Origin of the sequence: Terasakiispira papahanaumokuakeensis, assembly GCF_001709345.1 — a bacterium.
Taxonomy (GTDB): Bacteria; Pseudomonadota; Gammaproteobacteria; order Pseudomonadales; family Halomonadaceae; genus Terasakiispira; species Terasakiispira papahanaumokuakeensis.
Window position 1 is genome coordinate 632309 of the sequence record NZ_MDTQ01000001.1, and the last position, 57671, is coordinate 689979.

Here is a 57671-nt window from a genome sequence, read left to right on the forward strand (position 1 = left end):
GGGCCAGAGACTATGCGCTGATACCAGATGGTGGGGCTGATTTCATCTTCAAACTCGAATATCCCCGAAGGTGTGCGGCGATAATGCACTGTGCGGCCGGGATGTAAGTGAAGATCGAGTTGTTCTAGGCGCTGATCTTGTTTATCCAGAACAAAGTGCAGGCGCGTTCCGGGGCGCAGTGTGTCCAGGGCTAATAATTCTTCATCGGCCGATAAAATCGCATAAAGGACGGTTTGGCCTAGATGATAGTCATCAAAAATGGTGCTCAGCGTTTCACCGGAAGCGACGATATGGTCGAAGCTACGGTCAGTGCTGTTGTCCTCATCCGTGGGGGCACTGATATCGATGGGCGGCGCTAATTCAAGTACCTGCCGCTCCAAGACTTTGCCCGAAGCGGTTGAGACACCAGAAGTCGACCAGCCAACGATCGCAAAGAGTAAAAGTAAAACAATAAAAGGGGCTGCACGGTGCAGTAAACGGTGAGAGTGCGGCATTATCTCGAATTCTTTCCTGGGCTGTGGCCTATGACATGCGTCCGGCATGCCCCCTTAAGGTGGCGATAGCCGCCGTGAGGCGCAAGCATCCAGTGCAAGGCGCGGGCAAACAATTGCTTTACCCCGATGCGAACAGGCAAAGCATGAATTGTCGCTCAGGCTAATCACTCAATATTATGGATGCAACCGACGCGAGCTAGCGTCACGACTTCATACGATTGGATGACATTCACGCCATCCAAAAAAACTAGTGTAACGATTTCGAGGCCAGCTTTAAATCACAAGTTCATCTATAAGATGAAATGATATTCAAGAGGTCGCCTACTGGGGGCTGCCAACTCACCGTTTAGCCTTTGTATGCGTTTGGAGAAAAGTTGAGGGAAGGGGCCGAGGGAAATGGATTGAGGGGCCGGCTGAGCGCAAAATAAGAGAAGATGGCGTAGTCGTTGAGGCCATAGCACTTATCTATGACCTCAACTTGTCCTATGGCCCCACACGATGCTATGAACTCAGCATCTGAATTATTTGAGCTATAGATCGTCCGGCATTAGGTATTAAAGCGGAAATGCATCACATCGCCATCTTTGACGATATAGTCCTTACCTTCGAGGCGCCATTTACCCGCTTCTTTAGCCCCTTGCTCACCCTTATAGGTGACAAAGTCGTCATAGCTGATGACTTCGGCGCGGATGAAGCCTTTTTCAAAGTCGGTATGGATAACACCGGCTGCTTGAGGTGCTGTCGCCCCTATTTTAACTGTCCAGGCGCGGACTTCTTTGACACCGGCCGTAAAGTAGGTTTGTAGCCCGAGGAGTTTGTAGCCTGCACGGATGACGCGGTTGAGTCCGGGTTCTTCTAGCCCCAGCTCTTCCATGAAGATTTCCATTTCATCATCTTCGAGCTCAGCAATTTCGGCTTCAATTTTGTTGCAGACCGGAACAACTTCGGCCCCTTCTTCTGCGGCGATCTCGCGCACGACCTCAAGATAGGGGTTATTTTCAAACCCATCTTCACTGACATTCGCGATGTACATGGTGGGCTTGAGGGTGAGGAAGTTGTAGCCCCGCAGCACTTTTTTCTGTTCATCATCCAGCCCAAAGCTGCGCAGAGGTTGGCCTTCTGCGAGGTGGGGCTGTATGGTTTCCAGCACTGCCTTTTGGGCGATGGCTTCTTTGTCGCCCCCTTTGGCGGTGCGAACCAGCTTCTGAATCGAACGTTCGACGGAGTCGAGGTCGGCCAGAGCCAGCTCCATATTAATGATTTCGATATCTGAGCGCGGATCGACTCGATTGGCGACATGAATCACATTGTCATTGTCAAAGCAGCGCACGACGTGAGCGATGGCATCCGTTTCACGAATGTTCGCCAAAAACTGGTTGCCTAGGCCTTCACCACGGGAAGCGCCTTCGACTAGGCCCGCAATATCCACGAATTCCATTGTCGTGGGGAGTACGCGCTCTGGATTGACGATGTCGGCCAGCGTATTCAAACGCGGGTCGGGCATGGGGACAATCCCCGTGTTGGGTTCAATCGTGCAGAAAGGGAAGTTTTCGGCATCAATGCCCGATTTGGTCAAGGCATTAAAGAGTGTGGATTTGCCGACATTCGGCAGCCCGACGATACCGCAATTAAAGCCCATAATGCTTATCCTGTGCTGTCGATCGCGTGGCGCAGTCAGCGAGCTTTGAAGCTATGCAGGCGATTCATGGCGGCAGTCCATTCGCCTGAAAGAATCTGTGGCATGCAGGCCAGAGCTTCATCAATGCTTTCATCGATGCGCTGTTGTTCTGCGCCTGGTGCCCGCCCTAGTACATAGCCGGTCACCTGCTGGGCAGTACCGGGATGCCCGATGCCCACACGCAAGCGGTTAAAATTTCGGTTATTACCCAGTTGGCTGATGATATCGCGTAAACCGTTATGGCCACCGTGACCACCACCTTGTTTGAGCCTGACTGAGCCTGGAGGAATGTCCAGTTCGTCATGCGCCACTAAAATGGCTTCAGGCGCAATCTTGAAAAATCCGGCCAGTGCACTGACGGCTTGCCCACTACGGTTCATGAAAGTGGTGGGGAAAAGCAGGTGCACATCTTGCCCGGCCATATGCACTTTACAGTGTAGGCCGTGATATTTGCTCGGGCGCAGAGTTTCCCCATGCGCCCGAGCGAGTGCCTCAACCAGCCAGGCCCCTGCATTATGCCGCGTGCGTTCATATTCGTTGCCGGGATTACCCAGGCCGACAATGAGCTGAATGCGGTTGGTCATAATGCAAGATCCTGGTGGTTTAATGATGGCGCTTATTCAGCGCTATCAGCGGCGTCTTCTTCGTCTTCGTCTGCAGCCCCTTTCTGAGCGGCTACGACGTTAACGATAGCGGTGTCATTGCCGCCGTGTGCCAGTGTGGTGACTTCAACACCTTCCGGCAATTTCAGGTCAGACAGGTGAACCACATCACCCACTTTCTTATCTGCCATGTCGATGTCGATTGAAGCGATCAGGTGCTGTGGCAGTGCAGTCACTTCAATTTCGGTCAGCAGGTGAGTGATTTTGCCGCCTTCATTTTTAACACCAGCACAAGTGGCTTCATTAATGAAGTGAACCGGTACGTGAACGCTTACTTTGTGGGAAGCGTCAACGCGCTGGAAGTCAACGTGAGAAACCAGCGGCTTGAAGGGGTGACGCTGAATGTCTTTGATGATGGCTTGTTGCGGCTTTCCATCGATGTTCAGCGTCAGGACTGCAGTAAAGATCCCTTCATCCTGTTCGAGAACACGATAAAACTCGCGCTGAACCAGGGCGATCGGTTGCGGTACATCTTCACCACCATAAACAATGGCCGGGATGTGAGTTTTCGCACGACGCAGGCGGCGGCTCGCACCCTTCCCAAGGTCGTTACGAACTGTGGCTTCAAAAGTGTACTTGGACATTTTCATTCCTCAATGGAGGCTTAATTAAAATCAGGCAATGGGCTCCGCGACCAGAGGTAATCCATTGCCTGGATGGTGAAACCTGTCTGATGTTGAATCAGGCAGGTTTCGAATTTCATATGCCGTGTGATCAGTTTTGATGATCAGATCCGCACTACTGATCCCCCGCCGTGTGATGCCAATGAGCATTTTGGGCTTGGTATCAGTCAGTGTGTTTATCGGAACATGGCGCTGACAGATTCTTCATTGCTGACACGACGTACCGCTTCAGCCAGTAGGCCAGAAATACTCAGCTGGCGAATTTTGCCACTGGATCGTGCTTCTTCAGTCAATGGAAGCGTGTCAGTTACGATCAATTCATCAAGCGTTGAGTTCTTGATGTTGTCGATCGCAGGACCTGACAGTACCGCGTGTGTGGCATAGGCAACCACTCGACGCGCGCCGCGAATTTTGAGCGCTTCAGCGGCTTTGCACAGGGTGCCTGCGGTATCAACAATGTCATCCACAATGACACACGTTCGATCTTTCACTTCACCAATGATATGCATCACCTGGGCTTGGTTAGCCTGAGGGCGACGTTTGTCAATGATGGCCAGATCAGCATCATTCAGCTCTTTGGCGATGGCGCGAGCGCGTACAACACCGCCTACGTCCGGAGATACGACGACAATGTCGTCATAGTTTTGACGCTCGACATCATCCAGCAGTACTGGAGAACCGTAGATGTTGTCGACCGGGACGTCGAAGAAGCCTTGAATCTGATCAGCGTGTAGATCCATGGTCATGACTCGGCTAACGCCAGCAGCGCACATCATGTCAGCGATCACTTTGGCAGAGATCGGTACACGTGTAGAGCGGACTCGGCGGTCCTGACGAGCGTAGCCAAAATAAGGGATAACAGCGGTGACCCGGGCGGCAGAAGCACGACGCAATGCATCAACCATCAGGATCATTTCCATCAGGTTGTCATTGGTCGGGGCGCATGTCGACTGAACGATAAAGACATCGCCACCACGGACATTTTCGTTGATCTCAATAGCGATTTCGCCATCGCTGAACTGACCAACGGTTGCATCTCCCAGACGGATATCAAGACAATCCGCCACCTTTCGGGCCAGTTCCGGGTTTGCATTACCCGAAAACACCATCAAATTAGACACTTGCGCACCTTGCTTAATATTGGGGTGACTCTGATGGAAGGGCAGAAAGGAAGAAGGGAGGAAAAATTGGCTGGGGTACCAGGACTCGAACCTGGGAATGCTGGAATCAGAATCCAGTGCCTTACCAACTTGGCGATACCCCAGCAGCGCGGCGCATACTACGCCAGCTTTTTCATCGCTGTCAAGAGTGAAGAGCAATTTGTACCCTGTGCGACAAAACCCGTAACACGATGACCTGAAAAGGTTTCTGGCAGTTTTGCCAGCACCGCGTTCGCTTCAGTCATATCGGTAAAGGCAGCAAAAATACATGCACCTGTGCCGGTCAAGTGAGCTGAAGCAAAACGATTAAGCCAGTTGATAGCTTGATCGACCGCCGGGTAGAGTCGACGCACCACTGCTTCACAGTCGTTGCGCCCTCCTTCTTTCAGCGCGGCGGCAAGATTAATAGGTGCGCTGTCTCGTGTCAAATCGGGATGCGTAAAAACTGCGCCTGTCGCACAGTGACAGCCTGGGTGAATGACCAGAAATACGGGGGTATCCAACTCAACAGGGGTAAGGCATTCACCGATTCCTTCCGCCCAAGCCGCTTGACCGTGAACAAAAACCGGAATGTCGGCACCCAGTGTCAGCCCAAGCGTGGCTAGCGTAGCGGCTGAATATCCCAGCTGCCAGAGATGATTTAACCCCATTAATGCAGTTGCCGCATCAGAGCTGCCACCGCCAAGGCCGCCTCCCATTGGCAACTGTTTTTTTAAGGTGATATCGCACCCTAATGAGGTACCCGATTGAGTTTGTAATAAACGGGCGGCTCGTATGATCAGGTTGTCTTCCAAGGCAACCTGATCCAGTGCGGGTGTTAACGTTAAACGGCCATCATGACGTAGAGCAAACGTGAGTTGATCACCATAGTCGAGAAACTGAAATAGGGTTTGCAGCTGATGATAACCATCTGAACGACGTCCCGTAATGTGCAGCATCCGGTTGATTTTAGCCGGGGCCGGTAAGGCGATGTGAGTCGGATTAGACATCGTTCGGGGAAGACCTTTACGTGGATATTCGGAGATCAAGGGGCCGTGATCATCAAGGCGCTAAGTCGGTAGCATTCGCCCCGGTTTGCCATTGATTGATGACCAGGATAAGCCGCCATTGTTGGCGCTCAACTTTAAGGCGTGAAGGCAGGCGCAAATTGCCTTTTTCAACATAGCGAGAAAACGTGATATGCCAGCCATCTTGACTCAGTTGGTGGTCGCCGATGGATTGATATGGGCCAGGAGCGGGCAAGCCGCGAATCCAGTACACCAGGTTAGAGATTGGTAAGGGCCACTGTAGTCCTCTGCGTAGCAGTTGTTCTGGGCTGGCCGCTTGAATTTGTTGACCATCCGAAAGGGTGAGCGTCACATTGAAAGGGCGGCCTGATAGTCGCGTGGCCCCTTGGCCTAGTGGGCCTGTGAGCAGCAGTTCGTAGCGTGCGCCTTGCTGTTGCCAGTCCAGGTTTGCGCTTTGACTCTGGTTGGCATCACGAAACGCCATTTTACCCTGAGCGCGCCATTGCCATAAATGGGCGGCTGGCGGCGCATCTGGGTCTTGAGTCGTCAGCTGTGGTCCTGTGGCGCAGCCGCTCACAAAGATAGCCAGCACCAGGAGGGCTATCTTTTGATAGGTTGGAAAATGATAGGTCATAAAGCTCATTCTGTCTCCGAGGGTTCCAGGCTTGAGGGCACCATTTCGGGGCGTCGTTGCAACAGCTTGTCCAGTAGCGGTGTTTTTGACAACTGTTGCTTCATTTGGCGAATCAGTTGATGAGCTTGGTCGTGCTCACCCAGCGCCCATAACACCTCTGCGAGATGAGTTCCGATTTCCTCTTCTGGCATCAGTTGGTAAGCCCGTTCCAGGTGCTCTCTGGCCTCTTCGGGCTGCCCCAGCTTGAAGAGCGCCCAACCGAGGGAGTCGATAATTTCTGGGGCATCCTCGTCTAGCGCATGGGCCTTGCGTATTAACATCAAGCCTTCACTGGTGCGTTGGGTTTCGTCAACGAGGGTGTAACCTAATGCGTTCAGGTAGAGCGCATTATTCGGATCGTCTTCGAGCAGTGCGCGTAAATCAGCTTCCATTGCTGGAATATTCCCTAGCCGATACCAGGTCATCGCGCGTGCATAGCGCAGTTCTGGCGGAGCGGTATCATTTGGGTTGTCATGAGCAAGGGCTTGATTGAGCCACTTTAAGGCGGCCTCGGGCGTTTGAGCATCAAGTAATAGTTGGTGTCCAACCAAAGTCAAGCTGGTACTCAGGCTCGGGTGTTGTTGACGGTCGTGCTTGATCATCTCAAGCGCTTCATCTAAACGGCCTTGTTGCTGTAATAGCCGACCTGCACTCAAGGCCGCTTCAACCAAGGCGTCACCGTCCTGAACGGCTCGGTAATGTAACAGCGCTTCGTCCGGTTGTCCTTCAGCTTCGGCTAAACGGCCCAGGCGCAGGTGTGCCTGATCGGCTAAGCGCGGATCACGGGTTAACTCATCAAGCAGGTCGTGTGCAGCCTCAACTTTCCCGGTCTCCAGATAGAGCTGGGCTAATGCAAAACGTAACTGCGGATTGTCGGGTTGCAAATCCAGCAGGTGGTTAAACGTGTTTTGGGCGGCGGTGAGTTTATTTTGTAGTAACTGAACGCGGGCGAGCTCCAGCCATAGACGTAAATCACGTGCTTGGCGTTGGGCCGTTCGCGTTAAAAGCGCTTCAGCTTCGTCCAGGTGATGCTGCTCGCTCAGTCTTTGCGCCTTGAGCAGGACCGCTTGGGGATTACTCGGTTCGAGGGTGAGGGCTTTGTCTAGATGTTGATCCGCCGCTTGTGTGTTCCCCAGCGCGTTGGCTAGCAATGCGAGCGCCGTTTCGATGTCAGCACTGGCGGTGGGGGCGCTCGGTGACCCCTTTGGGGAAGGTGTCGTCTCAATCGTCTGTATTTCTTGATATAAGTCGCCCAGTGTTTCCGGCGCTTCATCAATGGCATGGCGGGCGATCAGGCTGTAGTTACTCTCGCCAGTGAGTGCTTTAAACGCTTGGAGGTGATCCAATGCTTCGAGGTACTGACGGTTTTGTAATAGCAGACCTGCTGCGGTGCGTTGGGCGTCGGGATTCTGAGGGGCGGTGTCAGCCCAGAGTAAGGCCGCATCCAGTGCCGCTTGAGCATTGCCGTCAAATTGCGCAATCCAGGTGGCACGTTCTGCTAACAGCGGGTTGCGCAGCTCATTGGCCATGTCGAGGTAAATCGTCAGTGCCGTATCCAATTGTTGGCGTTGGCCTGCTATTTCCGCCTTGAGCAGTTGGTAAACCTGCTCTCCAGTTAACCCTTTAACGCTTGGCCAGCGGCTTGTTGGCGTGGCGGTGTCGAGCGAAGCGTTTGCTGACTGTGGATGGGGGGCTTGTGTGGACTCGGATGACAATCCACTGCAACCACTCAGTAAGGTCGCACTGAGTACAAGAGGTAGCACTGTCAAAGCCTGGGCTGAGCGGGATAACAAGACTGAACGCTTTAGCGTTCGTTCAAAATAAAAGCGTAATGTCATGCGTTAGCGTTCCACTGATCCGACCCCGTTTAAGCCGCTGGGGATAACAAGAGAGTGCACCATCCTATCCTGACATTGGGCAAGGGTGAAGATGCATGGTAATTGACCTGATCAAGCATTCGATTAAATCGCTGTGTTATGATACGCCTCAGAATAGATGAGGTCGTGTCTTCGTGTAACGGATTTATGATCATGCTTGGTGAGTTTCCCTGGATCGTTTCCTTGGTGAGCTTCAAGGCCTTAGTGTCATCACTTGTCGCACTCATGTGCAATAATAAGGTGTGATGGCGTGATCTATGGCTTGAGCGCTCACATCTTGGGCATCTACATAAATCACCGCGTTATAGAGGGCGGACATTGGGGTATGGAGGCTTCGTATTGGGGTTTCCATCACCAAGTAGTCATCTGATAAATTTTTAAGGTATGCCTTGTGAGTATGCCATATCAGTCAGCATTCATTGGCTTCTCTTGTGACAACCTGAGCCTGAACAAGATAAGCGTGATGGCCGACTTTGAATTCGACCTGATTTAATCCTGACGGATATATCGTGACGGCACCAGCGACTGAACCGATGTGTTTTATAGCCTTCGGCATTAATCATAAAACCGCGCCTGTTGATTTACGCGAACGGGTAGCTTTTACACCGGCACAGCTTTCTGAGGCCAGTGAGCAGTTGCGTGCCCATCCCGCAGTGGATGAAGTGGCTGTGTTATCGACGTGTAATCGTACCGAGTTATACGGCGTATTACGCCAACCCGATGTGGCGCCGTTGCTTGAATGGATGAGTCAGTTTCACCATTTGGATATTCAGTCTTTGGCTGAGCATAGTTACGTCTATACCAACGAGGGCGCCGTTGGACACCTGATGCGTGTGGCTTGTGGCCTTGATTCTATGGTGTTGGGCGAGCCCCAAATTCTAGGGCAAATCAAAGATGCTTATGATTTTGCCCGTGAAACTGAGCTTATGGGGAATGGGCTGGATGCATTATTTCAGTCTACTTTTTCGACGGCTAAGCGTGTTCGCAGTGAAACGGGGATTGGCGCTCATCCTGTCTCGGTGGCTTACGCCGCGGTGAATTTGGCACAACGCATTTTTAGTGAGCTATCAGATAGCCGAGCCTTGCTGATTGGGGCCGGTGATACGATTGAGCTGGTGGCGCGCCATTTATTTCAGGCTGGCATCAAAGAAGTGGTGATTGCGAACCGTACGGTGCAAAACGCTGAGCCTTTGGCTGAAGAGGTTCAAGGCCGTGCGGTTGGGCTTGAGCGTATCCCCCATGAGTTGGAAGGGGCTGACATTGTGATCAGTTCAACTTCTGCCGATCTCCCCTTGCTCGGCAAAGGTATGGTGGAACGGGCTTTGAAAGTGCGTCGCCACAAGCCGATGTTTATGGTGGACATCGCCGTGCCGCGCGATATTGAGCCTCAAGTCGCTGAGCTGGATGATGTCTTTTTATTTACCGTCGATGATCTGCAAGAAGTGATTAATGAGAATATGGCGGCTCGCCGTGAAGCTGCTGAGCAAGCTGAAGGCCTCATTCAAGAGGGCGTTAATCACTTTATACGCAGCCGCCGAGTCCGCGATGCGGGGCAGCTGATTCGCCGTTATCGCGAACAAGCGCAAACGATCGCCGAACTCGAACTCGCACAGGCCTTATCTCAGCTTCAACAGGGCCAAGACCCGGAAGTGGTGCTTAAACGCTTTGCTCGTGGCCTGACCAATAAATGGTTGCATGAGCCGACGGTGCGCATGCGTCAAGCCTCGGCGGATAATCGCCAGGATTTACTGTTGGCGGCCGGTCAGGTGTTGGGCCTGGAAGCTGACGAGCCTTCAAAGCATTAGCCGATATGTTGATGGGTCCCCTTCCTCTTGAGGGAAAGCGCTTGATGAAGCGATCTTCATGAAGATCTTTATAAAGGGCCTTCCTATGTTGATGCCCCCTATTCAACGCTACCGCCATCATGACCTCTATTTTGATTTGTTGCTGACGATTGCTTAAGGATTTTCCCGCTGATGAAAGCCTCTATTCAAGCCAAGCTGGAGCGGTTGGCCGATCGCTTTGAAGAGTTATCGGCCTTGCTGTCTGATCCGGGCGTGATTGGAAATCAGAATCAGTTCCGTGATTTATCTCGTGAATATGCCGAGCTGGAGCCCGTTTTGGCGGCTTATAACGCTTGGCGACAGAAGCAGGATGATGCGGATGCAGCACGCGTAATGCTTGACGATGATGATCCAGACATGCGGGAGATGGCGCGGGAAGAGCTGCAAGCCTTAGAACACGATTTGGTTGAGCTTGAAGATGAGCTGCAGCTGGCCATGCTACCTAAAGACCCCAATGATGGTCGTAACGTCTGGTTGGAAGTGCGTGCCGGTACCGGAGGCGATGAAGCCGCTTTATTTGCGGGCGATTTGTTTCGGATGTATAGCCGCTATGCCGAGAGCCAAGGTTGGCGGGTCGAAATTATCAGCGCCAGCCCCGGTGAAATGGGGGGATATAAGGAAATTATCTCTCGGGTGGCGGGAGACGGTGTCTATGCACGGTTGAAGTTTGAATCTGGGGCTCATCGGGTGCAACGCGTACCTGCCACCGAATCTCAAGGGCGTATTCATACCTCTGCGTGTACGGTGGCGATTATGCCGGAAGCCGATGAAGTTGAAGCGGTGGATATCAATCCGGCTGATTTACGTGTGGACACTTTCCGTTCCTCCGGTGCGGGTGGGCAGCACGTCAACACCACTGACTCGGCGATTCGCATTACACACTTGCCTACGGGGCTGGTGGTTGAGTGTCAAGATGAGCGCTCACAGCATAAAAACCGAGCGAAAGCGATGAGCTTGCTGGCTGCGCGACTGAAACAGCAAGCTGAAGATGCGCATGCGCAAGCACGTTCGGATACAAGACGATCGCTGGTGGGGAGTGGCGACCGCTCAGAACGCATCCGGACTTACAATTTTCCGCAAGGGCGAGTGACTGATCACCGTATTAACCTTACGCTTTACAAGCTTGATGAGGTGATGCAAGGGCAATTAGATGATGTCTTGGATGTGCTGGTGCAAGAACATCAAGCCGAGCAGTTGGCTCAGCTGAGCCAAGGGGTTTGAGTTGATGCGCTTGGATGCACAGCTGGCGTGGGCAATTCAGCAATGCCAGCAGGCGGGGTGTGAGACCGCTCAGCTAGATGCCGAGCTACTTTTAGCCCATGTGTTATCGCAACCCCGAGTTTATCTTTGGACTTGGCCGGAGCGTGAGTTAGATGCAGTGCAACAGGCGCAATTTTCGGCGCTGGTCGAGCGTCGTTGTCAGGGCGAACCGGTGGCTTATTTATTAGGCCAGCAAGAGTTTTGGGGGTTACGGCTTGAAGTCTCTGCGAATACGTTGATTCCGCGAGCCGATACGGAAACCTTGGTCGAAACGGCGTTAGCGTTAGCGCTGCCTGCAGCCGCACGTTGTATTGATTTAGGCACTGGTACGGGCGCGATTGCCTTGGCACTGGCCCATGAACGACCACACTGGCAATGCTGGGCATCTGACCAGGTGCCTGAAGCTGTGATGTTAGCGCGACGTAATGCTCAAGCTCTGGATTTAAATATTGAGGTATTCCAGTCAGATTGGTGGCAGCAGATTCCCCAAGGCCAGTTTGATCTGATCGTGAGCAACCCGCCGTATATTCATCCGCAAGACCCTCATTTACAGCAAGGTGATGTGCGGTTTGAGCCTGCCTCGGCGTTGGTCGGTGGGCATGATGGTTTAGAGGCGTATCGTCAGTTATTAGCGCCGATTCATGAGCGTTTATCTGCGAACGGCTGGTGCTTGATGGAACATGGTTATGATCAAGCTGAGGCTGTGCAAGCTTTGATGCTTGAGGCGGGGTTGACCGAGGTACGCAGCCTGCGCGATCTCAATGGCCAGTGGCGAGTGACATTGGGTCGTTCTTCAGGGGCGTGATGGCCTGGTTCGTCTTCTTGTTCTAGGTTCACCATTGCGTTCTAGGTTCACCATTGTGTTCTAGGCTCATCATTGAGCGTGGCGTGAGCTAAGAGACGTTAAGACCTTTCACGCGATGCTCTCTTTGTGGCCCTTTTCTCGTGGTTTTGGCCATTGCTTTCCAACATGTTTCTAATGATGGATATTTCTTAAATTCAGTTGAATTTTCCAACGATTACTGCTAATCGGCTTCCCTTTACGTATTCAGCATGATAAATAACTAACTGCTGGACATGTTTTGGAATAATTTTCTTTTCTTTGTCTGCAACGGTGGATGAATATCATCCTGCGCTAATAATAATGATGCAAAGATGAAATGTGATGCCGATGAAAAATAGTAAACCGCGTTCTTTAGACCGTATTGACCTGAAAATCCTGCAGGGCCTGCAAGAGAATGCCAGAATCTCTTATGTTGATTTGGCCAATCAGGTGGGGCTGTCGACAACCCCTTGTCTTGAACGTGTGAAGCGTTTGGAGCGCAATGGTGTGATTAAGGGCTATAAAGCCATTTTGAACCCCAAATATCTGCGCGCTAATTTGCTGGTTTTTGTTGAAATTAGCCTGGAGACTCAGTCGCCCAGCGTGTTTGATGAATTCCGAAGAGCGGTTGCCAAGCTGCCGCAGATCCAGGAATGTCATCTTGTGTCGGGTCAGTTTGACTACATTTTAAAGTGCCGTATCCCGGAAATGAGTGCTTATCGCCAATTGTTAGGTGATGTGGTGCTGACGCTGCCTGGCGTTAAAGAATCCAAAAGTTACGTGGTGATGGAAGAAGTCAAAGAGGATAGTGCGATTTATGTGCCTGAACTGGCAGAGTTCGAAGATCATCGGTTGACCTAACCCATGATCATGGCCTGAGTTGTGATGATGATATGTGTTTAAAGAAGACGGATATGCCATGAATGATGAGGCGCTGCTGCGTTATAGTCGCCATATTATGCTGCCCGAAGTCGATATTGCTGGGCAGCAAGCCTTGTTGAATGCTCGAGTGCTTGTGATTGGTGCCGGGGGCCTGGGGTCGCCGGTGGCGCTTTATCTCGCCGCAGCCGGTGTCGGTGCCGGTGATGGTGGTGCGTTACACTTGGCGGATCACGATGACGTCGATTTGAGTAACCTTCAGCGACAGATTGCGCATACGCATGAGCGCATCAACCAACCTAAAGTGGCCTCTGTTGCCAAAGCGATTAGCGCGCTCAACCCGGACACACATATCGTCACGCATGCTGAACAATTGCAGGGTGAGACGCTGAGTGAGCTGATCACTGCAGTTGATGTTGTTTGCGATTGTACTGATCGCTTTTCCAGTCGCTTTGCGATTAATCGTGCGTGTGTACAGCATGGCGTGCCGTTGGTCTCTGGAGCGGCTATTCGCTTCTCAGGTCAAGTCAGTGTATTTGATCGTCGCCAGCCTGAAGCCCCTTGTTATGCGTGCCTGTACCCGGAGGGGGTTGATGATGAGGCGATGAGTTGTGCCACCAGTGGTGTTTTAGCCCCTTTGGTCGGTGTGGTGGGCAGTTTGCAGGCCGTTGAGACGTTAAAGCTATTGATGCAGGTGGGGCAAACCCTTCACGGGCGTTTACTGACCTATGACGCGCTCAATGCTGAGACTCGGACCATGAATATTAAAGCGGACCCCTTATGCCCCTGCTGCGCTCGTCTTAAATAACGGTTCTGGTTTTAAGTGACCGTTCTAGTTTTAAGTGACTGGTTGGGGGTCTTAAATCATCGCGGTATTGAGCTTAAAGAAAACGGCCTGTGCGTTGGCACAGGCCGTTGTCGTTTGCGTACAAGCCCTATTGTCTCCACAAGTGGATTAATTTACGCCGTGTGATGGACTTCTGCGACTCCGTAAACCGGTGTTGGCAATTGCTCGTAACGGGCTTTGAGCTGGAGTGCTAAATATTGCGAATAATGCCGTGACTGGTGCAGATTGCCGCCATGAAACCATAGTGCTTGTTGTTGGGTCGGTTTCCACATATTTCTTAACTCTCCTTCCCAGGGGCCAGGGTCTTTACTGGTTTCAGAGCCCAGCCCCCAACACTTACCGACTTTATCGGCAACTTCTTGAGAAATGATACGAGCGGCCCAGCCGTTCATGGAGCCGAAGCCGGTCGCATACACAATCAAGTCTGCTGGTAGCTCAGTGCCATCTGTGAGGACAACACTATGAGGCTTGATGTGCTCAATGGTGACACCGCTTTTGAGCTTGATGTCGCCGTTGGCGATCAAATCAGAGGCACCCACGTCAATATAATAGCCCGAGGCTCGCCTTAAATATTTCATGAACATGCCCGAGCCGTCGTCACCAAAATCGAGTAGAAAGCCTGCCGCTTTCAGTCGATCATAAAAGTCGGCATCTTTCTTGGCCACTTGCTCGTAAACCGGAATATGGAATTGCGGCATGATTTTGAAGGGGATGGAGGCGAAGGTGAGATCTGCCTTATAGGTGGTGATCCCATTTTGTACTGCTTCTTCCGAGTAGAGGCCACCCAGTACATGGGACATCAAGGTTTCAGACTTAATGACGTGGGTTGAAGAACGTTGAATCATGGTGACGTCGGCATCGTTTTCCCACAGTGCCGCGCAAATATCATGTGCCGAATTATTCCCTCCTAGCACCACGCAACGTTTACCCGCATAAGCTTCTCCCCCAGGGTGTTGGCTTGAATGGTGCTGCTCTCCCTTAAAGTCTTCTTGTCCCGGAATTTTCGGCACATTGGGTAATCCTGACATTCCCGTAGCTAGAATTAACTGCTTGGGTTTGAGTGTCAGCGCTTGGCCATTGTGATTGACTTCAACCACCCAATGCTGGGCCTGTTCATCATAATAAGCTTGGGTGCATTCAGTGTTACCCCAATAGTTCAGTTCCATCACCCGGGTATACATTTCTAGCCAGTCAGCAATCTTGTCTTTCGGTGAGAAGATCGGCCAATGATCAGGAAAAGGTAAATAGGGCAGGTGGTCGTACCAGACCGGGTCATGTAAGCAGAGCGACTTATAACGTTTGCGCCAAGCATCGCCAGGCCTCTCATGCTTATCAATGATCAGTGTCGGCACCTCAAGCTGACGCAAGCGAGCTCCAAGGGCAATGCCGCCCTGGCCACCGCCAATAATCAGGCAATATGGCTGCACTTCATGACCGAGGGTATCGATTTCTTCTTGACGTTTTTCCTGCCAGGTTTTACGTGTTTTATTGATCCCATGTTCGGCCCCTTTGGGACGTAAAAACTGTCGTTTTTCTGGAAAGTCTTTTAGCGCGGTCATCGTGGTCAGTAAGGTCCAGGCTTTACCCGCTCTCAGCCGTAAATGGCCACGGCCGAATGCCTGAGTGGTTTCAAACGTGAACCAAGCCTCAATCACGCCATCCTGCTCACTGGCTTCTTCTTCCAGACGCCAATGACTGGGACTGATATTCGATAGGCAAGCGCCTAACATATCGCGAATTTCTGCGACACCTTCCAGTGTTTTGATATTCCATGTGAAGGCCACCAGGTCACGCCAAAAACCATCGGTTTCAAAGCATTGACTGGCTCTATTTAAATCTTGGTTGATCAGCGCGTTTTCAAACTCAGTCAGCCATTGCTGTGCCTGTGTCGACGCTGCTGAATGGAATGTCGGTTGATGGGTGTCTACCGTCATTATGAGTCTCCAGATCAATTTATTTGTTGTTATGTCGATGGGTTACTCAGTGTTTCCCTCAACGCCTCCCTTGGGCGGCTATGATGTCTTAGCAGACTTTATGCCATGTTTTTAACTTATTGTTTTTTATTATTTTTATTTTTTTGGTGGACGTTGATTCGACATAGCGATACAGGTTTTTTACACCAGCGTTACAAGTGTTGAACGTTACACCTGTAACGGCCCTGATCACTTTGGAGGCGTTTCTTTCAAGGTGAGCATGAGGCCATGTTGTTTAAGAGGGGCATGTGTAGATCAGAGGAGGAGGGACGCGAGAAGGTCTAGAAAGATGAATCCGCTGGGCAAGTTAAACCCAAGGACGAATGCCAGGGTTTCGTTGTCTCGGGTAGACTGCAGTGATTGACCCAATATCAGCGCAAACGATTAGCACGATAACAATATTGCTTGGGGAGTCGCGTATGAAGGCTCAAACAAGATCCTTGCAGCAGCATGCGGATCGGGTGATACAGCATGTGATGAGTGCTGGAGCGGATCCATCATCGAGTGTCGTTCATCAGTCTTGGGCTCGCTGTGTCAATGACTATGGGTTAGATCCCGGTCGACCGCGGCCCGCGCGAATTGTGACGTCAGATGTATTGCGTGTTCATCAGGATGCTGCCGATGAGTTATTGAATGTCGCACGAGCCGGGGTGACACAGCTCTACCAAGAGGTTGCGGGGTTAGGGTATGTGGTATTGCTGAGCGATGCCCAGGGTGTGACCGTGGCCTTTCAGGGGGACTCGTCTCGTTATGCACAGTTGCACCAAGCTGGCCTTTACTTAGGAGCGGATTGGCGTGAAGCCCATGCCGGGACTTGTGCGGTCGGGACATGTCTGCATGAGCAAAGGGCTTTGACTTGCCACCATCATGATCACTTTGATGGCTCACATATTCATTTAACGTGTACTGCAGCGCCTATTTTTGATCCTTTTGGCCAATTGATGGCTGTTTTGGATATTTCGGCACTGGGTGCACCCAGTGATCGGCGTAGCCAAAATTTTGCGCTACATTTGACCCAGCTTTATGCTCGCTTAATAGAGAACGCTTACTTTTGGCGCCGTTATCAACATCACATTATTGTTCAGGCTGGAGAATCCCGCGAATTAGTCCAGGTTGCCGGTCAATATCTATGGGCACTGGATTCTGAGGGCCGGATTTTGGCCGCGAATACGTCTGCTCGGGCATTGTGTCAACGCATGGGTGGCGTGGCCGTGGCTGGAGGTTACATCGAAGAAAACACGGCCAATGAAGGGTCGCTAGCGCGCCTGTTGGACTGCTCATGGTCTGAAATGCTCCGACTTATGGGGCATTCACCATTGGATATTCGAGCCTTGAGTACAGTGGATGGTCAGCTTCTTTTTGCTCGTATGATTATGCCTCCGTCACCGCGATCTCAGGCTGAGGTGTTAGCCAAAGTCTCTCCTGAAGCGGCTGAGCCTGATCCCGTGAGAGAGGCGCCGCTACCTCTACTTGATTCGTTAGCTGGCGATGATCCTGCTATGCGCAGAACGTTGACATTGGCACGACGCCTCTGCCGTCGTCCGGTCAACTTACTTATTTTAGGTGAGACCGGCACCGGCAAAGAGCTGTTGGCACGTCGTATTCATCAGTCCGGGGCTGTGCCCGAGGCTCCTTTTGTTGCGGTGAACTGTGCTGCGATTCCAGAAACATTGATTGAAAGCGAGCTGTTTGGCTATGAGGCCGGAGCGTTTACTGGCGCCCGTTCCAAAGGGGCGGTTGGATTGATTCAGCAGGCCGATGGGGGCACGCTTTTTTTGGATGAAATCGGTGATATGCCCTTGTCTTTACAAACACGTTTGCTGCGCTTTCTTGCTGAAGGCGAAGTGACGCCTCTGGGGGCTCGTCGTCCACACTATGTGAAATGCCGTGTCATTGCTGCCACCCACTGTGATCTTGAGTCAGCGATCCGTGAAGGGCGATTTAGAGCGGATTTATATTATCGTTTAAATGGCGCTGAACTGTTACTCCCGCCCTTACGACAGCGATCGGATAAGGCCTATGTCATTCAAAGTGCCTTACATCAAGTGTGCGAGATGCGAGGTCGGACCTCTTTGCATCTTCGAGCCGATGCAATGAGTGTTTTATTAGCCTATGAATGGCCAGGTAATATTCGCCAATTGATCCACGCTTTGGCATTTGCTGAGGCGATGGTTGAGGGCGATGAAGTGACGGCCTCTGATTTGCCCGAGGCTTGTCGTTTGGGCGGGCATGCAGCGCCTGCTAAGGTGAGTTCTGCAGCGGGAGTGCTCGGTGTCCCTCATTTGTTGGATGGACCCCCTATTTTAGCCGACAGACGTTTGGGTGCGGATCGGTCATCGTGCTCCGAGAGGCTTCCTGATGAGGGGGAGTTGCTGAAGCAAACGATGGCGCGTTGTGGCGGTAATATCAGCCAAGTGGCGAGGCAGCTGCAAATTTCTCGGCCGACGGTTTATCGTCGCTTGAAAAAATATGGGCTGGGTCACCTACATTTTGCTTAAGCGGTCCGCGACACGACACGAAAACTGCGCTGCAGCGCTGATCAGTGATTCAAAAGTTGACCATCCGATGATGGTGGGAGTTAACGGTGATGACAGCGTCACTCGGTGGCCGATTGGGTCTTGTGGTCATTTTATGTTGGGGGGTGATGGCTTGCGCTTCTATTCATGATAAAGCGGTGACGGGGACATGGAGCTGGTCGGGTCAGGATTATGCTGGAGGACAGTTGCGACTTGATCAGCAGGGCGACGACGTCATCTTCCGATTAGAAGCGTTCCGTGGTGGCCCCTCTTATAATTCCGGGTTAATGGAAGGGCGCTTTACATTGAAAGATCAGCAGGGCGTTTATGAGATGGAGGACTATGGGAAGTGTCGAGTGACCTTCCGGTTTAAGGATGAGGTCGTGCTCGTTGAACAGCAAGGGACTAGTGCTGCTTGTGGTTTGGGTATGGGGGTTTATACGGATGGGCGCTATCGCCGACAAAGTGCGACAGCCCCAGATTTTGATGATGAACGCTGGGTGCCTCAATGACTTCACCAGCGCATAAGTCGTTCTTTTATTTTATCGCATTATATCATGGTCAACTGGTTGGGCATGTGGAGTAAATCTTGAATCGGGATGGGTTTTGAGATCATATAACCTTGAAAGTAATCACAGCCCATTCTTTTGAGCAGTTGAGCTTGCCCCGGTTCTTCAACGCCTTCGGCCACGACTTGAATTTTAAGTTTATGGGCGATTGAGATCATAGCCTCGCAAATCAGCTGGGCATTGCCATCTTTTTCAAGGTTATCAACAAAGCTGCGATCAATTTTTAGATAGTCAATTTCGAACTGGCGAATATAAGCCAGTGATGAATAACCTGTACCGAAGTCATCCAAGGCTAATTCGATGCCGAGTTCTCGGCAGGATAACAGACGCTGTTTGATTTCATCACTTGAGGTCATCATGACGCCTTCTGTGATTTCTACCACCAAGTCTCGCCCTTTAAGCCCCTTTTTGTCCAAAGCGCTATGCCAATCTTGAAAAATAGAGCTTTGTTCGGCCAGTTGTACTGGCGACATATTGACGCTGATTTGAAAGTCAGGGTGAAAGTATTGTTTGAGTTGCTGCAAGTGTTGGCAGGCTTCTTTAAAGACCCATTCTCCTATATTAATGATCAGGCCTGAACGTTCAGCGATGGGAATAAACTCTGCTGGACTGATAAAACCAAGACGGGGGTGACGCCAGCGTATTAAGGCCTCGGCTTTTACAATCTGTCCTTGCTGGTCAACGATGGGCTGGTAAAAAAGTTGAAACTGTTGTTGATCTAACGCCGAATGCATGTCGCGAGAAAGCTCGGTACGCAGTAAGAAATCTGATTTCATCGCTGAGGTGAAACGTGTGACCTTGCTTTTCCCATTTTGTTTGGACGAGAACATGGCCTGATCTGATGATTTCATCAGGTCTTCAAAGTTGGTCGCGTCATCAGGATAAATGGCCACACCAATACTGGCCGTAATAAACAATCGGTGCTCACTGAGTTGGATTGGGCGTGATAGTGCATTGAGTATGTGATAGCTCAAATCAGAAATAAAATCGACTTCTGCTAATCCTGACAGAATGATGGCGAACTCGTCTCCACCTTGGCGAGCCACCAAGGCTGAAAGCTGATCTTCTGATGCTTTGTTTAAGCGTTCGGCGACTGCTTTTAATAGTTGATCTCCAGCATCATGGCCGATGGAGTCGTTCACTTCCTTGAAGTTATCGAGATCGATAAACAGTAAGACAACATATGGTGCGTTCACTGTTGTTTGCTGGATGGCGCGCTCACCATGATGGAGAAACAGGTGTCGATTGGCGATTCCTGTGAGGGCATCGGTATTCGCTTGACGCCAGATTGCTCGTTCGACTTCCAAGCGCCGCTGTGCCATTTTTTCGAACTGTTGCTGTAGTTGATCCACTTCTGCGACGTCATTGTACTGCTGACTGCTTTCGAAGATGCCTTCTCTAAGCTGCTGGGTTGCCGTAATGAGCCGCTTGATGGGCGTGATCACGCTTCGTCTAAGAAAATTGTTGGCGAGGTAGGCCAGGAATCCCATGAGTAAAGAAAATGAGGCTAATGAGACATAGAAGTAGTCTTCAATGCCGCTTAAAGCTTCTTCCGCGCCAATCCCAATGGTTAGATTGAAGTGTGTGCCATTGGGGGTTTGAATCATCGGTTCATGATAAAAAATACGCCGTATCCCGTCAGAATCCCGAACGATGTAGCTGTGGTGCTGGTGATCAGCGTCATGGGTTACCGGTGTTATGTGGGTGATGGTGTTTGTTGTTTGTCCCAACAGCTCAGGTGTTTCTGGATAAGTCGCGACAATCGTGCCGTCCTGATCGCTGATCATGGCAAGACTATGGCGGGGTAAAGGGCTTTGTTTTAAGTAGTTCGACCACCAGGACAGCGAAATCACCGCAACCACGGCACCTTTGACGTTCTGGCTGGCTGGATCGATCACGGGGTAGGCAAAATTGATGCTGGTAATTTGAGCGGCTCTATCTATCTGAAACTGTCCGATTGATAGGCGCTTTTCATTAATCGCTGTTTGAAAATAGGGCCGATCTTTAACATTGACCGCTTTGGATAAAGGCAATGCGTTACACTTAAGATCGCCATTTTTCAGCGGAACGCCGACATTAATGTAAAGTGGATTGAGATGTAAGATTTTTTTTAAGAATTCACTGCAACGAGGCGAGTCTGGGGTTTGTATGGGAGGAAGGCCTGCGAGCTTGGTGAGATAGCGTGCGGTCTGCTCCAAAATTAAATCTTGTTGTCGGGCAACGGAGTGGGTGACCGTTAAGGCACGTTGTTTTAGATCATGTAGTACAAGGCCGCGGCTATGAATCATACTCAACGTGATGGCCGCATAACCGGGTAAGGTAATCAAGATAATCAATACCAGCATGCGGCTTCTAAGTGACTGCATCATGAGTCAGGCCCCATCAGTCGTTGCGGCATCTGAATCATGCCTCCTTTTTTATAATCGATACACGATGTATTAATAGAAATGTATCCGGTTTATGTCGCCCTTGGTGTGATGGTAAGTATTATCATGATAAAGAAAGAAACTATGGATACTCTTTGTCTGTGTCAATATTTAGCGTGATGTTGGCGCTAACTTCATCGTGTGGTGCTTATCATCATGGGTTCTCAATGATTACGAATGAAACGCGATATGAATGGCCGTGTCTTATTTAATACTTAAGCTGAGGGGGATTGTTGATGGGAGCACTGGATGCGCTTTTAACTCAATTGGAAGTCTTGGGTGAGCAGAATGATGCACAACAGACTCAGCATAGTGAGAAGTATTTGAATATTACTCGAGATACCGGGGCTTTTTTATCGGTGCTGGTTAAGTCAATTCAAGCCCAAACTATCTTGGAAGTTGGCACTTCAAATGGGTATTCCACTTTGTGGCTAGTCTCAGCCCTGCCTGATCATGGGCGAGTGACCACAATCGAACATTCTTCGCGAAAGGCGCAAGAAGCTAGAGCTCATTTTGAGCAGGTCGGCTTATCTGAGCGTATTGAGTTGCTAGAGGGCGATGCGTTAGAACAGTTGCATCAACTTCAAGGCCTATTTGATCTGGTGTTTTTGGATGCAGATCGAGGTCAATATTTGGCCATGGCCGATGCGGTTTGGGCGCGTTTGAAGCCGGGTGGCTTATTGGTATGTGATAATGCCATATCACATCAGCAGCAGTTGGCCCCTTTTCGCGAATGGGTTCAGGCCAGGACTGACACCAGTGAAGCCCTTGTCCCGGTCGGTAAAGGCGAACTCATGGTGTATAAGGCCTTAACCTAAAAATGTAGGCGCCAATGGATGTCAGCGCCGTGGCTTTTAATCGTCTTGGATACGCACGCCTCTAAGCCACGGCGATGATTATTTTTAGAGCATCAATAGGCTCAGTAAGTAAATCACCAGCATTGTCGTGACCCCTTGGACCAGGGTCGCCAATGTCTGTGCGCGGTAAGCGAGCCCGACTTTCATTCGACTGAATTGAGAAACGACCCAGAAGAAGCTGTCGTTGGCGTGAGAGACCGTCATGGCACCGGCGCCAATCGCCATCACCGTCAGCACCCGCCCCATTTCACTGTCGAGCCCCAACTGGCTCAGCAGTGGTGCCACCAAAGCCGATGTGGTAACCAATGCAACTGTTGATGAACCTTGTGCGGTTTTGAGTGCTGCTGCGACAATAAAGGGCATCCAGATACCCACCCCTAGTGCTGATAGCGTTGCCCCTAAGTAGTCACCTAATGGTGAGGCTTTTAATACAGCTCCGAAAGCACCGCCTGCACCAGTGATCAATAATATGGGGGCCGCTGCGGTAATTCCCTCGGCAATGCGCTCACTGAATTCAGTCATTTTGTTGTGGGATTTCAACAGTGGCCACGTCATCAATAAACCAATGAGCAGTGCCGTGAGCGGATGGCCAAGAAAACTCAGCACATCAAGAGTAGAGCCTGTCCCAAAAGGGTGACTAGGGAATTTCGCGATTGAGCCTAAGCAGATCAATAAGATCGGGAACAGAATAGGGCCAAAGGCTTGGAAGGCTGTAGGTAATTGGCCATACGTATCACGTAAAGCTTGCCAATCTTGGTGCAGGGCAGAGGATTCGACTGTGCCATCGGGTTCGATATGTTTAAAGCGCTCAGCCCAAAATAAACCTGCTAGGGCGGCAATCGCTGCAACCGGAATGCCCACCGCAATGACTAGCCCGAGATTGGATTCAAGACCAAGGTTACCTGCCGCGGCAATGGGGCCTGGCGTTGGGGGAACAAAAGTATGGGTGGCATAAAGTCCTGTCGCCAGAGCGACGCTCATGGACACGCTGGATGTTTCCAGGCGTTTAGCGAGTGATTCCTTAAGAGAGTTTAAAATGACAAAGCCTGAATCACAAAACACGGGAATGGAGACTAAATAGCCAATCAAGCTCATGGTGAGGTTCGGGTAGCGTTCACCCAAGAGTTTAATGATGGTGTCTGCCATCGTAATTGCCGCGCCGCTTTTTTCTAAGATGACCCCAATAATGGTGCCCAAGACAATGACAAGGCCAATATAACCGAGAATCCCCCCAAAACCGCCTGTAATGGTCTTAGCGATATCTTCGGCAGGTATCCCGTAGGCAAAGGCCGCCAGAAATGCGGCCAGCAACAGTGCTAAAAAAGGATGAAACTTCAATCGCGTAGTGGTCAGCACAATAAAGCTGATCACCAATAACAAGATCAGGATGAGTACCATAATCACTCCAACGGTGGTGCTGGCTTACTGGCCAGTCTTGGTGTTTTGACAGCTGGTTTTGAAAGTCAGCCTTGGGAATCCACTATGAAAACAAACCGTTAAATGCAAACGGTGGACTATTTTATCTAATCTTAGTGATGTTGATGTCGCAAAATAAGTATATTGGAATCGTATTTTTTTCCTAACGGCTTGTCATCTTGATTGGTGTAAAGCTCTGTATGTGTGGTTCATAGGCAAGAACCCCGCCACAGGCTGATGTTGAGGCCTCATACGCCATCTGTTGTTGTCACGCTTAGGTCTGGTGAAAGGCGTGTACGTGACTCAAGGGCTTAGCGGGGGTCACTGAATACTTTTCGTGAAAACCCCATCGATCTTGATCATTACTGCTTTCGCCCCCCTTCTTCCTGTTAGATCGATAACACGATTTTATTGAGAATTATTTTCATATAAACTCTGCTGCCCGGTGTTTGATAGCGGTCTGGTGTTGGATAATAAGCTATAAACGCTTGTGCCGAAGGTGTGGACAATGGGCCAAGGGCTTTGAATACGAGTGGGCCTGGGTTCGCTCAACGCAATACTGAGGAGATGATGTGAAGGCCTTATTCGGGATTATCTGGCGTGATTACCGTATATCTTTCTTATGGGTGGTGGCCCTTAGTCTAGCGAGCGCTGGATTGGGTATCGGTGTGATTGCTTATATTAATCAACGACTATTAGATGCGTTTGCTGATCCTTGGCGTGTTTTGCCCGAGTTTCTCGGGTTGGTCGTCTTGTTATTGCTTATTACGCTAGGCGCTCAGTTGGCCTTGACCTTATTGGGCCACCGTTTTGTGTATCAATTACGGGGTCGGTTGGTGAAGGGCATTTTAGATACCGAAGTGGAAACGATAGAGCGTATGGGGAGTCCGCGTTTGTTGGCGAGTCTTTCAACGGATATTCGCAATATTACGTTGGCTTTTGTGCGTTTACCGGAGTTAGTCCAGGGCGGAGTCTTGACGGTGGGGGCTGTGTTATACCTGGGGTGGTTGTCTCCAGCGATGTTGGGCGTATCCAGTATTTGGGTGCTGGGGACTTTATGGTTCGGCATGTGGCTGGTGAAGCGGGTTTATCGTCATATCGCGATATTACGCGATGTTGAAGATCGGCTTTATGAGGATTATCAGTCTGTCATTGAGGGCCGCAAAGAGCTGACACTGAATCGAGATCGGGCGCAGTGGTTATATCGTGATGTTTATACGCCCAATGCTGAGGCTTATCGCTACCATATTATTCGCAGTGATAGTTATCACCTCAGTGCGGTGAACTGGTTCAACATTATGATGTTGGCGGCCATTGGTGTGGTGTTTTTTATGGCCAATGGATTGGGATGGGCCTCAGCTCAGGTCGCGACGACTTTCTCATTAACGCTGTTATTTCTGCGGGCGCCTTTGATCCAGGCTGTTGGTGCTTTTCCACCGTTAATTAATGCGCAAGTGGCTTTTGATAAAATTCAAAGTTTGGCCTTGGCAGAAGGGCTACAAGGTTTTCAAAACGGAGCTTCAGCCGATACTTGGCGCCAGTTGTCTTTTGTCGGCGTTCAGTATCGTTATCCCGAAGAAGAGAATCGTGAGGGCTTTTCAGTCGGACCGATTGACCTGAATATTCAGCGGGGAGAAGTGATTTTTATCATTGGGGGGAACGGCAGCGGGAAGTCGACTTTAGCGAAGTTGCTGACAGGGCTTTATTTGCCTCAAGCCGGTGATATTAAACTGGATCAGCAGCGCATCGATGCGGATGATATGGCGGCTTATCGTCAGCAATTTTCGGCCATTTATACTGATTTTCACTTATTTGATCGCTTGATGGGTCCCCAGGGTGATTCACCCCGCAGTGAGCTTATCGACCAGTGGTTGAATGAGTTGGGTATGAAGCAGAAACTCGATTTTGAAGGCGATCGGGTCACTAATGTGAATTTGTCTCAAGGCCAGCGTAAGCGTGTTGCGATGTTATTAGCTATCGCAGAACAACGTGATGTGCTGCTATTGGATGAATGGGCTGCTGATCAAGACCCTCAATTCAGGCGTACTTTCTATCGTGTCTTGCTACCACAGCTTCGAGCGATGGGGAAAACGCTGATTGTGATTAGCCATGATGATCATTACTTTGATGAGGCTGACCGGTTGCTGGAAATGCGCGAAGGTCATTTGTATGAGCTGACCGGAGAAGAGCGTCAAGCGGCGAGTCGTGATGCTGTCGCGCGTATTGACCAGTCTTGAGCGTGAACCCATGGGGCTGAATGTTCAGCCCCATGGGTTTCAACGGTCTATCTTTCTTTTACTGCTATCTTTCTTTACTTCTACTTTTCTCTCAGGCTTTAACCCGCTTTAACCTTCAAGCTTTTGCTTTAATAGCTGGTTCACCATTTGCGGGTTAGCTGTGCCTTTAGAGGCTTTCATGACTTGGCCTACAAAGAATCCGACCATTTTGCCGCGTTTATCTGGCTCTGCAGCTCGATACTGTTCAACCTGGGCGGGGTTGTTGGCCATGACTTCATCAATGACGCGCTCGATGGCGCCCGTGTCAGTGACCTGCTTCAGGCCCTTGGCTTCGATGATGTCATCAGCCGTATGGCCTTCGCCATCCCACAGGGCTGCAAAAACTTGTTTGGCGGCTTTACCGTTGATGGTGTTATCAATGATGCGCTTAATCAGCCCCCCTAATTGTTCGGCGGCGACAGGGCTTTGCTGAATCTCCAGGCCTTCTTTATTGAGTCGGCCTGTGAGTTCGCCCATGACCCAGTTGGCGGCTTGCTTGGCATCACCACAAATTTCTCGTGTGCGGTCAAAGTATTCCGCCATCGCCCGGCTACTGGCCAGGACATTCGCATCATAAACGGATAGCCCCAACTCCTCGACAAAACGTGCTTTTTTCTCTTCTGGCAGCTCAGGCATCTGACTGCGCAGGTAATCAATGTAAGCATCGTCTAGGTCTACGGGGAGTAAGTCTGGACAGGGGAAGTAGCGGTAATCATTCGCTTCTTCCTTACTGCGCATTGAGCGAGTTTCGTCCAGGTCCGCATCATAAAGGCGAGTTTCTTGAACCACTCGGCCGCCATCTTCAATCAGCTCAATTTGGCGCTCAATCTCATGATTGATGGCTCTTTCGATAAAACGAAATGAGTTGATGTTTTTGATTTCGCAGCGAGTGCCCAAAGTCTCTTGGCCCTTAGGGCGAACTGAAACGTTAGCATCACATCGCATCGACCCTTCGGCCATATTGCCGTCGGAGATGCCCAGATAGGTGACCAATGCGTGGATCGATTTTAGATAAGCGACCGCCTCTTTGGCTGAACGCATATCGGGTTCTGACACAATCTCAAGCAGTGGTGTACCCGCCCGGTTAAGGTCAATGCCGGTCATGCCTTGGAAGTCTTCGTGAAGGCTTTTGCCTGCATCTTCTTCCAGGTGTGCGTGATGGATTCGGATACTGCGTTCAGCCCCATCTTCTAGCACGATATCGACCACGCCAGGGCCCACAATAGGCGCATCCATTTGAGTGGTTTGATAGCCTTTGGGCAGATCGGGATAGAAATAGTTTTTACGTTCGAAAATTGAACGTCGGCCAATCTCGGCTTTAACGCCTAATCCGAACTTAACCGCCATCTCGACCGCTTTTTCGTTGAGCACCGGTAATACACCAGGTAACCCCAGGTCGACGGCGCAGGCCTGGCTATTAGGCTCGGCACCAAAGGCGGTGCTGGCCCCCGAGAAAATCTTGGATTGGGTGGCGAGCTGGACATGCACTTCCAGCCCGATCACAGCTTCCCATTGCATCTGCATCTTCTCCTGATCGTGGCTTATAGCGCAGGCGCTTGCTGGTGATGGTCAGTGACCCGCTGATACTGGTGGGCGACATTTAACAGACGAGCTTCTTCAAAATGAGGCCCGATGAGCTGCATGCCGACTGGACGTCCTGCGGCAAATCCCGCTGGGACGGACATGCCAGGCAGACCGGCCAAGTTGATGCCCAGTGTGTAAATATCTTCCAAGTACATCTGTACGGGGTCGTTATTTTTGCTTCCCAGGTTGAACGCTGTCGTCGGGGCGACTGGGCCCAGCAGTAGATCGACCTCGTTAAATGCGGCTAAGAAGTCTTGGGTCAGTAAGCGACGAATCTGCTGTGCTTTACGGTAATAGGCATCGTAAAACCCTTCAGAGAGTGCGTAGGTGCCGATCATGATGCGACGTTTAACCTCGGCCCCGAAACCTTCACCGCGAGAGCGCTTATAAAGATCTTCAAGATCTTGTGGGTTCTCGCAGCGATGACCAAAGCGCACGCCATCAAAGCGCGACAGGTTGGAGCTCGCTTCGGCAGGTGCAATCACGTAATAACTGGGGATCGCCAATCGAGTATTCGGTAGGCTGACGTCTTTAAATGTGACGCCTAATGCTTCCAGTTCGCGGATGGCCGCTTGCAAAACATCAGCAACGCTGGCATCGAGCCCGTCACCAAAATACTCTTTGGGTAAGCCAATAGTCAGGCCTGACAGAGGGCTGTCCAGTGCGCTGCGATAATCTGGCACGCCACGTTGGATGGAGGTGGAGTCCTTGGGATCAAAGCCTGCCATGGCGGAAAGCAATAAGGCACAGTCTTCAGCCGTACGGGCCATAGGGCCCCCTTGGTCTAGGCTGGAGGCATAAGCGATCATGCCCCAGCGGGAGACGCGGCCATAAGTGGGCTTCAAACCGGTGATGCCACAAAAGCTGGCGGGCTGACGGATTGATCCGCCGGTGTCTGTGCCTGTTGCGGCGGGAGTCAGGCGGGCGGCAATCGCTGCAGCTGAGCCCCCTGATGATCCGCCGGGTACCGCTTGAGCATCCCATGGGTTTCGAACCGGGCCGTAGAACGAAGACTCATTGGATGAGCCCATGGCAAATTCATCCATGTTCGTTTTGCCCAGTGAAACCATGCCTTCTTGATCAAGCTTCTCCACAACAGTGGCGGAGTAGGGCGCGACAAAATTATCTAACATTTTAGAACCACAGGATGTACGGACACCCTGGGTGCAAAAAATATCTTTATGGGCCAGAGGAATGCCTGTCAATAAACTGGCTTGACCGGCTGCACGTCGTGCATCCGCAGCCTCAGCTGCTTGGCGTGCACTGTCTTCTGTGACCGTAATAAAGCTATTGATTTGGGCATCATGTTCGGCGATGCGGGCGAGATAAGCATCGGTCAGCTCGCGGCTAGTGAAATCACCTTGGGCTAAGCCGTCGGCAAGCTGAGTCAGCGTCAGGTCGATCATGCGGGAATCCTTGCGATCTATCGTATTCACTCAATCACTTTGGGCACCAGGAATAGGCCCTGCTCGACGGCAGGTGCACCCTGTTGCAATAAGTTGCGTTGGTCGGCTTCAGTGACTTCATCTGGGCGCAGACGTTGAGTGGCATCCAGCGGGTGTGACATCGGGTCAACCTGCTGAGTATCTACCGTCTGCATTTGATCCACCAACGCAAGAATGCTGGTCAGATCATCGGCGTAAGCCTGGGTGTTACTGGAATCGATCGCCAGACGAGCCAAGTGTGCGACTTTGGCTACGTCATCCTGATTCAACGCCATGGGTATTCTCCCCGTGGTTGGGTTGGTGTTGAAAAGAAAGAAAATCGAGTGCTCCAGCCCGTGATATTGGGCATAAGAGTCAAGGCATCAAGAATATCATAAACCGGACGCGTGCGCTTTGGCTCTGCGAAGAGACAGTTGCAGATTAAATGCGCAATCGTTGGGATAAACGCCTTTAATAGCGAGTCAGATAAAAGTGTGTGAACTTTTAGCGATGGGATGAGTCCCGTTTAGCCTGGTTTCACGTTGATTTTAACTTCTAAGATTGAACCACTGAGCTGGTAGACTCTTCGCTACGCGAGTTGATCGTTATATGGCGGGTTGTCCTATAAGAGGGGGTTCTCTTGTATGGTGGACTATCTCTACTTGTGGACTGCCATATTGATCGCTGGCTTAGCCCGTCAAAGGATGTGAATGAAGGGGGATGGGCCATGAAAGGACATAGAGGCAAGGTATTATGAGCGTCATTACCGTTTAGCCACCGAAAATAGGTGTTGGAATCGGTCGTTAGCCTATAAAATAGGTTTTTATGACGAATAACCGTGACTTCAGTGCGGAAGTAACTTGCTCTGGTGTCAGGGGGTTGTTAGAGTTTGCCGTCGGCACAGTGGACCACTGGATAGGTGCATCAACAGCATGTTCAAGAAACTTCGAGGCTTGTTTTCTAGCGATCTTTCGATCGACCTGGGAACGGCCAATACCCTGATTTATGTGCGTGGCAGCGGCATTGTATTGAATGAGCCCTCTGTCGTGGCCGTTCGTAATCACGGCAATCAACGCAGCGTGGCTGCGGTGGGCTATGACGCTAAGCGTATGTTAGGCCGGACTCCCGGCAACATTACGGCTATCCGCCCCATGAAAGATGGTGTGATTGCTGATTTTCACGTCACCGAGAAGATGCTGCAGCACTTCATTTCTAAGGTGCACGATAATAATTTTTTCACGCCCAGCCCCCGTGTGTTGGTCTGCGTGCCTTGTATGTCCACTCAGGTCGAACGTCGAGCGATTAAAGAATCGGCTTTGGGCGCTGGCGCTCGGGAAGTCTTTTTGATCGAAGAGCCAATGGCTGCAGCGATTGGTGCGGGTCTGCCGGTTGATGAAGCGCAAGGGTCAATGGTCGTGGATATTGGTGGGGGGACCACTGAAATTGCGATTATTTCTCTCAATGGTGTGGTCTATTCTGAATCTGTGCGTACTGCCGGTGACCGTTTTGATGAGGCGATTACGGCCTATGTGCGCCGCCATTATGGCAGTCTGATCGGTGATGCGACTGCCGAGCGCATTAAAGAAGAAATTGGTTGTGCCTATCCCGCCAGTGAAGTACGCGAAATTGATGTGCGTGGACGTAATTTGGCTGAAGGGATTCCACGCAGTTTTACATTGAACTCGAATGAAATTCTTGAAGCCCTGCAAGAGCCGCTCTCCTCGATTGTTCAGGCGGTCAAAAGTGCATTGGAGCAGTCTCCGCCCGAGCTGGCGTCTGACATCGCTGAGCGCGGCTTAGTATTGACCGGTGGTGGTGCTCTGTTGCGTGATCTGGATAAACTGATTGCTGAGGAAACAGGCCTGCCAGTGATCATCGCTGAAGATCCATTGACGTGTGTGGCACGTGGCGGCGGTCGTGCGCTGGAGCTGATTGATCAGCATACCTTTGACTTGCTGGCGATTGACTAATCTCATTCGCTGTTGAGTGGATCGATTGGCTTCACTGAGTGAACCCTGGCTAGCGTTAGTGTTTTTAAGTTTTAGTCAGTATGCCTGAGCAAAGCGTTAGACGTGCCGCTGCGGTCACACCGTGGCGGCACTTTTATATTAAGTGCATGATCAGAGACTCATCTTATGTGTGGAGATTGCCTCTAGTATCGGTGGCGCATGGGCGTTTTGGGCCGTGTTGTTAGCGTTTTGGGCCGTGTTAGCGTTTTAGATAGTGTTGAGATCTCACCGCCAGGGCTTGTCGATGTTTGGGCTTGGGCTTGGGCTTGGGCTTGAAATTGAGATTGAGACTGAGACTGAGATTGTGCTGAGGCTGAGAGGGTAGGTCAGGGATGCCATCGCGGTTGTCATTGATGATTTACGATCTTGATATGACTTGATAAGAGGACAGTGTCATTAAGCATCTGTTTGCGAAAGGGCCTCTGGTTGGCTATCGCCTTTTGATCGCGGTGGTGTTGGGCCTATGTTTAATGTTGGCCGATAGTCGGCTGGCGGCGATGGCACAGTTGCGTGCTTGGTTAACGCTTGTAGTGACGCCGATTCAATGGGCTGCTGATTTGCCTGCCCAGGGGCTGGGATGGGTGAGCGATAGCTTGGCTCACCGGAATGCCTTACTTGAAGAAAACCGTGAACTCAAGGCGCAAGCGTTACGGCTTGCCGAGCGGGTTCAACGAATGTCTGCGATTTCTGCTGAGAATGTCCGTTTGCGAGAGCTGCTGTCTGCTGCGCATGAGACGGATGAGCGCTCTATTTTAGGTGAGTTGATTGGCCTGGATTACGACCCTTTTACCCAGCGCATTGTGATTAACCGCGGGCGCCAGGATGGAGTGTATCCGGGGCAACCGGTGATTGATGCCAGTGGTTTGATGGGGCAAGTGATTTCGGTCAGTGCTTACACCAGCCGAGTGTTGCTGATTGCAGATACGAGTCATGCGGTGCCAGTACAAGTCAATCGCAATGGGTTGCGTTTTATTGCGCAAGGTACCGGTCGACCCGATGCGTTGAAGTTGATGCATGTGCCCGAAACGGCTGATCTGGAAGTGGGCGATTTATTAGTCACCTCTGGCTTAGGTGGCCGTTTCCCCTTTGGTCATCCTGTTGCCACGATTAGTGAGATTCGACATGATCCGGGCGAGCCTTTTTTACAGGTACTGGCTAAACCTAAAGCGCATTTGGATCGGAGTCGCTACGTTCTGCTGCTGTTCCACACTTTGAAAGGTTCTGACCCCGCAGAGTTAGTGAACCCGTCACTGGAGCCGCTGGCACCGGTTGATACCAGTATTGATCCCGATGATGATCCTGATGCGGCGGCCGAGGCTGCAAATGAGGAGCCCGACAATGGCTGAGCGAAAGCTTCGGGGCCGCTGGCTGATTAATCTCACTTTGCTGGTGGCGTTATATCTACAAGCATTACCCATGACGGACGCTTGGCTGCTATGGCGTCCAGAGTGGTTAGCATTGATTTTATTGTATTGGTGTGTGATGTCACCACATCGTGTCAGTGTCACCCATGGTTTTATCTGTGGTTTATTGCTGGATCTGATCGAAGGCACTTTGCTTGGGCAAAATGCGGTAGCGTTGTCTTTATTGTGTTATCTGGGGCACCTGACTTATCAGCGTGTGCGCATGTATAACATGGTGAAACAGTCGGGTGTCATTGCGGTCTTTATCGGGATCAGCCAACTGGTCTTTCAATGGTTACAAAGCGTCAGTGGTAGTGGCGCTTCCATTGCTTACTTGATGCTACCCGCCGTTGTCTCTGGACTGATTTGGCCTTGGCTCTCCACCTTACTGCATGCGTTACGTCGACGATTTGGCATTAACTGAGTCAAAGTCAATGTGGGCCTAGAATCTCATGATCAAGGAAAAATGTTATGTCTGACCCTAAGGGGGTGTCATCCTCCCCGGTTCAGGAGTCACCTGTTTTGTGTCTGGCGTCTGCTTCACCACGGCGACGTGAACTGCTGGCTCAAATTGGCGTCGGTCCTATAGCTGTGCAGCCTGTTGATGTGGATGAGTCGCCTCAACAGGGCGAATCCCCGACTGCTTATGTCGAGCGTTTGGCCCGTCATAAAGCCCAAGTTGGTGCGGCGATGATTGAACATGCATTGCCGGTGTTGGGGGGGGATACGGCGGTTGTTCTGAAACAACGGATTTTGGGTAAGCCAGCAGATTTTGAACAGGCCCGAGAGATGCTTCGTCAATTGTCGGGTAAGACTCATGAGGTGTTAAGTGGTGTTGCCGTGACTGGGCCTGCCGGAATTCAAAGTGCCGTGGTGACAACGCGCGTACGTTTTCGTCATTTGTCTGATAGTGAGATTGAGCGTTACTGGGCTTCTGGCGAGCCTTGTGATAAAGCGGGGGCTTATGGCATTCAAGGGCTTGGCAGTGTTTTTGTACAGGATATCCGCGGCAGCTACAGTGCGGTTGTGGGGTTACCGTTATATGAAACGGCTCGATTGTTATCGATTCAGCGCATTCCTGTCTGGCGCTTGGAGCAAGGCTCGGCTGCTGAGGGTTAAAACATGTGGCCTTCAAGGTTCTGGGGTAGACTCAACAAGAGCAGAGGAGTGAAGGCGCATGAGTGAAGAGATCCTGATCAATCTGACCCCAATGGAAACCCGCGTTGCACTGGTTGAAAACGGGGTTTTGCAAGAAGTTTATATTGAACGAACGAGACGTCGTGGCATCGTAGGGAATATTTACAAAGGCAAGGTAGTCCGGGTACTCCCGGGGATGCAGGCCGCTTTTGTTGATATTGGCCTGGAGCGTGCGGCGTTTATTCATGCGGCAGAGGTGTCTAAATCGTCTGGCGTTGAGGGGGATGCGCCTGCCATTGCAGCGCTTTTGCATGAGGGCCAGCCGCTGATCGTCCAGGTGACCAAGGATCCGATTGGGTCCAAAGGGGCTCGCTTGACCACCCATCTCTCGATTCCTTCCCGGTACCTGGTGTATATGCCCCACACGGCGCATGTGGGGGTTTCACAACGGATCGAGACTGGATATGAACGTGAGCGTCTGCGTCAGTTAGTCATGACCGGGGTTGAGAGTTTGGGTGAGGAAGAGCCGGGCGGTTTTATTCTGCGTACCGCGGCTGAAGGTGCCGGCGATGATGAGGTGATCAGTGATATCCAATTCCTGCGCCGAGTATGGACGGCCGTAGAGCGACGCAGTAGTCGTGAGCAGGTGCCCGCACTGATTTATGAAGACTTACCTCTGTTTATGCGCTCGATGCGTGATTTTGTACGTCCTGAAATTGAAAAAATTAGAATTGATTCGCGAGAAAACTATCAGCGTTTACATGAGTTTCTAGAAGAGTTTATGCCGGGCTTGGTACCTAAGCTGGAATATTATCCCGGCGAGCGCCCGATTTTTGATTTATATAGCGTTGAAGATGAAGTGCAGCGTGCACTGGGACGTAAAGTTCAGCTGAAATCAGGTGGCTATCTGGTGATTGACCAGACAGAAGCCATGACCACGATTGATGTGAATACCGGCGGCTTTGTTGGTCATCGAAATTTAGAAGAAACTATTTTTAAAACCAATCTAGAAGCAGTGTCTGCCATTGTGCGACAACTGCGATTACGCAATCTAGGTGGCATCATTATTATTGATTTTATCGATATGGATGATGCCGAACATCAACGCCAAGTATTGCGTTTGCTGGAAAAAAGTCTTGAGCGTGATCATGCCAAGGTCAAGCTGACCGGTGTGACTGAGCTGGGCCTCGTGCAGATGACGCGAAAGCGTACGCGCGAGAGTCTAGAGCAGGTGATGTGTGAGCCCTGTGAAGTCTGCCATGGTCGTGGCATGCTGAAAACGCCTGAAACGGTTTGCTATGAGATTCTTCGTGAAATTATCCGCATGGATCGGGCCTATAGTGGTGGTTCCTATTTGGTGATGGCCAGTCAGGCTGTCGTCGACCGACTTGTGGATGAAGACTCATCAGCACTGGCTGATTTAGAGGCCTTTATTAATAAACCGATTAAGTTTCAGGTCGAGATTCTGTATTCACAGGAACAGTTCGATATTGTGTTGATGTAGGCGGGAGCGTTTGAAGTATGGCGAATGCGTCGCGCCAAAAACATCTGATGTACTGGCTGCAGTTACCCTTTTGGGCTTTGCTGATTCTATTGGTTTTGGCCGCTCTTTATGTTCTGGCAGGGCGCGCGATCATGACGAAGCTGCCTGCTTGGCGCCCGGCCATTGTGAAAGAGGTGGCCCAACATTTGCCTTTTGATCTGTCATTGGCACAGTTGCAAGGACAAATGGTGACATTAGATCCCGCCTTGAGCGCTGAAGGGTTGAGTCTTGGGCCAAAAGCGACGCCGTTTCTCTCCATTCAGAAATTGCAGGTTCAGCCGAGTGTGATGCAGAGCCTGATTCAGTGGCAGCCGGTGTTTGCTCATTTATCGGTGGATACGCTGGATGTTTGGCTAGAAGAGGATGCGAGCGGGTGGCACCTAAGAGGCCTCACTGAGGACAGTGAGCGGTCATCCGAAGACACATTTCAATGGCAGCAGCAATTGCAATGGCTGGAGCTGTTGCTGGCGCAAGGTCAGTTGCAGTTGGACCAGCTCAGACTGCATCTGAAGCCTTTAACCGGTGACTCGATTACGCTTGAAAGTGATCACTTTGATTATCGTCACTGGGCGCAAGGACGCCAGTTAGATCTTGCCTTTTTCTTACCGGAAGGTCAGCAGCAGCCGGGACGCTTATTGTTAACCCAGCATGGCGATGACTTTTCATGGACTCATGGTCAGCTTGAGGCCTATTTGGATTTTCCTCAGGTGGCCTTGCGTGCACTCACACCGTTATTTCCCCCAGATCAAGTACACCCCGTTAAAGGTGATGTCGGCTTAAAGGCTTGGGCTCAATGGCATGACGGACAAGGGCAGGCCGAAGTACGTCTGGCGGATAGCCGTGGGCAATTGAATAATGATTTGAAATGGCAGTTGCAACAGGCGGCTTTTAGCTTGCAGGGTGATTTCCAGCGATGGCAGATGCAATGGCAATTTGCTTCGGGCCAGTTGGGGCAGCGGTCACTGCCCGCGATGAGCGGGCGCTTGCAATATGATCATCAGCAATGGCAGTTGAAGCTGGCTGATGTGGCCTTACAAGATTTTCAGTCTTGGTGGGATTTTCCGTTATTGCCTAGTCAATTACAGGAGGTCCTGCAAACACTGAATCCGCAAGGGGTGTTAAAAAGTACCACCTTGAATTGGCCTGCTGCTGATATGTTTAAATTAAATACTCAGTTGCTCGGTGGTGCCGCTCAGGGGTGGAATGGGACCCCGGCCGTGAAGGGGTTAGATGCCTGGGTCGAGGCATCCGCACATCAAGGGCAAATCAAATTTAATCAGCACCAACTATCGGTGGGCTTTCCCGAACTGTTTAATCACAACTGGACCCTTGATCGGGCCCAGGGGATCGTGCATTGGGCTTTGGATGGGGCGCACCCTCGTACCGGTGTTGAACTCCGCGGTGATCATTTAGTGGCTCGCTTACCTGTGGGGACAGTCACAGGCCAGTTTAATCTAAATATTGCGCCACAAGGTGAGCCGGATACGTTATTGCTGAATTTAGGCCTGTCCCAGATCAAAACCGATCAGGTGGCGCGCTACTTACCCAGTAAAATTTTGGATCCGGCGCTTGATCATTGGCTTAAGCAAGCGGTTCAGTGGGGGGAGGTGCGTCAAGGCGGCATTCTTTTTGCTGGGCCTGTGACAGGGGATCAGGGCACTTTCCAGATGACGCTGGATGTGCATGATGGTCAACTCGCGTATGACCCGAACTGGCCAGAGGTTCGACACCCTCAAGGTGTATTGGACCTTATGGATGAAACCGTGCATGGCCAAGTGGATCAAGCTGAAGTGCTTGGAGCTCAAGTGTCGCATGTCGTGGTGGATTCGCATTACCGGCAAGGCAAACCTTGGCTTAAAGTGAATGGGCAGGTGTCGGGATCAGGCGATACGGTGGAATCTCTTTTTGATGTCCCCGGGCTTCAAGGACAGTTGCCGGAAGCGTTGAAGCGCTGGGATATTGGCGGCCCTGTGAAGGCGGATTTGGCCTTGGATATTCCTCTAGATTTAGACCATCAGTTGCCTCAAGTATCCGTGACAACGCAGCTGGTGAATAACCAACTGGATATGAGGGCGCCGCCGATCCAGCTCACGCAGATTAACGGCCCGTTGAAGTTTACGTTAAGCGAAGGGCTCTCTTCACCGGGGCTGAAGGCTCAACTATGGAATGGCGAGGTTAACGCCATGATTGTGCCTGACGCGAAAGGTGAACGTATTCTGTTGCAAGGGGAAGCCGATTTGGCGCCTTTGAAACAGTGGTTGGATATATTGCCCTTACGCTTAATTGAGGGCCGACTGAACTATCATGGGCAGCTGCAATTAAGCGAGGTGCCTCAGTTACACCTAGAAAGTGATTTGGCCGGTGTTGCTGTGAATTATCCGCCACCTTTGGGTAAAACTGAGGATCAGCTCCGTCCCATGACGGCGGATATTCAGTTGTCGGAAACGCCGCGTATCGATTTAGCTTATGGTGAGAAGCTGACCATGGCGTTGAGCCTCACGACGCCTCGTCCAACCGGCATGTTAATCGCGATGGCGCGCCAGGTCCCTACGGCGGTACTGCCTCGCAAACCTGGTATGGCCCTTTATTTCCAGTTACCACAGGTTGATTTACTGAGCTGGGAGGACTGGTGGCGCCGTTATGGGACGATACTGGGCTTGAAGGCGGATGATCAAGCGCCTGCAGGGGTGGTTGTCCAGAATAATCAAGGCCAGGCTGAACCCTTGGTGAGTGATCGTGTTTTGGCCGAGTCTCCAACGCCTCCAGTGATTCGTAAGGTCTATGCGGGGGTTGAGCATTTATATCGTGGCCAAACCGATTATGGGCCTGTTTATGCTGAAGCCAATTGGGCCGAGCAGGGGATCAGCGCCTTTTTCACTTCGGATTATGCGGAGGGTCAGTTGCAGTGGCCATGGGCGCCTGATCAACGAGCCCAATTAGCGATCGCACAGCTATTGATTCCTGAGCCTGATGCCGCTCCTGCTGAGTCTGGCCCGAGCGTCGACACGCCTGATCAGACAGGAAAGCCCGCTCGTGATGTGCTATCGGGGATTGATCCGACCGTTTGGCCTCCGCTTGATGTCCATATTGCACAGTTAAAGATTGGCGAGCGGTCATTAGGGCGCTGGACGTTTGATCTTCAACCGAATCGTAACGGGTTGCATATCGAGCCATTGGACATTGAGTTAGGCCAATCCAAGGTCTCGGGTTGGTTAGATTGGCAGAGCAAGGAACAGGCTCAAACGCGTGTACAGATGACCGTTGACGGACAGAATATCGGTAAGGCTGTGCAGGACCTCATCGGTGGCCCTGCGCCGGTGACGAGTCAATCACACCATCTCGATCTCAGCGGTGCTTGGCCTGGTTCTCCAGCCGCGCTGACGTTATCTTCGCTCAATGCTCAAATTGGGCTGCAATTATCTGATGGGAGCTTCCCTAAAATTGATTCCTCAAGTGCACAAGGTGCCAGTCGGTTGTTTAGCTTATTAAATTTTGACTCATTGATTCGGCGCCTCCAGCTGGACTTCAGTGATCTCACCGGTAAAGGGATCAGTTACAATAGCGTAGAAGGGCATTTTTCGTTGTCCGAAGGTGTGTTGACCAACTCGAAACCGGCCAAGGTGGAGGCCAGCTCTACCAGCTTTACGATGAATGGTAGTGTAGACTTGAATCGTCAGACTTTGGATCTGACCCTGTCAGTGGTGTTGCCGGTCAGCCAGAACTTACCCTTGGCTGCGTTGGTGGCAGGTGCGCCCCAAGTGGGGGCTGCGATCTGGGTGGTCCAAAAAGTTTTTGGTAATCTATTTGATGATTTTACCCAGGCCCGTTATCACATTAGTGGGCGGATGGATGATCCCAAGGTTGAACTTATCCGGGTCTTTTAAGCTGCTGGTAATAAGACCCGCTATCTGTTGCGAGGCGACATGAATCATATTGCACTTCCCGATGCGGCTGTACTGGAAGCGGCTTTGCTTGAGCCGGCCGGCCTAAGTATTGCAGATACCGAAAAATGGTTAGGACGTTTAATGACGCCCGGTGTGGATTTTGCTGATTTGTATTTTCAGCGTCAGCGCCAGGAAAGCTGGGTCATGGAAGAAGGTATTCTCAAAGAAGCCGGTCACCAACTTGCTCAGGGCGTGGGTGTGCGTGCGGTGAGTGGTGAAAAAACCGGATTTGCTTATTCGGATGAAATCGAGCGTGCGGCTTTGGATGAAGCCGTACGTGCGGCCTCATCGATCAGTCGTCAGGGGCAAAATGGCACGATTGCCGCCTCTCAGCCGACCACAGCATCAGCCCTATATGCCGCTGACGACCCGATTGCAGCGCTTGAGGCTGATGAAAAAGTAGCCCTTTTACGACATGCCGATACGCAAGCCCGTGCCGCAGATACTCGTGTCAATCAAGTGAGTGTGTCGATGGCTTTTTCCCATGAGCAGGTGCTGGTGATGGCCAGTGATGGGACGCTCGGTGCGGATATTCGGCCTTTGGTGCGTTTTAATATTTCGGTACTGGTCGAGCAAGATGGACGTCGTGAACGCGGTTATGTGGGCTGGGGGGGCCGTTTTTCAGCCTCCCACTTTGATCGCGATACGATCACAGAAAAGGCTCAGGAAGCGGTGCGTCAAGCGCTGGTCAACTTAGAAGCCATTGAGGCGCCAGCCGGTCAGTTGCCCGTTGTTTTAGCACCAGGGTGGCCAGGCGTTCTGCTGCATGAAGCGGTGGGACATGGCCTCGAAGGCGATTTTAACCGTAAAGGCAGTTCGACTTTCAGTGGACGAGTCGGTGAGAAAGTCGCTTCTGAGCTTTGTACTATCGTGGATGATGGGACTTTGGCTCAGCGCCGAGGCTCCTTAAGCATTGATGATGAAGGGACGCCCAGTGCTCACAATGTGCTGATTGAGAATGGCATCCTCAAAGGCTATATGCAGGATAAGTTGAATGCACGTCTGATGGGCGTGGCCTCGACAGGGAATGGACGTCGAGAGTCCTATGCGCATTTGCCGATGCCTCGTATGACGAATACCTTTATGTTGCCTGGTGAGCATGAACAGGCGGATATGATTCGTTCTATTAAGCGCGGTTTATTCGCTGTCAATTTTGGCGGCGGGCAAGTGGATATCACCTCGGGTAAGTTTGTGTTCTCGGCCAGCGAAGCCTACATGATTGAAGATGGCAAGATTACAGCACCGGTTAAGGGCGCGACGCTGATTGGGAACGGGCCTGATGTCATGCAACAAATTTCGATGGTGGGCAATGATTTAGCCTTGGATGAAGGTGTCGGAGTGTGTGGCAAAGAGGGGCAAAGCGTGCCCGTGGGTGTCGGTCAGCCCAGCTTAAAAATTGAGGCTTTAACGATCGGAGGCACTCAGGCCTGATCAGGCCTGAGTGGTTTGAAGCAGGGTTGAAGCCAGTGCTGAAGCCAGTACCGAGTTTAGAGGCCGTCAATTTCGCGAAGGTAGCGAAAGAGTTTGCGAGCACTGGCAGGCGCTTTCTGTTGGTCGCGTTCTTTACGAGCGCTTCGCACCAGATTACGCAAAGTTTGACTATCCGCCTGTGGATATTGGCTCAGGTATTGAGTCAGGGCCTCTTGCCCTTGCTCATTGTCCAGCAAGCGGTCGCGCCATTGCTCCAATTTTTGGAAGTGTTGCGCATGCGCTTGTGTACTGGCGTCAAAAAGATCCATTTGCTGGGCCAGGGCTTCGGTATCCATATGACGCAATACTTTACCCAGATACTGAATCTGGCGCCGTTGAGCCTCGCGCGAGCGAATACGATGGAAGGTGGCAATGCCTTCTCTTAAGTCATCCGGTAGCTCGAGTTTAGCGAGTTGGTCTGCTTTGAGCGCTGTCAGGCGGCGACCCAGTGCCTTGCGTGCTTCATCTTCTCGCTTGAGTTGTGAGCGGCTGGGCAGGAGTTCATCATCTTCATACTGTTCGTCGATCATAGCGTAGCCCTGTCGTCGGAAAGTCGGTCATCACATGCGACTGAGACAGTGGCTCAGTCAACCAATCATCCGGCATGATGTCATCATGCCGGCAGGATTAACAGGCGCAGCATCTTAGCACATTATGGCGATTGAGCGCCGGCTGCGTAGTGAATAGAGGTGTTCATGTCACAGGATCAACAAGCCCAGCAAAAAGTGGATTTTGGGCAGCTCTCTGAGCAGTTGCAACAACAGGCACAACAAGTGCTTGCTTGGGCCAAATCGATGGGAGCCAGTGATGCCGAAGTCAGTGCACGGGTCGATCAAGGGTTAGCTGTTGGGGTGCGCCAGCGCAGTGTCGAAACCCTTGAGTTCAGCCGTGATCAAGGGCTGGGAGTGACGGTCTATTTTGGTCAGCGTAAGGGGACGGCCAGTACTTCCTCATTACAGCCTGAGGCCATTCGGGAAACAGTTGAGGCGGCTTGCCACATTGCTCGATTTACTGAAGAAGATCCGGTTGCCGGGTTGGCTGATGCCGCCCAAATGGCGACTGAATTTCCGGATCTTGACCTTGACCATCCATGGGCACTGACGCCTGACGAGGCCGTTGACTTAGCCCTGAGCTGTGAAGCGGCGGGATTGGATCAAGCGGGCATCAGTAACAGTGATGGGGCCAGTGTCAATACGGGGCGTGAATTATCGGTACTGGCGAATAGTCGTGGTTTTATGGGGCTTCACCGGGGCACTCAGCACAGTATGTCTTGCGTCCTGATTGCGGGTGAAAAAGCGGATATGCAGCGTGACTATTGGTATACCACGAGTCGCTTACCGGAAGGGCTCGAGACGGCCGAAAGTGTTGGGGCTGAAGCCGCACGCCGGGCATTATCTCGTCTGGGCGCGCGCAGTGTCCCCACTTGCCAGGTCCCGGTTTTGTTCAGCCCGCAAATGTCAGCCACCCTAGTGAGCCACTTTATGAGTGCCATCGCCGGGGGCGCGCTTTATCGTCGCAGTTCTTTCTTGCTGGATGCTTTAGGTGAAACACTTTTCCCTCAATGGTTGAATCTTTATGAGCAGCCCTGGTTGAAGCAGGCGCCTGGGAGTGCGGCTTACGATCGAGATGGTGTCGCTACTCGAGAGAATCATTTTGTTCACGAAGGACAGTTGAGTCTGTATCAATTGTCGGTTTATTCCGCCCGTAAGCTAGGCTTAGAAACGACCGGTAATGCCGGTGGTGTGCATAATTTGAGTGTGAGCACGACAGGGCAGTCTCAAGAAGCTTTACTGGGTGAAATGGGACGTGGTCTTTATGTCACTGAGTTGATGGGGCAGGGCGTTAATATGGTGACGGGCGACTATTCTCGGGGCGCCGCTGGTTTTTGGGTCGAAAATGGTGAGATTCAATATCCTGTCTCTGAAATCACCATTGCTGCTCATCTGAAGCAATTATTTAGCCAGTTACAGGCAGTCGGCGCTGATACGGACCGACGCGGCAATATTCGTACGGGTAGCTGGTTAGTCGATGGCATGACGGTTGCCGGGAGTTAATGTCTATTTCGGTTTCTTTGATGCACGTTGCGTTTGAGGTGTGCAACTGAGAGATCCGTTGTTGGGTACCGGAAATGCATGATGGCAGCCCTTGGGCTGCCATCATGGGTTTTCACGCTATTTATTCAGTGAGATCCAGCTAGGTCACTGATAGCGCTTACCGTCGTGTTCCAGCCAGCCATCTGGGTGACGTCCATCTGGGTCATGATGTGTCCAATGAATAATGCCACCCCGGCGGTTCCAGGTATATTCACCATAAAAGCTGACTTTATCGCCAATGGCCAGGTGATCAATGCTTGGGGCTAGGTCAATATTGTGTGCAACCAACAAGGTTTGACCTGAAGACAACGCCAGAATAAAGCGTTGATGGCGACGGCCTTTGAGGTCATCCGCTAATAGGCGGATGACTTCACCTTGTCCCTGAACCTGAACCCCCTCTGCACCTTGCCGATAAAGCCGAATCAGCGTCGCATCGTCGGCATAAAGCAGCGTGCTGAGGAGTAATCCCAGCAACCCGATGAACCAGCGGGTGGGCCAGTGTTTAGTTTTCATTTTTCTTGCCCTTGGGGGCGTTGTCATTGGTGGTGGCATCATCATGTTCAATCAGTTCAATGGGCCAAATAGAACATGGTCGCGAGTCCCAGAAAGGCCATAAAGCCGATAACATCAGTGACCGTTGTTAGAATAACACTCCCAGATAGAGCCGGATCGATATGCATTTTTTTCAGTAATACGGGCAATAAAGTGCCGGTGAGCGCCGCAATGAGCAAGTTAATGATGATTGCAGTGCCAATGATCCAGCCCAGCTTAATATCCTGGAACCAGATGATGGCGATGACGGCCACCACAACGGCCCATATCAAGCCATTAATCGCGCCGGCGATTAGCTCTCGTCGGAGTAGCCAGCGTAGATTACTGCCTGACACATGACCGAGTGCGATACCGCGGATCATGACGGTGAGTGTTTGGCTGCCACCAATCCCCCCCATACTAGCGACAATGGGCATCAGGACGGCCAGAGCCGTAATTTGTTGAATGGTGCCTTCAAAAAGCCCGATCACCGATGAGGCGAGAAAGGCTGTCAGTAGATTGATGCCTAACCAGACTGCACGTCGACGACTGGTTTTCAGTGCGGGTGAGAAGGTGTCTTCTTCTTCGTCCAAACCCGCCATACTCATGACGGTGTGTTCAGCATCTTCACGGATGATATCCACGACATCATCAATGGTGACCCGACCTAATAGTCGGTTATCGTCATCGACGACTGGGGCTGAAATTAAGTCGAATTTTTCAAAGAGCTTAGCGACTTCCGTATCCTCAAGTGTGGCTTGCAGCTTGAGACAGTCGGTCTCCATGACTTCTCGGACGGTAATATTTGGATCCGCCACCAGTAGCTTATTGATGGGTAAGCGTCCGATAAAGTCATCTCGACGAGAAACCACTAATAATGCATCGGTTGAGTCGGGTAACTGATCGTGCCAACGAAGATAACGCAAGACCACGTCTAAGGTGATGTCTGGGCGCACGGTGATCGTGTCGGTGTTCATGATCCCGCCTGCCGTATCCTCTGGATACGCCATGGCGAGTTCGATGCGATGCCTGTCTTGTGCATCCATTGACTGGAGCACTTCACCGATCACCGCATCAGGTAGACGCTGTAACAGGTCGACTAAGTCATCGAGATCAAGGTTTGTGGTGGCCGCGAGCACTTCTTCCGCGTTCATGCGGCCAATAAAGTCACTCTGCAGATCCTCGCTGAGGTACTGGAGGACATCACCACGTAACTCTTCGTCGATCAGTCCCCAGAGTATCTCACGCTCTTTCGGCGGCGTGGCTTCGAGTAAGTGGGCCACATCAACTTGGGGGAGACCCCCGTTGAGCATTCTGCGCGCTTGTCCCATCGCGCCTGATGAGAGGGCGGCGCTTAAGCGACTGCGTTTTTCTTCATTAGAATGCTCTGCCATAGGCCCTCACTTATTACGTGCTGGAAGGGATTCTTGATGAATCTGAAGTCGGTTATTTGCATTGCGTTCGCTGTGCTTCAAAGTCCCCAGCCTGACCGTCTTATATGATGATAAGCCTGTTGTGACGAGTTCATTTGTAAAACATGGCGCGAATTGCTTTCCAGTATAAGTCGGAATGATCACAAATCGATGAAGTGTAAGGAAATTTTTGTCATTTAAATGCGAGGGTCTCGAAACGAAAGGTTATTCGTCTTCGTCAAAGCGGTTATGGATCAGTGCTTCCAAGTGATCGAGGGCATTTTCAGCGTCATCGCCTTCGGCGATCAGCTGGAGTTCGCTACCACAGGGAGCCGCTAGCATGAGCAGGCTCATGATATTGCGAAGATCGGCCTGTTTTTCTGGAGCGTCGTTCTGGGCGGGGCGCAACAGTGTGAGCTGGGCTGAAAACTGGGCGGCTTCCTGTACCAGGCGAGTTGCTGCGCGGGCATGTAACCCTCTTTTGTTGGTTAATGTGACCCAACGCATCATTAATGACCTGCTCCTATTGGTGGTGCGCCTAATTCGCGGTGGCGAATTTGGATACTGGGATAAGCCTCATGATGTTGGGCTTTGAAATATTGGCCTAAATGCTCAGTGAGCCACACTGAACGGTGTTGACCCCCCGTACAGCCAATCCCAATGGTGACATAACTGCGACCACTATGGACATAACGAGGGAGCCAGCGTTCTAAGTACTGCCGAATATCATCCAGCATGGCTTGGGCTTCAGATTGTTGGCTAAGAAACTCAACCACTGCTTGATCAAGTCCTGTCAGGGGTCTTAAGCGAGTATCCCAAAACGGGTTGGGCAGGCAGCGTGCATCAAACATGAGGTCAACATCAAGGGGAACGCCCCGTTTAAAACCAAAGGATTGAAATAGCAGTGTGGTCTGCTGCTGGCTTCGGTTGGCTACGCGCTCCGCCACCAGGTTTCGTAGTTCGTGAACGGAAAGGCGTGTGGTATCGATTAATAAGTCACTGAGATTGGCAATCGGCTCAAGTAGGCGTTGCTCTTCCTCAATGGCTTCGGATAAGGATAAATGATCATGCCGTGTGAGAGGATGGCGGCGCCGCGTGGCTGAAAAACGCTCCATCAGTGTTTTGGCATTTGCATTCAAATAGACCACAGTACATGCCACTTCGTCAGCTTTTAGCGCTTGCAGAATATGGGGAAAATGGTCTAAATCGTGGGGAAGGTTGCGCGCATCAATACTGACGGCAATTTTCTTGGGATTACCGTGCTCTGAACGGGATTGCTGGACTAAAGGTTCCAGCAATCCCGCCGGCAAATTATCGATGGCGTAGTAGCCGAGGTCTTCCAGGGCGTGCAGGCTGGCACTTTTCCCTGAGCCTGATCGGCCACTGATCACCACCAGTTGCATGATTAGTCTTCTCCACTGGGCAATTGATTCGCGGTGAGGATCTCATACATCAGCTGAGGGGAGTCCGCTTTGCGTAGCGCGCGGCGTAACCCTTCATCGGCAAAACGTTCTGCGAGCATGGCCAATGTCTGGAGGTGTATCTCACTGGCGTCTTCAGGGACCAGTAACATAAACATCAGGTCGACAGGTTGACCATCCAGGGCATCGAAATCAATCCGATCCCGCAGCTTGATGAGCGTGCCTACCGGTTGATCGCAGTGACTGATACGGCAATGAGGCAATGCAACGCCTTGACCTATTCCCGTACTGCCAAGCTTCTCCCGAGCCACGAGACGGGTAAATACTTCGTCGGCGTCCAGGCTCGGGATCTGCTGTGCGATAAACTTGCTGGAATACTCCAGCACGCGTTTCTTGCTACCCCCGGACACCCCAAAAAGGGTGCGCTCGGGGGTTAGGATATCGGTAATCTGCATGATGACCGGACAGGTGTCAGCGCTTAATTGCCTTGCTGACGGGCCTGCGTTTTTTCCTTGTGCTTGATCAGTTGACGGTCGAGTTTGTCCACCAGAAGATCAATGGCAGCGTACATGCTGTCCTCTTCGGCGCTACCATGAATCTCGCCACCGGTCACATTCAATGTTGCTTCAGCAATATGACGTTGCTTGTCCACTGTCAGCGTGACCTGGACATTGGTCATATGGTCGTAATGACGTTCTAGCTTATCGAGTTTACTGCCGACATAATCCTGCAGTGCCTCAGTGAGCTCGACATGGTGACCAGTGATGTTCAGTTGCATGACATGCTCCTTTTTCTAGGGTCTGCAATTTGATTGTAACCCTTTTTCTTACAAACAAAACCCCTGCTCCAGCAGGGGCTCAAGATTAACTGATTTAGGCCAGATCTTTAGCGTAAACGCTTGCGTTCACTCGAAGGCGGAATTTGCATGGCTTCTCGATATTTAGCCACTGTCCGCCTCGCGATCTGGATACCATCAGCCGCCAGCATATCGGCCAGTTTGCTATCAGACAACGGTTTTCGAGGGGGTTCTTGTGAAATGAGCTTTTTAATCATGGCGCGAATCGCAGTTGAAGAGGCTTCCCCTCCCTCTGCAGTGGAGACATGACTTGAAAAGAAATATTTGAGCTCAAAAATGCCCCGAGGTGTATGCATATACTTCTGGGTGGTGGCTCGGGAAACGGTCGACTCGTGCATTTCAATCGCTTCAGCGATGTCTGCCAGCACCATGGGTTTCATGGCTTCTTCGCCCTGTTCGAAGAACCCATGCTGCAGCTCCAGGATTTTGCTACCCACTTTGAGTAGCGTTTCATTTCGGCTCTGCAGACTTTTGATGAGCCATTGGGCTTCACGATAGTGATCACGCAGATATTGGTTGGTCGGGCTTTGATCCGCGCGGCGAATCATATCCGCATAATGACTTTGTACTTTGAGCTTGGGCATGGCTTCGGGGTTAAGCTCGACGCGCCAGCGCCCTTGATGTCGAGAAACGACCAAGTCTGGAATAATATAATCTGGCGTTTCACTGGTAATTTGGCTGCCAGGTCGAGGGTTGAGCCCTTGGATGAGGCTAATGACCGCGTGCAACTCATCTTCGTTACGTAATTTGAGCCGGCGCATTAAGAAGCGGTAGTCGTGGCTGGCAAGAGCTTCCAAATACTGCTCGACCATGCGCCGAGCTGTCGCTAAGCGTGGGATGTCGGTGGGCAGTTGATCCAGTTGTAAGAGTAAGCACTCACGCAGGTCTCGAGCGCCAACACCGGGCGGATCAAACTGCTGAATCAATCTTAAAATCGCGGCGACTTCATTGGTCTCGACATCCGCTAATGTGGCTTCCTGCTGTTGCAGGGCTTCAGCCAAGCTCTCCAGCGGCGTGCCGAGATAACCATCCAAACCAATACTGTCGATGATCGTTTCACCGATCAGTCGGTCGCGCTCATTATGCAGTGAGAGATTGAGTTGCCAGAGCAAGTGTTCCTGAAGGCTCGCTTCTTGGTCATTGCGCTCGTAAGGGCCTTCGAACTCGTCATGAGACCCTGAGCCGCTGGGAGGCATATAATCATTTGTATAAATGTCATCCCAGGCCGTATCAACAGCCAGATCAGAGGGGATTTGCTCTTCCCATTGGCTGTCCGCTTGCGGACCTTCATCATGATCTTCAGTACGCGAGGTGGATTCATCACGGCTTAAGGATTGGTCGGATGGCTCATGAGATGTGGTCTCTTGAGGCTCTTCTCGACCTGATGATTCATGGGCATCGCTATAGCCACTTTCGTCACTGTCATCGATTTCCAGCAGTGGATTGGATTCCAGTGCTTCGTGAATCTCTTGCTGAAGATCAATAGTGGACAGCTGCAGCAAATGAATCGCCTGCTGCAGTTGCGGAGTAATGACCAGATTAGTGGAAACAGTAAGCCCTAGGGCTGGTTTCATCGTCATGGCAACTGGACTGTCTTACAGTAGTCAAAAATCAATGTGTCTTGCACCCCTTAGCACACTGCCGCTTTCAACGGGTACGGGGATGCCCATACCTCAGTGTGCAATTAAAATGGGGGGTTAAGCAAGTTCCATGCCACGAAATATTGAGTTTAGGGCTTAAATTTTGAATTGATGGCCAAGATAAACTTCACGGACAACGGGGTGGTTGAGTATTGTCTCTGCATTGCCTTCAGCAATGATTTTCCCTTCGCTGACAATGTATGCACGCTGACAGATTTCCAAGGTTTCGCGTACATTATGGTCGGTGATCAATACGCCAATATTGCGGGCCTGCAATTGTCGAATAATGTCCATAATCTCACTGACAGAAATGGGGTCGACACCTGCAAACGGTTCATCCAGCAAGATAAAATCTGGGTTACTGGCCAGGGCTCGAGCGATTTCAACGCGTCTGCGCTCTCCCCCAGACAAGCTCATGCCCAAGCTTTTACGGATATGCGTAATCGAAAACTCTGCTAAGAGCTGGTCTACCTGGGCATGCCGTTCGGCCTTGGTGAGGTCTGAGCGAAGTTCCAGCACTGCCATTAGGTTGTCTTCGACAGACAGCTTTCTAAATACTGAGGCCTCTTGTGGCAGATAGCCGACTCCGGCGCGAGCACGACCATGCATGGGGAGTCTGGTGATATATTGATCATCCAGCATAATATCGCCGCCATCCGCTTGTACGAGCCCGACAATCATATAAAACGATGTGGTTTTACCCGCACCGTTGGGGCCGAGTAGTCCAACGATTTCACCTCGTTCAACACTGAGGGTGATATCGCGCACGACTTGACGGCCTTTGTAACTTTTAGCCAGTTGTTGGGCGCTTAAGCGCTGACTCATGGGGTCGTGTCTCCTGATGAGGATCCTGATGAAGGGGAGGCGGTATTGGGGGTTAGGATTATTTTGACTCTTTCTTGTGCTTGCCCTTGTTCGGCTCGAATATCCTGAGTGCTCAAATCATAGGTGAGCTTATGCCCTTCAATCGTATCTTCACCTTGGGTGAGCCGGGCATTGCCTTCGAGTCGAATGAGACCGGCAGCGGTGTCATAGTGAATGATATTGGCCCAGGCTTCGACGGGCGGCTTGTTGGGGCTTGGCAAATCGCGAAAGTAAGCCAGAGGTTTGTCTCCTGTGGCTTCTAGCGTGTCCAGTTTGCCCTGACTGTTACGGGTGAGTGTGAGCTGTTCACTGGTTAGATGTAACTCGCCTTGTTGAATATCTACGCTGCCTTGATAAATCGCCGTTTGATTGTTTTGTGTCCAGGTCATGTTGTCCGCTTGAACCTCAATGGGCGCTTGCCGGTCAGCCGGTAAAGCCCAACTTTGAGTGGCCATCATCATCAGGCCGGCACCCAGCAGTATGCTTTTCCAAGACAAGTATTGACACGACAAGCTTTTATTAAGGGGGAGCCGGTGTTTTGACAGACCCTTCGTCGTTTGTTTATGAGTTAGGCGAGCGTATTGACTCATAATGTCCTTCCACTTGGTTGGGGAGAATCAATATCCCCTGTTGTAAATCGACGTTGAGACCTAAGGCACGTGTAATGTCTTCACCTTGTGTGATCTGGATCGGATCTTCTGTTTGTGCTTGAGCATGGGGTAAATCTACCGACAAGGTTGTGGTCGTCAACGTTAGCGGGGGACGATTGTCGGGTGCTTTTAATGTCAGGACAATATCTTGGTTGAGCTGTAGCTGGGTATCACTCTGCCGGAGTGTGCCGCTATTGGCACGGGCATCCCATTGCTGACCCGCAGCATTCTGTCCAAACACTTTGGGCGTTAACAGTGTTGTCAGATCCTGTTCGGGGTAGTGGGCCAGTTTCGGTGTGGTGACTGTTTGCTGAAGCTGGCCCAACGTTGTGTAATGTTTGAGTGTGGCGCCCTCTAGATAATAATCCGGCTCCCCCGCAACCTGTGGAAGCGGAAGTTCGGGGGCCGTGTGCCGGGTCTCCTGGGCTTCGTAGAGCGCCAACCCAAGGATTACTAGCCCAGTCAGAGCCATGCCTTTTCTGAATTTGCGTTTTTTCCAAAAATTCATTTGAATCAATGGGTTAGCTCGCCGTTGAGGGGGTGGTCGGAGTGACGCGATGATTATATAAATAGTGATTGATGCAGGCGGTCCAGGTGCCCTGAGCTTGCATCAGTGTATCTGTAATCTCTCGCACTGCGCCCAGCCCACCATGGGTATGAGTGATCCAATCCGCATGATGGCGCACATATTCGGGCGCATTAGGCACGCTAATGCCTAATCCTGCTTTGCGGATCGCAGGCAGGTCGGGTAAATCATCGCCACAATAGGCGACTTGAGACCAGGATAAATGACACTCCTGTATCAATTCTGCCAAGGCTTGTAGTTTATCTTCACGGCCCTGTACCACCCACTTGATGTTCAATGCCTGCGCGCGCTGCGTTACCATCGTCGATTGTCGACCGGTAATGATGGCGACTTGGACACCGCTGGCTTGTATCAGTTTAATGCCATGACCATCCAGTGTATTAAAACTCTTGGATTCGGAGCCATCGGCATTAAATTGAAGTTGGCCATTGGTCATGACGCCATCGACATCCAGTGCCAGTAAGCGTATGGGCCGCATGCGCTCAAGCTGTTGAGGTGTGGGTGTCGCGGGTACTGTCGTGGGTAGGTTGTGCGTTAGATATACAGAAGACATGGTGATTTCCTTACAGGGAAACTGCGACAGTGCGGGTGTCTGGCTGATGGTTTTGTTGGGCTGACTGAATGGCCTATAAAGTCACCATCATCCTGGGACAAAACATTAATGCACTGAGGCTGTCTCCCTTCTATCGTCATTATTAGCTGGCCACAGAAATTCGTGTGCCATAGCGGTTGAAATGGGACGATCATGTTAATCAGTGAGCTGAGGCCAGATTTAAATCACCTGGGCCCGCAGTAAGTCGTGCATATTCAATGCGCCTACTGGGCGTTGCTGATGATCGATGACGGGCAGTGCATTGACCTTGTGAGTTTCCATTAAATGAACCACTTCTGCCGCTAACATGTCAGGGCGTGCGGTTAGCCCTTCTGGCGTCATGACTTGGCTCACTTTTAATTGATGAAAGTCCACATCTTGATCCAGCGTACGCCTCAGGTCACCGTCGGTATAGACCCCCAAAAGTCGATGTTCAGCATCAACAACACATGTAAAGCCCAATCCTTTGTGTGTCATTTCCAAGAGTGCATCGCGAAGAGACGCTTCGCCTTTGACCACCGGAATCTGTTCGTTGGTGTGCATAATATCGGCGACTTTGAGCAATAAGCGCCGACCTAAACTGCCGCCTGGGTGTGAAAAAGCAAAGTCTTCTGTGCTGAATCCACGAGCCTCTAATAAGGCAATAGCGAGGGCATCGCCCATTGCCAGCGTTGCCGTTGTACTGGATGTTGGGGCTAGGTTGAGTGGACAGGCTTCACGGGGTACGCCGACATAGAGATGGCTTTCGGCTTCGACTGCCAGCGTCGATTCTGAGTTTCCGGTCATGCTGATGACGGGGACCCCCAAACGCTTAAACAGAGGCAGCAAGCTAGTGACTTCCTGAGTCTCACCTGAATTGGATAAAGCCAGAACGACATCTTGACGCGTGAGCATCCCTAGATCGCCATGACTGGCTTCGCCAGGGTGCATAAAAAAGGAAGGCGTGCCTGTGCTGGCTAATGTGGCTGCAATTTTATTGCCGATATGACCCGATTTCCCCATGCCCGTCACGACAACCCGGCCCTTACAGTGCAGCATGTATTCACACGCTTGAACGAAATGCTGATCTAAATATTGTTGCAATTGCTCAATGGCCGCGGCTTCAAGTGATAGTGTGCGTTGTGCAGACCCTAGGTAAGTTTGGCTCATCTCCGCCTGAGGTGTTTGAGCACTGAGCGGTGTGCTGGCGGACTCGGGGAGCCTAGTATTGGGCGCTGCAGAGCTTGTTTGTGTTGTCGCGGTTGTTTGCGTTGTCGCGGTTGGTTGCTGCGTTGTAGAGTGTGATTGCATGAGATCGGCCATGGCAACGAGGAGCTTTAAACCGCCATCCTTTTACATAGCAAGCTATTCAAGGTAAGGGTCGAGGGTTCCCTGGGCCCGGGGAAGCGGTTACACTTGTTTTACAATTGGACTGATCAGTCCAAAATTATGTATACGCTATTGTAAACGATCCCTGTCAGTGGGGGTAGCGACGTTCACCTGAGACGCTAAGGCATATCCCTTTATTTTATAAGGGGGCGGATTTTATATTTTTGATTTCTAGGTGGGCGTCGGATTTCCCTTTGAAGGGCCCTCAATGGTGTTTCAGGAGCTTCTGTGATGTCTCAGTCGGCCGTGTCTGAAGAGCCACTTATTAAAATTCGTAATCTCCACTTTAGCCGAGGTTCGCGCAAGATTTTTAACGGGATTAATCTGGATGTTCGGCGAGGACAAGTGACTGCGGTCATGGGGCCTAGCGGGACCGGCAAGACGACGCTGCTCCGCTTATTGGGCGGGCAGCTAAAGCCAGATCAAGGTGAAATTATTCTCGCGGGTGAAGGTGATATCGGCCGTATGCGGCGGAAAGCGCTATTTCGGATTCGCCGACAAATAGGCATGTTATTCCAGTCGGGTGCCTTGTTTACCGATATGACCGTGTTTGAAAATGTGGCTTTCCCTTTGCGCGTACATACCACCCTTCATGAACGGTTACTGCATGATGTCGTTATGATGAAGCTGGAGGCTGTCGGACTGCGTGGGGCTGCAGCGTTGAGGCCCGCTGAGTTATCCGGTGGCATGACGCGTCGTGTGGCCTTGGCTCGGGCGATTGCAACCGATCCTCAATTGATGATGTATGACGAGCCATTTGTTGGGCAGGACCCCATTTCTATGGGGGTATTGGTTCAGTTAGTGCGTCGATTAAATGATGCGCTGGGACTGACCAGTATTGTGGTCTCGCATGATTTGGCTGAAACCATGTCGATTGCGGATTATGCCTATGTGATTGCTGATGGCGAAGTCTTGGCCGAGGGGACACCCCAGGCGCTACAACAAGACCCGGCGCCGGAAGTTCGTCAATTTATTGAAGGCCTGCCCGACGGGCCCGTTCCATTTCATTATCCTGCACCGCCCTATCGGGATGAACTTTTAGGCGAAGTATTGTGATGATTTGCACTGCTTTAATCATGATGTTTAGCGCTGTGTTCCATAAGGTTATCAGCACAGTTGCACCGGTAACTGCACAAGCAGTTGCAGCAAAAGGAGAAGGCATGTGATCGGGCTGGATTCGTTGGCCAGACTTGGGCGTGCTGGGCTGGCGCTCATGGCGGCGTTAGGCCGCTCTGGCGTTTTGTTTTTTCAGGCGGTCTGGGGTTGGCCGAGTGGACAAGGCGTTAAACTTTGGATGCGCCAGGTCCATTTTATCGGTGTTTTATCGCTGATTATTATTGTGGTGTCTGGCCTTTTTATCGGGATGGTGCTGGGGCTTCAGGGATACAGCATTCTGGTGGGCTTTGGTGCCGAGCAGGCGTTGGGTCAGATGGTGGCCTTGAGTCTTGTCCGTGAGCTAGCGCCCGTTGTCGCTGCTCTGCTGTTTGCTGGACGTGCTGGTTCCGCAGTGACGGCTGAAATTGGTTTGATGAAAGCCACTGAACAGCTCTCGAGTATGGAGATGATAGGGGTCGACCCCATGCGACGCATTATTGCGCCGCGCCTATATGCAGGATTTGTTGCCATGCCGTTACTGACCGCCATTTTTGCTGCAGTAGGGATCCTTGGCGGTATGTTGGTCGGCGTTGATTGGCTTGGCGTCGATGAGGGGTCTTATTGGGGCACGATGCAGGCCACAGTCGATTTTCGAGCCGATGTCATCAACGGCATGATTAAAAGTGTGATCTTTGGCTTGGTCGTGACTTGGATTGCAGTCTTTCAGGGGTATGACCTAGTGCCCACCTCAGAGGGGATTAGTCGGGCCACGACTAAAACAGTTGTTTATTCCTCACTGGCCGTACTGGGACTGGACTTTATTTTAACAGCATTGATGTTTGGGCGGATTTAAGTCAGCTCACTGCATATTTAAGGGGTTAGGAATGCGTAAGCAACATTGGATTGAGGTGGGCGTCGGTGCTTTCATGCTGTTTGGCATTGTGGCACTTATTTTTTTGGCCTTGCGAGTGAGTGGGCTGACATTAGACCGCAATGAGCCTTCTTTTACATTGACGGCCAGCTTTAGCAATATCGGTGGGCTTAAACCGCGTAGTAAAGTCACGTTAGCGGGTGTCGTAGTTGGGCGTGTGACGGATATCCAGTTAGATACGAAGTGGTATGAAGCTAAAGTGACGATGTCATTGGAGCAAAAGCTTGAAGGTTTACTGAGTACTGATACTTCGGCCTCAATTCTGACTGCAGGGTTGCTTGGGGAGAACTATATCGGATTGACGGTGGGGGCAGAGACTGATGTGCTCGAAGATGGTGATGAGATTCGAGATACACAGTCGGCATTGGTGCTGGAAGATTTGATTAATAAATTTTTGATTAACTCAACCAAGGATTAAATCATGGTGCGATTCATGAAAGGTGGGATATCGGCTGCCCTGATTGCACTGGTGGCGCTGTGGGGGCTGCCCGTTCAAGCTGAAGATACAGGCCCTCAGGCGACTGTCGATGCGGGGGTCAAAGCCTTGACTCAAACGCTTGATGATTATGGCTTGAATGATCCTGAGCAGGTGCCTGATGCTTTTTATCAATCGCTTGATCAAGCGATGTCCCCCTATATTGATTTCCGCTATATCAGCGCCCGGGTCATGGGGAAATATTTTCGTGCTGCGACGCCGCAGCAGCGCTCAAGGTTTGCCGAGGTGTTTAAAAACACTTTGATCAAAACGATGGGCAAGGGGTTGATTACATTTGACTATAAAGTGATTCGCCTATTGCCAGATAATACACCTCGGCGCTATGAAGATCAGGATACGGTCAATATGGAAGTGGTCGCACAGGATGGTACGGTTTATCCCATGACCTTCACTTTGCGAAAATCTAAGAAATCCGCGCAATGGCATATTATTAATGTGATCGTGAATGGGATTAACCTTGGGCTGACATTTAATAGCCAGTTTGACCAAGCCATGCGGGATAACCGTCGTGATTTTGATGCCACGATTGCAGGTTGGAACCCCAAGGTCGATGTCTCAAAATCCCAGGAGGAAGGCCAGTGAGCCCGTGTTTAAACTGGTTAAATGAAGAGCAGGCTCAGTTGGTCGGGCGGGTAGAGTTTGATGATACTGATGCGATGCTTGGAGAGTTTAAACCGGCATCAGGTCAGCATTATCGGATTATGCTCGATCAGGCCTATGGGGGCAGTGCTGCCATGGCGGTGCTGCTGGCTTGGTGGCGCGCTGCACGAGCAGTCTCCGCATCGTTGACTTTTGAGTCTCCCTCTCATGAATTAATGCAGTTTATTCAGGTCAGTGATCTGGATGACATTATGCCCTTGGCATCATCTTCTTCTTAACGCTTCTGGTCGGGGCTTTGTGTGCGCTCGAATCGGCGTCGCAGCATTGCAGCAGTGTCTTGTTGATGGGTTTTTCGGTTATGATGGGTCATTAAAGCCTCTATAACACCGAATGACATTCCTGAGGAGTATGCATGCAACCCGAAGCCCTTAAAGCGCTGCTTGAAGAACGTTTACCTGAGTGCCAGTTTCTGGTTCAAGGAGACGGTCGACATTTTGAGGTGGTGGCGATTGGCGATGTTTTTGCTGATATTAAGTCGCCAGTTAAAAAGCAGCAGTATGTTTATGCAGCGCTGAAACAGGAATTCGCCGATGACACAGTGCATGCTGTGCAGCTCAAGACGATGACCCGCGCTGAATATGCCGCCTTGAATGCCTGATAGGACGCCTTCGTCTATGGATAAATTGATTATTGATGGTGGGCACCCACTTGATGGTGAGGTGTGGATTTCGGGCGCTAAAAATTCAGCATTACCCATCTTGGCCGCGTGTTTGCTGGCTGATGGCCCCATGACAATCGGTAACTTGCCCCATTTGCATGACATCACCACCATGATCGAGTTGTTAGGGCAAATGGGTGTTGCGCCGGTTGTCGATGAGAAAATGCGTTTGGAGCTGGATGCCTCCAAGCTGACCAATACTCTGGCCCCCTATGAACTCGTGAAAACGATGCGGGCTTCGATCTTGGTGTTGGGGCCTCTGCTGGCGCGCCACGGTGAAGCTGATGTGTCATTACCGGGTGGCTGTGCTATTGGGACACGGCCCGTTAATCTGCATATTCAAGGCCTTAAGCAAATGGGGGCGGATATTCAGGTTGAAGACGGCTTTATCCGTGGCTCAGTGAATGGGCGCTTGAAGGGCGCGCATATCTTATTTGATACCGTGACCGTAACGGGTACGGAAAATCTGCTAATGGCCGCGACCCTCGCTGAAGGGACGACCGTGTTGGAAAATGCAGCGCGGGAACCTGAGGTGGTAGATCTTGCTGAATGCTTGATCGCCATGGGGGCTCAGATTAAAGGCCACGGCACCGATACGATTACGGTCGAAGGTGTTGAGCGCCTTCAAGGCTGTTTCCATGATGTTATTGCTGATCGTATCGAAGCGGGCACTTATCTCGTTGCCGCCGCAGCCACATCCGGTCGTGTTCGCGTGAACAAAATGCGCGCCGGTATTTTAGATGCGGTATTGGTCAAGCTGGAAGAAGCTGGGGCTACGGTGACCCAGGGCGATGGCTGGATCGATGTTGATATGCAAGGACGTCGACCTAAGGCAGTGAGTATCAAAACGGCGCCTTATCCTGCCTTCCCGACGGATATGCAGGCCCAGTTTATGGCCCTAAATGCGGTGGCGGAAGGAACGGGCACCGTGATCGAGACTATTTTTGAAAACCGTTTTATGCATGTGCAAGAGATGCTACGCATGGGCGCTGATATTACGGTTGAAGGTAATACTGCGATTGTTAAAGGTGTCGATCAACTGAAAGCGGCGCCGGTGATGGCGACGGATTTGCGTGCTTCGGCGAGTCTCGTTATCGCGGCCATGGTTGCAAAAGGTGAAACATGTGTTGATCGCATTTATCACATCGATCGTGGCTATGAATGTATTGAAGAGAAATTACAGTTGCTAGGTGCGCGTATTCGACGTGTGCCTGACTGAGCCATCTGGACACCTTATGTCTGAGAATAATGTAATTAAAACGTCAACTCAGGATACTTTAACGCTGGCCTTGTCGAAGGGCCGTATTCTGAAAGAAACACTACCGCTTTTGGCCGCAGCAGGCATTGAGCCTGCTGAAGATATCAGTAAGAGCCGTAAGCTAGTCTTTGACACGAATCTGCCGAATGTTCGCTTACTTGTGATTCGAGCGACCGACGTGCCGAC

At 51.3% G+C, this 57671-nt stretch carries 52 protein-coding genes and 1 tRNA gene (2 of these 53 running past the window's edge); 25 read left to right on the top strand and 28 right to left on the bottom strand.

The window, feature by feature from the left end:
• The 9 genes from BFW38_RS02820 to BFW38_RS02860 form a co-directional block, all read right to left on the bottom strand.
• Positions 1-494, bottom strand: partial view of a peptidoglycan DD-metalloendopeptidase family protein gene (locus tag BFW38_RS02820; RefSeq protein ID WP_068997018.1) — the start only. 805 nt of this gene lie to the left of the window's left edge; the window shows 494 of its 1299 coding nt (coding positions 1-494); the start codon lies at positions 492-494; its stop codon lies off the left edge, out of view.
• A 547-nt stretch (positions 495-1041) separates the two neighbouring features.
• Positions 1042-2133: a redox-regulated ATPase YchF gene (gene ychF / locus BFW38_RS02825; protein ID WP_068997019.1), complete on the bottom strand. Its 1092-nt coding sequence runs from the start codon at positions 2131-2133 to the stop codon at positions 1042-1044.
• Positions 2134-2168: 35 nt separating this feature from the next.
• The gene (gene pth, locus BFW38_RS02830; protein ID WP_068997020.1) at positions 2169-2756 is read right to left on the bottom strand and encodes an aminoacyl-tRNA hydrolase; all 588 of its coding nucleotides are present in this window, start codon (positions 2754-2756) and stop codon (positions 2169-2171) included.
• A gap of 32 nt (positions 2757-2788) precedes the next feature.
• Positions 2789-3418: a 50S ribosomal protein L25/general stress protein Ctc gene (locus BFW38_RS02835; protein ID WP_068997021.1), complete on the bottom strand. Its 630-nt coding sequence runs from the start codon at positions 3416-3418 to the stop codon at positions 2789-2791.
• A 215-nt stretch (positions 3419-3633) separates the two neighbouring features.
• A complete protein-coding gene (locus tag BFW38_RS02840; RefSeq protein ID WP_175400920.1) occupies positions 3634-4578 on the bottom strand; it encodes a ribose-phosphate pyrophosphokinase in 945 nt (314 codons plus the stop codon).
• Between the two features lie 67 nt (positions 4579-4645).
• Positions 4646-4721: transfer RNA gene (locus BFW38_RS02845), tRNA-Gln, on the bottom strand.
• Positions 4722-4736: 15 nt separating this feature from the next.
• Entirely contained in the window at positions 4737-5606 is an 870-nt protein-coding gene (gene ispE, locus BFW38_RS02850) for a 4-(cytidine 5'-diphospho)-2-C-methyl-D-erythritol kinase (protein ID WP_068997023.1), read from the bottom strand.
• A 52-nt stretch (positions 5607-5658) separates the two neighbouring features.
• Complete coding sequence (gene lolB, locus BFW38_RS02855) at positions 5659-6267, bottom strand: lipoprotein insertase outer membrane protein LolB (protein ID WP_068997024.1); 609 nt, start codon at positions 6265-6267, stop codon at positions 5659-5661.
• Positions 6264-8135: a tetratricopeptide repeat protein gene (locus BFW38_RS02860; RefSeq protein WP_068997025.1), complete on the bottom strand. Its 1872-nt coding sequence runs from the start codon at positions 8133-8135 to the stop codon at positions 6264-6266. Before BFW38_RS02860 ends, lolB begins: the two co-directional genes overlap by 4 nt.
• A 548-nt stretch (positions 8136-8683) precedes the next feature.
• On the opposite strand from BFW38_RS02860, the gene hemA reads away from it, so the two are divergent.
• The 5 genes from hemA (at position 8684) to BFW38_RS02885 (ending at position 13788) form a co-directional block, all read left to right on the top strand.
• Positions 8684-9979, top strand: coding sequence for a glutamyl-tRNA reductase (hemA, locus tag BFW38_RS02865; RefSeq protein WP_245686051.1), 1296 nt, complete (start codon positions 8684-8686; stop codon positions 9977-9979).
• 171 nt (positions 9980-10150) lie between these two features.
• Positions 10151-11239: a peptide chain release factor 1 gene (prfA, locus tag BFW38_RS02870; protein WP_068997029.1), complete on the top strand. Its 1089-nt coding sequence runs from the start codon at positions 10151-10153 to the stop codon at positions 11237-11239.
• Between the two features lie 4 nt (positions 11240-11243).
• On the top strand, positions 11244-12083 hold the full coding sequence (gene prmC / locus BFW38_RS02875) for a peptide chain release factor N(5)-glutamine methyltransferase (protein WP_068997032.1): 840 nt from the start codon (positions 11244-11246) through the stop codon (positions 12081-12083).
• 366 nt (positions 12084-12449) lie between these two features.
• Complete coding sequence (lrp, locus tag BFW38_RS02880; RefSeq protein ID WP_069000159.1) at positions 12450-12962, top strand: leucine-responsive transcriptional regulator Lrp; 513 nt, start codon at positions 12450-12452, stop codon at positions 12960-12962.
• A 34-nt stretch (positions 12963-12996) separates the two neighbouring features.
• Complete coding sequence (locus tag BFW38_RS02885; RefSeq protein ID WP_342668835.1) at positions 12997-13788, top strand: HesA/MoeB/ThiF family protein; 792 nt, start codon at positions 12997-12999, stop codon at positions 13786-13788.
• 152 nt (positions 13789-13940) lie between these two features.
• On the opposite strand, the gene BFW38_RS02890 is transcribed toward BFW38_RS02885, so the two are convergent.
• Positions 13941-15761, bottom strand: coding sequence for an NAD(P)/FAD-dependent oxidoreductase (locus tag BFW38_RS02890; protein ID WP_068997034.1), 1821 nt, complete (start codon positions 15759-15761; stop codon positions 13941-13943).
• Between the two features lie 458 nt (positions 15762-16219).
• On the opposite strand from BFW38_RS02890, the gene BFW38_RS02895 reads away from it, so the two are divergent.
• Both BFW38_RS02895 and BFW38_RS02900 read left to right on the top strand, forming a co-directional pair.
• Positions 16220-18298 carry a sigma-54-dependent Fis family transcriptional regulator gene (locus tag BFW38_RS02895; RefSeq protein WP_068997035.1) on the top strand — a complete coding sequence of 693 codons (2079 nt, stop codon included), beginning with the start codon at positions 16220-16222 and terminating at the stop codon, positions 18296-18298.
• A gap of 89 nt (positions 18299-18387) precedes the next feature.
• Positions 18388-18828, top strand: a complete 441-nt coding sequence (locus tag BFW38_RS02900) for a hypothetical protein (RefSeq protein WP_068997037.1) — start codon at positions 18388-18390, stop codon at positions 18826-18828.
• Between the two features lie 38 nt (positions 18829-18866).
• On the opposite strand, the gene BFW38_RS02905 is transcribed toward BFW38_RS02900, so the two are convergent.
• Positions 18867-21254, bottom strand: coding sequence for a bifunctional diguanylate cyclase/phosphodiesterase (locus BFW38_RS02905; protein WP_084004416.1), 2388 nt, complete (start codon positions 21252-21254; stop codon positions 18867-18869).
• Positions 21255-21547: 293 nt separating this feature from the next.
• On the opposite strand from BFW38_RS02905, the gene BFW38_RS02910 reads away from it, so the two are divergent.
• Complete coding sequence (locus tag BFW38_RS02910; protein WP_068997042.1) at positions 21548-22129, top strand: O-methyltransferase; 582 nt, start codon at positions 21548-21550, stop codon at positions 22127-22129.
• Between the two features lie 84 nt (positions 22130-22213).
• Here BFW38_RS02910 and BFW38_RS02915 read toward each other — a convergent pair whose 3' ends face one another.
• On the bottom strand, positions 22214-23566 hold the full coding sequence (locus tag BFW38_RS02915; protein WP_068997044.1) for a GntP family permease: 1353 nt from the start codon (positions 23564-23566) through the stop codon (positions 22214-22216).
• Positions 23567-24156: 590 nt separating this feature from the next.
• On the opposite strand from BFW38_RS02915, the gene BFW38_RS02920 reads away from it, so the two are divergent.
• Positions 24157-25821 carry a multidrug ABC transporter permease/ATP-binding protein gene (locus tag BFW38_RS02920; protein WP_218186348.1) on the top strand — a complete coding sequence of 555 codons (1665 nt, stop codon included), beginning with the start codon at positions 24157-24159 and terminating at the stop codon, positions 25819-25821.
• A gap of 108 nt (positions 25822-25929) precedes the next feature.
• Here the strand turns inward: BFW38_RS02920 and gatB are convergent, their stop codons facing one another.
• Genes gatB through gatC form a run of 3 tightly spaced genes read right to left on the bottom strand, consistent with a single transcriptional unit; the run spans position 25930 to position 29164 of the window.
• The gene (gene gatB, locus BFW38_RS02925; RefSeq protein ID WP_068997046.1) at positions 25930-27378 is read right to left on the bottom strand and encodes an Asp-tRNA(Asn)/Glu-tRNA(Gln) amidotransferase subunit GatB; all 1449 of its coding nucleotides are present in this window, start codon (positions 27376-27378) and stop codon (positions 25930-25932) included.
• A gap of 23 nt (positions 27379-27401) precedes the next feature.
• Complete coding sequence (gene gatA / locus BFW38_RS02930; RefSeq protein WP_068997047.1) at positions 27402-28850, bottom strand: Asp-tRNA(Asn)/Glu-tRNA(Gln) amidotransferase subunit GatA; 1449 nt, start codon at positions 28848-28850, stop codon at positions 27402-27404.
• Positions 28851-28876: 26 nt separating this feature from the next.
• Positions 28877-29164, bottom strand: a complete 288-nt coding sequence (gene gatC / locus BFW38_RS02935; protein ID WP_068997048.1) for an Asp-tRNA(Asn)/Glu-tRNA(Gln) amidotransferase subunit GatC — start codon at positions 29162-29164, stop codon at positions 28877-28879.
• A gap of 636 nt (positions 29165-29800) precedes the next feature.
• On the opposite strand from gatC, the gene BFW38_RS02940 reads away from it, so the two are divergent.
• The 7 genes from BFW38_RS02940 to tldD all read left to right on the top strand — a co-directional run bounded on the left by BFW38_RS02940 (position 29801) and on the right by tldD (position 40335).
• Positions 29801-30838: a rod shape-determining protein gene (locus BFW38_RS02940; protein ID WP_068997049.1), complete on the top strand. Its 1038-nt coding sequence runs from the start codon at positions 29801-29803 to the stop codon at positions 30836-30838.
• Between the two features lie 443 nt (positions 30839-31281).
• A complete protein-coding gene (gene mreC, locus BFW38_RS02945) occupies positions 31282-32223 on the top strand; it encodes a rod shape-determining protein MreC (RefSeq protein ID WP_084004417.1) in 942 nt (313 codons plus the stop codon).
• Positions 32216-32704: a rod shape-determining protein MreD gene (gene mreD, locus BFW38_RS02950; RefSeq protein ID WP_068997051.1), complete on the top strand. Its 489-nt coding sequence runs from the start codon at positions 32216-32218 to the stop codon at positions 32702-32704. The genes mreC and mreD overlap by 8 nt, the downstream gene beginning before the upstream one ends.
• Before the next feature lie 47 nt (positions 32705-32751).
• Positions 32752-33399: a Maf family protein gene (locus BFW38_RS02955; RefSeq protein ID WP_068997052.1), complete on the top strand. Its 648-nt coding sequence runs from the start codon at positions 32752-32754 to the stop codon at positions 33397-33399.
• 58 nt (positions 33400-33457) lie between these two features.
• Positions 33458-34921, top strand: a complete 1464-nt coding sequence (gene rng, locus BFW38_RS02960) for a ribonuclease G (RefSeq protein WP_068997053.1) — start codon at positions 33458-33460, stop codon at positions 34919-34921.
• A 17-nt stretch (positions 34922-34938) separates the two neighbouring features.
• Positions 34939-38844 carry a YhdP family protein gene (locus tag BFW38_RS02965; protein WP_068997054.1) on the top strand — a complete coding sequence of 1302 codons (3906 nt, stop codon included), beginning with the start codon at positions 34939-34941 and terminating at the stop codon, positions 38842-38844.
• Positions 38845-38883: 39 nt separating this feature from the next.
• Positions 38884-40335 (top strand): metalloprotease TldD, encoded by a 1452-nt coding sequence (tldD, locus tag BFW38_RS02970; protein ID WP_068997055.1) that lies wholly within the window; start codon positions 38884-38886, stop codon positions 40333-40335.
• Positions 40336-40391: 56 nt separating this feature from the next.
• Here tldD and yjgA read toward each other — a convergent pair whose 3' ends face one another.
• Positions 40392-40904, bottom strand: a complete 513-nt coding sequence (yjgA, locus tag BFW38_RS02975; RefSeq protein ID WP_068997056.1) for a ribosome biogenesis factor YjgA — start codon at positions 40902-40904, stop codon at positions 40392-40394.
• A gap of 165 nt (positions 40905-41069) precedes the next feature.
• On the opposite strand from yjgA, the gene pmbA reads away from it, so the two are divergent.
• Positions 41070-42428 (top strand): metalloprotease PmbA, encoded by a 1359-nt coding sequence (gene pmbA / locus BFW38_RS02980; RefSeq protein ID WP_068997057.1) that lies wholly within the window; start codon positions 41070-41072, stop codon positions 42426-42428.
• A 144-nt stretch (positions 42429-42572) separates the two neighbouring features.
• On the opposite strand, the gene BFW38_RS02985 is transcribed toward pmbA, so the two are convergent.
• From BFW38_RS02985 to BFW38_RS03040, 12 genes are all read right to left on the bottom strand, one after another.
• Positions 42573-42980 (bottom strand): DUF3465 domain-containing protein, encoded by a 408-nt coding sequence (locus BFW38_RS02985; protein ID WP_068997058.1) that lies wholly within the window; start codon positions 42978-42980, stop codon positions 42573-42575.
• 56 nt (positions 42981-43036) lie between these two features.
• Positions 43037-44392 carry a magnesium transporter gene (gene mgtE, locus BFW38_RS02990; RefSeq protein ID WP_068997059.1) on the bottom strand — a complete coding sequence of 452 codons (1356 nt, stop codon included), beginning with the start codon at positions 44390-44392 and terminating at the stop codon, positions 43037-43039.
• 243 nt (positions 44393-44635) lie between these two features.
• The gene (locus BFW38_RS02995) at positions 44636-44920 is read right to left on the bottom strand and encodes an HPr family phosphocarrier protein (RefSeq protein ID WP_068997060.1); all 285 of its coding nucleotides are present in this window, start codon (positions 44918-44920) and stop codon (positions 44636-44638) included.
• Complete coding sequence (gene rapZ / locus BFW38_RS03000) at positions 44920-45813, bottom strand: RNase adapter RapZ (protein WP_068997061.1); 894 nt, start codon at positions 45811-45813, stop codon at positions 44920-44922. Before rapZ ends, BFW38_RS02995 begins: the two co-directional genes overlap by 1 nt.
• Before the next feature lie 2 nt (positions 45814-45815).
• Positions 45816-46286, bottom strand: a complete 471-nt coding sequence (gene ptsN, locus BFW38_RS03005; protein ID WP_068997062.1) for a PTS IIA-like nitrogen regulatory protein PtsN — start codon at positions 46284-46286, stop codon at positions 45816-45818.
• A 23-nt stretch (positions 46287-46309) separates the two neighbouring features.
• Positions 46310-46609, bottom strand: a complete 300-nt coding sequence (gene hpf / locus BFW38_RS03010) for a ribosome hibernation promoting factor (RefSeq protein WP_068997063.1) — start codon at positions 46607-46609, stop codon at positions 46310-46312.
• Between the two features lie 107 nt (positions 46610-46716).
• Positions 46717-48267 carry an RNA polymerase factor sigma-54 gene (locus BFW38_RS03015; protein WP_342668836.1) on the bottom strand — a complete coding sequence of 517 codons (1551 nt, stop codon included), beginning with the start codon at positions 48265-48267 and terminating at the stop codon, positions 46717-46719.
• Between the two features lie 156 nt (positions 48268-48423).
• Entirely contained in the window at positions 48424-49152 is a 729-nt protein-coding gene (gene lptB / locus BFW38_RS03020; RefSeq protein ID WP_068997064.1) for an LPS export ABC transporter ATP-binding protein, read from the bottom strand.
• Positions 49149-49652: a lipopolysaccharide transport periplasmic protein LptA gene (lptA, locus tag BFW38_RS03025; RefSeq protein WP_068997065.1), complete on the bottom strand. Its 504-nt coding sequence runs from the start codon at positions 49650-49652 to the stop codon at positions 49149-49151. The genes lptB and lptA overlap by 4 nt, the downstream gene beginning before the upstream one ends.
• Positions 49653-49752: 100 nt before the next feature.
• The gene (gene lptC, locus BFW38_RS03030; RefSeq protein WP_175400922.1) at positions 49753-50313 is read right to left on the bottom strand and encodes an LPS export ABC transporter periplasmic protein LptC; all 561 of its coding nucleotides are present in this window, start codon (positions 50311-50313) and stop codon (positions 49753-49755) included.
• A 49-nt stretch (positions 50314-50362) separates the two neighbouring features.
• Entirely contained in the window at positions 50363-50980 is a 618-nt protein-coding gene (locus BFW38_RS03035) for a KdsC family phosphatase (protein ID WP_068997067.1), read from the bottom strand.
• Positions 50981-51199: 219 nt separating this feature from the next.
• Positions 51200-52168 (bottom strand): KpsF/GutQ family sugar-phosphate isomerase, encoded by a 969-nt coding sequence (locus tag BFW38_RS03040; RefSeq protein ID WP_069000162.1) that lies wholly within the window; start codon positions 52166-52168, stop codon positions 51200-51202.
• Positions 52169-52633: 465 nt separating this feature from the next.
• Here BFW38_RS03040 and BFW38_RS03045 point away from each other — a divergent pair, with 465 nt between their 5' ends.
• The 8 genes from BFW38_RS03045 to hisG all read left to right on the top strand — a co-directional run.
• A complete protein-coding gene (locus tag BFW38_RS03045; RefSeq protein WP_069000163.1) occupies positions 52634-53443 on the top strand; it encodes an ATP-binding cassette domain-containing protein in 810 nt (269 codons plus the stop codon).
• 115 nt (positions 53444-53558) lie between these two features.
• The gene (mlaE, locus tag BFW38_RS03050) at positions 53559-54335 is read left to right on the top strand and encodes a lipid asymmetry maintenance ABC transporter permease subunit MlaE (RefSeq protein WP_084004769.1); all 777 of its coding nucleotides are present in this window, start codon (positions 53559-53561) and stop codon (positions 54333-54335) included.
• Between the two features lie 31 nt (positions 54336-54366).
• Entirely contained in the window at positions 54367-54831 is a 465-nt protein-coding gene (gene mlaD / locus BFW38_RS03055; RefSeq protein ID WP_068997068.1) for an outer membrane lipid asymmetry maintenance protein MlaD, read from the top strand.
• A 3-nt stretch (positions 54832-54834) separates the two neighbouring features.
• The gene (locus BFW38_RS03060; protein ID WP_068997069.1) at positions 54835-55491 is read left to right on the top strand and encodes an MlaC/ttg2D family ABC transporter substrate-binding protein; all 657 of its coding nucleotides are present in this window, start codon (positions 54835-54837) and stop codon (positions 55489-55491) included.
• Positions 55488-55787, top strand: coding sequence for an STAS domain-containing protein (locus BFW38_RS03065; protein WP_068997070.1), 300 nt, complete (start codon positions 55488-55490; stop codon positions 55785-55787). The genes BFW38_RS03060 and BFW38_RS03065 overlap by 4 nt, the downstream gene beginning before the upstream one ends.
• 134 nt (positions 55788-55921) lie before the next feature.
• On the top strand, positions 55922-56167 hold the full coding sequence (locus BFW38_RS03070) for a BolA family protein (protein WP_068997071.1): 246 nt from the start codon (positions 55922-55924) through the stop codon (positions 56165-56167).
• 16 nt (positions 56168-56183) lie between these two features.
• On the top strand, positions 56184-57446 hold the full coding sequence (gene murA / locus BFW38_RS03075) for a UDP-N-acetylglucosamine 1-carboxyvinyltransferase (protein WP_068997072.1): 1263 nt from the start codon (positions 56184-56186) through the stop codon (positions 57444-57446).
• A 16-nt stretch (positions 57447-57462) separates the two neighbouring features.
• Positions 57463-57671 carry the beginning of an ATP phosphoribosyltransferase gene (gene hisG / locus BFW38_RS03080; protein WP_068997073.1) on the top strand. Its footprint extends 472 nt past the window's final position, so only the first 209 of its 681 coding nucleotides appear in the window; it begins with the start codon at positions 57463-57465; the stop codon falls past the right edge of the window.

Excerpts from the sequence above, each read along its gene's own strand:
- tldD (WP_068997055.1), top strand. The coding sequence starts at position 38,884 with ATGAATCATATTGCACTTCCCGATGCGGCTGTACTGGAAGCGGCTTTG.
- lptB (WP_068997064.1), bottom strand. The coding sequence starts at position 49,152 with ATGAGTCAGCGCTTAAGCGCCCAACAACTGGCTAAAAGTTACAAAGGC.
- BFW38_RS03035 (WP_068997067.1), bottom strand. The coding sequence starts at position 50,980 with ATGTCTTCTGTATATCTAACGCACAACCTACCCACGACAGTACCCGCG.
- mlaD (WP_068997068.1), top strand. The coding sequence starts at position 54,367 with ATGCGTAAGCAACATTGGATTGAGGTGGGCGTCGGTGCTTTCATGCTG.
- BFW38_RS03040 (WP_069000162.1), bottom strand. The coding sequence starts at position 52,168 with ATGAGCCAAACTTACCTAGGGTCTGCACAACGCACACTATCACTTGAA.
- mreD (WP_068997051.1), top strand. The coding sequence starts at position 32,216 with ATGGCTGAGCGAAAGCTTCGGGGCCGCTGGCTGATTAATCTCACTTTG.
- ptsN (WP_068997062.1), bottom strand. The coding sequence starts at position 46,286 with ATGCAGATTACCGATATCCTAACCCCCGAGCGCACCCTTTTTGGGGTG.
- lptC (WP_175400922.1), bottom strand. The coding sequence starts at position 50,313 with ATGGCTCTGACTGGGCTAGTAATCCTTGGGTTGGCGCTCTACGAAGCC.
- BFW38_RS02965 (WP_068997054.1), top strand. The coding sequence starts at position 34,939 with ATGGCGAATGCGTCGCGCCAAAAACATCTGATGTACTGGCTGCAGTTA.
- BFW38_RS02905 (WP_084004416.1), bottom strand. The coding sequence starts at position 21,254 with ATGATGCAGTCACTTAGAAGCCGCATGCTGGTATTGATTATCTTGATT.
- BFW38_RS02955 (WP_068997052.1), top strand. The coding sequence starts at position 32,752 with ATGTCTGACCCTAAGGGGGTGTCATCCTCCCCGGTTCAGGAGTCACCT.
- rng (WP_068997053.1), top strand. The coding sequence starts at position 33,458 with ATGAGTGAAGAGATCCTGATCAATCTGACCCCAATGGAAACCCGCGTT.
- BFW38_RS02940 (WP_068997049.1), top strand. The coding sequence starts at position 29,801 with ATGTTCAAGAAACTTCGAGGCTTGTTTTCTAGCGATCTTTCGATCGAC.
- BFW38_RS02860 (WP_068997025.1), bottom strand. The coding sequence starts at position 8,135 with ATGACATTACGCTTTTATTTTGAACGAACGCTAAAGCGTTCAGTCTTG.
- BFW38_RS02900 (WP_068997037.1), top strand. The coding sequence starts at position 18,388 with ATGACAGCGTCACTCGGTGGCCGATTGGGTCTTGTGGTCATTTTATGT.
- BFW38_RS02995 (WP_068997060.1), bottom strand. The coding sequence starts at position 44,920 with ATGATGCGTTGGGTCACATTAACCAACAAAAGAGGGTTACATGCCCGC.
- gatA (WP_068997047.1), bottom strand. The coding sequence starts at position 28,850 with ATGATCGACCTGACGCTGACTCAGCTTGCCGACGGCTTAGCCCAAGGT.
- prfA (WP_068997029.1), top strand. The coding sequence starts at position 10,151 with ATGAAAGCCTCTATTCAAGCCAAGCTGGAGCGGTTGGCCGATCGCTTT.
- lptA (WP_068997065.1), bottom strand. The coding sequence starts at position 49,652 with ATGATGATGGCCACTCAAAGTTGGGCTTTACCGGCTGACCGGCAAGCG.
- BFW38_RS03070 (WP_068997071.1), top strand. The coding sequence starts at position 55,922 with ATGCAACCCGAAGCCCTTAAAGCGCTGCTTGAAGAACGTTTACCTGAG.
- gatC (WP_068997048.1), bottom strand. The coding sequence starts at position 29,164 with ATGGCGTTGAATCAGGATGACGTAGCCAAAGTCGCACACTTGGCTCGT.
- BFW38_RS02915 (WP_068997044.1), bottom strand. The coding sequence starts at position 23,566 with ATGGTACTCATCCTGATCTTGTTATTGGTGATCAGCTTTATTGTGCTG.
- ispE (WP_068997023.1), bottom strand. The coding sequence starts at position 5,606 with ATGTCTAATCCGACTCACATCGCCTTACCGGCCCCGGCTAAAATCAAC.
- BFW38_RS03060 (WP_068997069.1), top strand. The coding sequence starts at position 54,835 with ATGGTGCGATTCATGAAAGGTGGGATATCGGCTGCCCTGATTGCACTG.
- prmC (WP_068997032.1), top strand. The coding sequence starts at position 11,244 with ATGCGCTTGGATGCACAGCTGGCGTGGGCAATTCAGCAATGCCAGCAG.
- BFW38_RS02985 (WP_068997058.1), bottom strand. The coding sequence starts at position 42,980 with ATGAAAACTAAACACTGGCCCACCCGCTGGTTCATCGGGTTGCTGGGA.
- pmbA (WP_068997057.1), top strand. The coding sequence starts at position 41,070 with ATGTCACAGGATCAACAAGCCCAGCAAAAAGTGGATTTTGGGCAGCTC.
- gatB (WP_068997046.1), bottom strand. The coding sequence starts at position 27,378 with ATGCAATGGGAAGCTGTGATCGGGCTGGAAGTGCATGTCCAGCTCGCC.
- mgtE (WP_068997059.1), bottom strand. The coding sequence starts at position 44,392 with ATGGCAGAGCATTCTAATGAAGAAAAACGCAGTCGCTTAAGCGCCGCC.
- lolB (WP_068997024.1), bottom strand. The coding sequence starts at position 6,267 with ATGAGCTTTATGACCTATCATTTTCCAACCTATCAAAAGATAGCCCTC.
- BFW38_RS03015 (WP_342668836.1), bottom strand. The coding sequence starts at position 48,267 with ATGACGATGAAACCAGCCCTAGGGCTTACTGTTTCCACTAATCTGGTC.
- lrp (WP_069000159.1), top strand. The coding sequence starts at position 12,450 with ATGAAAAATAGTAAACCGCGTTCTTTAGACCGTATTGACCTGAAAATC.
- rapZ (WP_068997061.1), bottom strand. The coding sequence starts at position 45,813 with ATGCAACTGGTGGTGATCAGTGGCCGATCAGGCTCAGGGAAAAGTGCC.
- ychF (WP_068997019.1), bottom strand. The coding sequence starts at position 2,133 with ATGGGCTTTAATTGCGGTATCGTCGGGCTGCCGAATGTCGGCAAATCC.
- murA (WP_068997072.1), top strand. The coding sequence starts at position 56,184 with ATGGATAAATTGATTATTGATGGTGGGCACCCACTTGATGGTGAGGTG.
- BFW38_RS02910 (WP_068997042.1), top strand. The coding sequence starts at position 21,548 with ATGGGAGCACTGGATGCGCTTTTAACTCAATTGGAAGTCTTGGGTGAG.
- BFW38_RS02895 (WP_068997035.1), top strand. The coding sequence starts at position 16,220 with ATGAAGGCTCAAACAAGATCCTTGCAGCAGCATGCGGATCGGGTGATA.
- hpf (WP_068997063.1), bottom strand. The coding sequence starts at position 46,609 with ATGCAACTGAACATCACTGGTCACCATGTCGAGCTCACTGAGGCACTG.
- pth (WP_068997020.1), bottom strand. The coding sequence starts at position 2,756 with ATGACCAACCGCATTCAGCTCATTGTCGGCCTGGGTAATCCCGGCAAC.
- BFW38_RS02835 (WP_068997021.1), bottom strand. The coding sequence starts at position 3,418 with ATGTCCAAGTACACTTTTGAAGCCACAGTTCGTAACGACCTTGGGAAG.
- BFW38_RS02890 (WP_068997034.1), bottom strand. The coding sequence starts at position 15,761 with ATGACGGTAGACACCCATCAACCGACATTCCATTCAGCAGCGTCGACA.
- yjgA (WP_068997056.1), bottom strand. The coding sequence starts at position 40,904 with ATGATCGACGAACAGTATGAAGATGATGAACTCCTGCCCAGCCGCTCA.